Source organism: Acetobacter sp. DmW_043 (assembly GCF_002153485.1).
GTDB lineage: Bacteria > Pseudomonadota > Alphaproteobacteria > Acetobacterales > Acetobacteraceae > Acetobacter > Acetobacter thailandicus.
Genome location: NZ_JOMN01000013.1, coordinates 113,425 through 166,015 on the forward strand (window position 1 = coordinate 113,425; position 52,591 = coordinate 166,015).

Annotated in this window: 55 protein-coding genes (1 of these 55 cut by a window edge); 34 read left to right on the forward strand and 21 right to left on the reverse strand. The window is 50.7% G+C overall.

Translation table 11 applies throughout. The features are described 5' to 3' along the window. The 8 genes in view from HK11_RS04675 to HK11_RS04710 are tightly spaced (at most 19 nt apart) and all read left to right on the forward strand, a layout consistent with a single transcriptional unit that may run on beyond the window. A protein-coding gene (locus HK11_RS04675; RefSeq protein ID WP_233133312.1) for a lytic transglycosylase domain-containing protein crosses the window boundary here: on the forward strand, positions 1-670 show its 3' portion. It extends 350 nt beyond the left edge of the window; only the last 670 of its 1,020 coding nucleotides appear in the window; the start codon falls outside the window, past its left edge; the stop codon is at positions 668-670. After that, the gene (locus HK11_RS04680; RefSeq protein WP_233133313.1) at positions 667-1,551 is read left to right on the forward strand and encodes a septal ring lytic transglycosylase RlpA family protein; all 885 of its coding nucleotides are present in this window, start codon (positions 667-669) and stop codon (positions 1,549-1,551) included. Before HK11_RS04675 ends, HK11_RS04680 begins: the two co-directional genes overlap by 4 nt. Positions 1,552-1,559: 8 nt before the next feature. Then, complete coding sequence (locus tag HK11_RS04685) at positions 1,560-2,771, forward strand: D-alanyl-D-alanine carboxypeptidase family protein (protein ID WP_086554175.1); 1,212 nt, start codon at positions 1,560-1,562, stop codon at positions 2,769-2,771. Between the two features lie 3 nt (positions 2,772-2,774). Then, on the forward strand, positions 2,775-3,407 hold the full coding sequence (tmk, locus tag HK11_RS04690) for a dTMP kinase (protein WP_086554176.1): 633 nt from the start codon (positions 2,775-2,777) through the stop codon (positions 3,405-3,407). Position 3,408: 1 nt separating this feature from the next. Next, on the forward strand, positions 3,409-4,365 hold the full coding sequence (locus tag HK11_RS04695) for a DNA polymerase III subunit delta' (protein WP_086554177.1): 957 nt from the start codon (positions 3,409-3,411) through the stop codon (positions 4,363-4,365). Further along, on the forward strand, positions 4,362-5,900 hold the full coding sequence (gene metG / locus HK11_RS04700; RefSeq protein WP_086554178.1) for a methionine--tRNA ligase: 1,539 nt from the start codon (positions 4,362-4,364) through the stop codon (positions 5,898-5,900). The genes HK11_RS04695 and metG overlap by 4 nt, the downstream gene beginning before the upstream one ends. A 3-nt stretch (positions 5,901-5,903) precedes the next feature. Beyond that, on the forward strand, positions 5,904-6,692 hold the full coding sequence (locus HK11_RS04705; RefSeq protein WP_086554179.1) for a TatD family hydrolase: 789 nt from the start codon (positions 5,904-5,906) through the stop codon (positions 6,690-6,692). Positions 6,693-6,711: 19 nt separating this feature from the next. Then, complete coding sequence (locus HK11_RS04710) at positions 6,712-7,527, forward strand: MBL fold metallo-hydrolase (protein ID WP_086554180.1); 816 nt, start codon at positions 6,712-6,714, stop codon at positions 7,525-7,527. A gap of 39 nt (positions 7,528-7,566) precedes the next feature. Here HK11_RS04710 and HK11_RS04715 read toward each other — a convergent pair whose 3' ends face one another. Both HK11_RS04715 and pdxH read right to left on the reverse strand, forming a co-directional pair. After that, positions 7,567-8,445 (reverse strand): universal stress protein, encoded by an 879-nt coding sequence (locus tag HK11_RS04715; RefSeq protein ID WP_086554181.1) that lies wholly within the window; start codon positions 8,443-8,445, stop codon positions 7,567-7,569. A 43-nt stretch (positions 8,446-8,488) separates the two neighbouring features. Then, positions 8,489-9,115: a pyridoxamine 5'-phosphate oxidase gene (gene pdxH / locus HK11_RS04720; protein WP_086554182.1), complete on the reverse strand. Its 627-nt coding sequence runs from the start codon at positions 9,113-9,115 to the stop codon at positions 8,489-8,491. 197 nt (positions 9,116-9,312) lie between these two features. Between pdxH and fabI the strand changes: the two genes are divergently transcribed. The 3 genes from fabI to HK11_RS04735 all read left to right on the forward strand — a co-directional run bounded on the left by fabI (position 9,313) and on the right by HK11_RS04735 (position 12,997). Then, positions 9,313-10,149 (forward strand): enoyl-ACP reductase FabI, encoded by an 837-nt coding sequence (gene fabI, locus HK11_RS04725; RefSeq protein ID WP_086554183.1) that lies wholly within the window; start codon positions 9,313-9,315, stop codon positions 10,147-10,149. Positions 10,150-10,159: 10 nt separating this feature from the next. Continuing rightward, complete coding sequence (gene aroC, locus HK11_RS04730; RefSeq protein WP_086554184.1) at positions 10,160-11,233, forward strand: chorismate synthase; 1,074 nt, start codon at positions 10,160-10,162, stop codon at positions 11,231-11,233. Between the two features lie 249 nt (positions 11,234-11,482). Beyond that, entirely contained in the window at positions 11,483-12,997 is a 1,515-nt protein-coding gene (locus tag HK11_RS04735; protein WP_086554185.1) for a malate:quinone oxidoreductase, read from the forward strand. Positions 12,998-13,006: 9 nt separating this feature from the next. Here the strand turns inward: HK11_RS04735 and HK11_RS04740 are convergent, their stop codons facing one another. The 4 genes from HK11_RS04740 to bioB are packed head-to-tail and all read right to left on the reverse strand — an operon-like array spanning position 13,007 to position 15,951. Beyond that, a complete protein-coding gene (locus HK11_RS04740; RefSeq protein WP_086554186.1) occupies positions 13,007-13,537 on the reverse strand; it encodes a 6-carboxytetrahydropterin synthase in 531 nt (176 codons plus the stop codon). Beyond that, a complete protein-coding gene (gene queC, locus HK11_RS04745) occupies positions 13,530-14,258 on the reverse strand; it encodes a 7-cyano-7-deazaguanine synthase QueC (protein WP_086554187.1) in 729 nt (242 codons plus the stop codon). Before queC ends, HK11_RS04740 begins: the two co-directional genes overlap by 8 nt. A gap of 3 nt (positions 14,259-14,261) precedes the next feature. After that, positions 14,262-14,903, reverse strand: a complete 642-nt coding sequence (gene queE, locus HK11_RS04750) for a 7-carboxy-7-deazaguanine synthase (protein WP_086554188.1) — start codon at positions 14,901-14,903, stop codon at positions 14,262-14,264. A gap of 25 nt (positions 14,904-14,928) precedes the next feature. Beyond that, positions 14,929-15,951 carry a biotin synthase BioB gene (gene bioB / locus HK11_RS04755; RefSeq protein WP_086554189.1) on the reverse strand — a complete coding sequence of 341 codons (1,023 nt, stop codon included), beginning with the start codon at positions 15,949-15,951 and terminating at the stop codon, positions 14,929-14,931. Positions 15,952-16,174: 223 nt separating this feature from the next. On the opposite strand from bioB, the gene HK11_RS04760 reads away from it, so the two are divergent. The 15 genes from HK11_RS04760 to HK11_RS04830 all read left to right on the forward strand — a co-directional run bounded on the left by HK11_RS04760 (position 16,175) and on the right by HK11_RS04830 (position 31,349). After that, on the forward strand, positions 16,175-16,486 hold the full coding sequence (locus HK11_RS04760) for a DUF333 domain-containing protein (RefSeq protein ID WP_233127660.1): 312 nt from the start codon (positions 16,175-16,177) through the stop codon (positions 16,484-16,486). A gap of 273 nt (positions 16,487-16,759) precedes the next feature. Further along, a complete protein-coding gene (locus HK11_RS04765) occupies positions 16,760-17,446 on the forward strand; it encodes a phosphoadenylyl-sulfate reductase (protein WP_086554190.1) in 687 nt (228 codons plus the stop codon). Positions 17,447-17,499: 53 nt separating this feature from the next. Continuing rightward, positions 17,500-18,294, forward strand: coding sequence for a sulfate adenylyltransferase subunit CysD (gene cysD, locus HK11_RS04770; protein ID WP_086554191.1), 795 nt, complete (start codon positions 17,500-17,502; stop codon positions 18,292-18,294). Between the two features lie 24 nt (positions 18,295-18,318). Next, the gene (cysC, locus tag HK11_RS04775) at positions 18,319-20,199 is read left to right on the forward strand and encodes an adenylyl-sulfate kinase (protein ID WP_086554192.1); all 1,881 of its coding nucleotides are present in this window, start codon (positions 18,319-18,321) and stop codon (positions 20,197-20,199) included. 49 nt (positions 20,200-20,248) lie between these two features. Next, a complete protein-coding gene (cysT, locus tag HK11_RS04780) occupies positions 20,249-21,100 on the forward strand; it encodes a sulfate ABC transporter permease subunit CysT (RefSeq protein ID WP_086554193.1) in 852 nt (283 codons plus the stop codon). Next, complete coding sequence (locus HK11_RS04785) at positions 21,097-21,900, forward strand: sulfate ABC transporter permease (protein WP_198943226.1); 804 nt, start codon at positions 21,097-21,099, stop codon at positions 21,898-21,900. The genes cysT and HK11_RS04785 overlap by 4 nt, the downstream gene beginning before the upstream one ends. Then, complete coding sequence (locus HK11_RS04790; RefSeq protein WP_086554195.1) at positions 21,897-22,958, forward strand: sulfate/molybdate ABC transporter ATP-binding protein; 1,062 nt, start codon at positions 21,897-21,899, stop codon at positions 22,956-22,958. Before HK11_RS04785 ends, HK11_RS04790 begins: the two co-directional genes overlap by 4 nt. 128 nt (positions 22,959-23,086) lie before the next feature. Then, positions 23,087-23,407 carry a DUF2849 domain-containing protein gene (locus HK11_RS04795; protein ID WP_086554196.1) on the forward strand — a complete coding sequence of 107 codons (321 nt, stop codon included), beginning with the start codon at positions 23,087-23,089 and terminating at the stop codon, positions 23,405-23,407. A gap of 49 nt (positions 23,408-23,456) precedes the next feature. Then, entirely contained in the window at positions 23,457-25,151 is a 1,695-nt protein-coding gene (locus HK11_RS04800; protein ID WP_086554197.1) for a nitrite/sulfite reductase, read from the forward strand. Further along, a complete protein-coding gene (locus tag HK11_RS04805; RefSeq protein WP_086554198.1) occupies positions 25,138-25,632 on the forward strand; it encodes a DUF934 domain-containing protein in 495 nt (164 codons plus the stop codon). The genes HK11_RS04800 and HK11_RS04805 overlap by 14 nt, the downstream gene beginning before the upstream one ends. A 147-nt stretch (positions 25,633-25,779) precedes the next feature. Further along, positions 25,780-27,657 (forward strand): glycosyltransferase N-terminal domain-containing protein, encoded by a 1,878-nt coding sequence (locus tag HK11_RS04810; RefSeq protein ID WP_233133314.1) that lies wholly within the window; start codon positions 25,780-25,782, stop codon positions 27,655-27,657. Further along, positions 27,654-28,652, forward strand: a complete 999-nt coding sequence (lpxK, locus tag HK11_RS04815) for a tetraacyldisaccharide 4'-kinase (RefSeq protein ID WP_086554200.1) — start codon at positions 27,654-27,656, stop codon at positions 28,650-28,652. Before HK11_RS04810 ends, lpxK begins: the two co-directional genes overlap by 4 nt. A gap of 26 nt (positions 28,653-28,678) precedes the next feature. Next, a complete protein-coding gene (locus HK11_RS04820; RefSeq protein ID WP_086554240.1) occupies positions 28,679-29,575 on the forward strand; it encodes a lauroyl acyltransferase in 897 nt (298 codons plus the stop codon). Between the two features lie 39 nt (positions 29,576-29,614). Next, positions 29,615-30,415 (forward strand): inositol monophosphatase family protein, encoded by an 801-nt coding sequence (locus HK11_RS04825; protein ID WP_086554201.1) that lies wholly within the window; start codon positions 29,615-29,617, stop codon positions 30,413-30,415. A gap of 94 nt (positions 30,416-30,509) precedes the next feature. Further along, positions 30,510-31,349, forward strand: coding sequence for a lipid-binding SYLF domain-containing protein (locus tag HK11_RS04830; protein ID WP_086554241.1), 840 nt, complete (start codon positions 30,510-30,512; stop codon positions 31,347-31,349). Between the two features lie 43 nt (positions 31,350-31,392). On the opposite strand, the gene mltG is transcribed toward HK11_RS04830, so the two are convergent. The 9 genes from mltG to HK11_RS04875 all read right to left on the reverse strand — a co-directional run bounded on the left by mltG (position 31,393) and on the right by HK11_RS04875 (position 39,919). Then, entirely contained in the window at positions 31,393-32,301 is a 909-nt protein-coding gene (gene mltG / locus HK11_RS04835) for an endolytic transglycosylase MltG (RefSeq protein ID WP_233133315.1), read from the reverse strand. A 98-nt stretch (positions 32,302-32,399) separates the two neighbouring features. Next, entirely contained in the window at positions 32,400-33,677 is a 1,278-nt protein-coding gene (gene fabF / locus HK11_RS04840) for a beta-ketoacyl-ACP synthase II (RefSeq protein ID WP_255375961.1), read from the reverse strand. A gap of 89 nt (positions 33,678-33,766) precedes the next feature. Continuing rightward, positions 33,767-34,006, reverse strand: a complete 240-nt coding sequence (locus HK11_RS04845; protein ID WP_006557907.1) for an acyl carrier protein — start codon at positions 34,004-34,006, stop codon at positions 33,767-33,769. A gap of 272 nt (positions 34,007-34,278) precedes the next feature. Continuing rightward, positions 34,279-35,022 carry a 3-oxoacyl-[acyl-carrier-protein] reductase gene (gene fabG / locus HK11_RS04850; RefSeq protein ID WP_086554204.1) on the reverse strand — a complete coding sequence of 248 codons (744 nt, stop codon included), beginning with the start codon at positions 35,020-35,022 and terminating at the stop codon, positions 34,279-34,281. A 36-nt stretch (positions 35,023-35,058) separates the two neighbouring features. Then, positions 35,059-36,003, reverse strand: coding sequence for an ACP S-malonyltransferase (fabD, locus tag HK11_RS04855; protein ID WP_086554205.1), 945 nt, complete (start codon positions 36,001-36,003; stop codon positions 35,059-35,061). A 104-nt stretch (positions 36,004-36,107) separates the two neighbouring features. Continuing rightward, a complete protein-coding gene (locus HK11_RS04860; protein ID WP_233133317.1) occupies positions 36,108-37,367 on the reverse strand; it encodes a class I SAM-dependent methyltransferase in 1,260 nt (419 codons plus the stop codon). Positions 37,368-37,381: 14 nt separating this feature from the next. Continuing rightward, complete coding sequence (locus HK11_RS04865; protein ID WP_086554207.1) at positions 37,382-38,134, reverse strand: glycine betaine ABC transporter substrate-binding protein; 753 nt, start codon at positions 38,132-38,134, stop codon at positions 37,382-37,384. A 145-nt stretch (positions 38,135-38,279) separates the two neighbouring features. Beyond that, positions 38,280-38,639 (reverse strand): hypothetical protein, encoded by a 360-nt coding sequence (locus HK11_RS04870; RefSeq protein WP_086554208.1) that lies wholly within the window; start codon positions 38,637-38,639, stop codon positions 38,280-38,282. Positions 38,640-38,848: 209 nt separating this feature from the next. Next, positions 38,849-39,919, reverse strand: a complete 1,071-nt coding sequence (locus tag HK11_RS04875; protein ID WP_086554209.1) for a lipid A deacylase LpxR family protein — start codon at positions 39,917-39,919, stop codon at positions 38,849-38,851. Positions 39,920-39,985: 66 nt separating this feature from the next. Between HK11_RS04875 and HK11_RS04880 the strand changes: the two genes are divergently transcribed. Both HK11_RS04880 and HK11_RS12710 read left to right on the forward strand, forming a co-directional pair. Continuing rightward, positions 39,986-40,312, forward strand: a complete 327-nt coding sequence (locus HK11_RS04880) for a hypothetical protein (protein WP_086554210.1) — start codon at positions 39,986-39,988, stop codon at positions 40,310-40,312. Then, entirely contained in the window at positions 40,309-41,019 is a 711-nt protein-coding gene (locus tag HK11_RS12710; RefSeq protein WP_086554211.1) for a cold-shock protein, read from the forward strand. The genes HK11_RS04880 and HK11_RS12710 overlap by 4 nt, the downstream gene beginning before the upstream one ends. 97 nt (positions 41,020-41,116) lie before the next feature. Here HK11_RS12710 and smpB read toward each other — a convergent pair whose 3' ends face one another. Genes smpB through HK11_RS04905 form a run of 4 tightly spaced genes read right to left on the reverse strand, consistent with a single transcriptional unit; the run spans position 41,117 to position 44,144 of the window. Then, on the reverse strand, positions 41,117-41,614 hold the full coding sequence (smpB, locus tag HK11_RS04890; protein ID WP_086554212.1) for an SsrA-binding protein SmpB: 498 nt from the start codon (positions 41,612-41,614) through the stop codon (positions 41,117-41,119). Continuing rightward, entirely contained in the window at positions 41,614-42,504 is an 891-nt protein-coding gene (gene dapA / locus HK11_RS04895) for a 4-hydroxy-tetrahydrodipicolinate synthase (RefSeq protein ID WP_086554213.1), read from the reverse strand. The genes smpB and dapA overlap by 1 nt, the downstream gene beginning before the upstream one ends. Before the next feature lie 6 nt (positions 42,505-42,510). Then, a complete protein-coding gene (locus HK11_RS04900) occupies positions 42,511-43,404 on the reverse strand; it encodes a prephenate dehydratase (RefSeq protein ID WP_086554214.1) in 894 nt (297 codons plus the stop codon). Next, on the reverse strand, positions 43,401-44,144 hold the full coding sequence (locus tag HK11_RS04905) for a 3-deoxy-manno-octulosonate cytidylyltransferase (protein ID WP_086554215.1): 744 nt from the start codon (positions 44,142-44,144) through the stop codon (positions 43,401-43,403). Before HK11_RS04905 ends, HK11_RS04900 begins: the two co-directional genes overlap by 4 nt. 157 nt (positions 44,145-44,301) lie before the next feature. Here HK11_RS04905 and HK11_RS04910 point away from each other — a divergent pair, with 157 nt between their 5' ends. The 4 genes from HK11_RS04910 to HK11_RS04925 all read left to right on the forward strand — a co-directional run bounded on the left by HK11_RS04910 (position 44,302) and on the right by HK11_RS04925 (position 48,472). Further along, positions 44,302-44,814, forward strand: coding sequence for a cytochrome c family protein (locus tag HK11_RS04910; RefSeq protein ID WP_086554242.1), 513 nt, complete (start codon positions 44,302-44,304; stop codon positions 44,812-44,814). Between the two features lie 10 nt (positions 44,815-44,824). After that, the gene (locus HK11_RS04915; RefSeq protein ID WP_086554216.1) at positions 44,825-45,625 is read left to right on the forward strand and encodes an inositol monophosphatase family protein; all 801 of its coding nucleotides are present in this window, start codon (positions 44,825-44,827) and stop codon (positions 45,623-45,625) included. A gap of 75 nt (positions 45,626-45,700) precedes the next feature. After that, entirely contained in the window at positions 45,701-46,954 is a 1,254-nt protein-coding gene (gene serA / locus HK11_RS04920; RefSeq protein ID WP_086554217.1) for a phosphoglycerate dehydrogenase, read from the forward strand. A 21-nt stretch (positions 46,955-46,975) separates the two neighbouring features. Further along, positions 46,976-48,472: a YifB family Mg chelatase-like AAA ATPase gene (locus HK11_RS04925; RefSeq protein ID WP_086554218.1), complete on the forward strand. Its 1,497-nt coding sequence runs from the start codon at positions 46,976-46,978 to the stop codon at positions 48,470-48,472. 9 nt (positions 48,473-48,481) lie between these two features. Here the strand turns inward: HK11_RS04925 and metC are convergent, their stop codons facing one another. Both metC and HK11_RS04935 read right to left on the reverse strand, forming a co-directional pair. Further along, positions 48,482-49,693 carry a cystathionine beta-lyase gene (metC, locus tag HK11_RS04930; RefSeq protein WP_086554219.1) on the reverse strand — a complete coding sequence of 404 codons (1,212 nt, stop codon included), beginning with the start codon at positions 49,691-49,693 and terminating at the stop codon, positions 48,482-48,484. Positions 49,694-49,697: 4 nt separating this feature from the next. Continuing rightward, entirely contained in the window at positions 49,698-50,546 is an 849-nt protein-coding gene (locus tag HK11_RS04935; RefSeq protein ID WP_233133319.1) for a sulfurtransferase, read from the reverse strand. 206 nt (positions 50,547-50,752) lie between these two features. Between HK11_RS04935 and HK11_RS04940 the strand changes: the two genes are divergently transcribed. Further along, entirely contained in the window at positions 50,753-51,844 is a 1,092-nt protein-coding gene (locus HK11_RS04940) for an AI-2E family transporter (protein WP_086554220.1), read from the forward strand. 35 nt (positions 51,845-51,879) lie between these two features. Next, the gene (locus HK11_RS04945; protein ID WP_086554244.1) at positions 51,880-52,527 is read left to right on the forward strand and encodes an endonuclease/exonuclease/phosphatase family protein; all 648 of its coding nucleotides are present in this window, start codon (positions 51,880-51,882) and stop codon (positions 52,525-52,527) included. Positions 52,528-52,591 lie beyond the last annotated feature (64 nt).

Genomic DNA, 52,591 nt, shown 5'->3' on the forward strand with positions numbered 1-52,591 from the left:
GTCTCTTTTTTCTCAGGTGAGTTCGCTTTACAAAGTCAGCACAGGTGCGATTGCCGGTATATGGGGGCTGGAATCAGCATATGGTAAAAAAACAGGCACCTATCATGTGATTGATGCGCTTGCGACTCTGGCATTTGACGGGCGTCGTTCCTCTTTTTTTCGTGCTGAGCTGTTTAAGGCGCTGCAAATTCTTAACCAGGGTGACATAACACCTTCTGCCATGCTGGGCAGCTATGCGGGGGCTATGGGGCAGCCGCAGTTTATGCCCAGTGCCTATCAGCGTTATGCAGTGAGTTTTCCCGAAGGCGGGCGACGTAATATCTGGACGAATGAGGCCGATGTTTTTGCCTCAGTTGCGAATTACCTTGCTAAGTGCCACTGGCGTTATGGTGAGCCATGGGGAGAAGCAGTGCATACGCCGGAGACACTCGCGCAAAGCGAGACAGGCCGTACGATCGTTCGTCCTTCATCATACTGGGTCAGTAAGGGGGTGACGCCTGTACTGGGGGGCGGTTTTGCACGCCCTGACCTGCCTGGCGCTATTGTTCGTCCGGATGGGCCAGGTGGTGAGGCTTTTATCGTCTATGCAAATTTTAACGTTATCAGACGTTACAATCCCTCTGATTTTTACGCATTAGCTGTTGGTCTGCTGGGGGATGCCATAGCGTGAAAAAACAACTGATTTTATCTGGTGCCTGTTTGTTGCTGTTCGGGTGCGATACGTCGCACCAGTCAGGGCCGGTACCACAGCCCTCTCTCCATTATGTGGTTGGTTCTGCGTGGCATGCTGAAAACCGGTGGTTTTATCCGCGTGAGACATTTTCATATGCTGAGACCGGGCTTGCCGTCGTGCAGCCAAAAGTAAAGGGGGCGCCGCCTTTAACCGCTGACGGAGAGGTCAGAAGCGATCTGACCATGACAGCTGCGCATCAGACTTTGCAGCTGCCGGCGATTGTGACTGTGACTAATCTGGAAAATGGCCGCCAGGCAGTCGTTCGCCTGAATGATCGCGGGCCAGACCAGGCTGGTCGCCTTCTTGCCGTAACACCCAGAGTCGCATCAGTGCTCGGTATAGGGCATGAGCCGGTGAGAGTGCGCATTGTTGAAAATGAAACTGCCAGTCGTGAACTTGCTGGTCAGCTTCCGGGTGGTCCCGCACTTCAGATCGCGGCTATGCCTGTCAAAGAAGTGTTGCAGAATGCCCTGGATAGCAGCGAAGCCCCGCATGCTGTCGGGGCAGTTTCTCACACGGCGGCTGTGAACCCTGAAAGCAGACCGTTAACGTCGTTGCCGGATTTGCCCGCTGTGTGGCAGGAGGGAGCACCCGCACCGGCGTCAGACTTGTGGGTTGAGACGGCAAATTTCACATCACGTTACACGGCGCAGAGAGCTGCAGCAGGGCAGGGAGCGCTGGTGGTGCCAACAATTACGCCTCAGGGGCAAATGTGGTCTGTCCGACTAGGCCCTTTTTCGACTATACATGAGGCTGATGCAGCGTTGAGAGGTTCTCTTGCCGCTGGTCAGACCGGATCTCATATTGTTGTTGAATAGGATACAGCGTGCATACTCGGCGGTTTCTTCTTGCAGGAGGGGTAGCTCTTGCTGGCAGTGGCTACTCATTGGCAGCACAGGCTCGTAAAGGGCATGCTCCATCTTTAAAAAAGAATCATGCTGCTGAAGCATCGGCTGCAGATGTTTCGACAGGTGCCGCGATTACACCGGTTGGTCCGGTTGATACGGTTGCACGCTGGGCCTGCATTCTTGATTATGACAGCGGTTCTGTTCTGCTTGAAAAAGCAGCTGATGAGCGCATGCCGCCGTCTTCTCTGACAAAAATGATGACGGCTTATATCACTTTCGAGATGCTGCGTTCAGGGCGCCTTAAGCTCGATCAGTCTCTGCCGGTCAGTGAAAGGGCCTGGCGTATGCAGGGGTCACGTATGTTCGTGCCTCTTGGTGCGTCTGTTCCTGTTCAGGATCTGATTCAGGGGATGGTTATTCAGTCAGGGAATGATGCCTGTATCGTTGTGGCGGAGGGCATTTCCGGCTCTGAGGAACAGTTTGTCGCTCTGATGAATGCAACAGCTGAAAAGCTGGGGCTGAAAAATTCGCACTTTATGAATGCAACGGGCTGGCCTGCTGAAGGGCATTATATGTCAGCGCGGGATGTCGCTTATCTGGCAGTGCGCCTGATCCATGATTTTCCGGAATATTATCATTTCTTCTCAGAAAAAGAGTTCTTCTTTAACAAGATACGTCAGGAAAATCGTAATACCCTCGTCGTTAAAGGTCTGGCTGATGGCCTGAAAACCGGCCACACAGATGCCGGTGGTTTTGGTCTGTGTGCGTCATCGCTGCGTGATGGTCGTCGGGTTGTGATGGCACTTAACGGTATGCCAACATCATCTGCCCGCGCCCGTGAGGGTGAGCGTTTGCTGGGGTGGTCTTTTGCAAATTTCGAGACAGCGAGAATTCTTGAGCATGGCACTGTCGTGACCCAGGCTCCTGTCTGGATGGGGCATGAAAAAACAGTCCCGCTTATGGTTGCTCAGGATGTCTCTCTGCTGCTGCCTCATGGCTGGCGTAATGATACCCATGTGTCGTTCGATTATCAGTCTCCTTTGCCAGCACCTCTGGTGCAGGGGCAGGCTGTGGGAACAGTCACTATCGCTCTCTCCGGTAATCGTCAGATGACCGTGCCGCTTATTGTCGGACAAAGCGTACAAGCTCTTGGTGTCTTTGGACGTGCTGCCCGCCGGATGCATCTTTAAGATATGACGAAGGGACTTTTCATTACACTGGAGGGTGGTGAGGGCGTTGGTAAGTCAACGCAGCTTGCCCTCCTTGAGCGCGCTTTGCAGGCCCGTGGGCTGGATATACTGGTAACGCGTGAACCAGGAGGCTCACCGGTCGCTGAGGATTTACGTAATCTTTTGCTGTTTGGTCAGCACAGCTTTTCGCGCCGCTCTGAAATTCTTACACATTTTGCCGCACGCTTTGATCATGTTGATCAGGTTATCGAACCGGCTCTTGCTGCAGGTAAGCTGGTGGTGTGTGACAGGTTTACTGACTCAACTCTGGCTTATCAGGCCTATGGCCGCGCTGAGGGTGAAGTAGGAACGTTGTCTCTGATTAATAACCTGCAAAAGCAGCTGGGTCGTCAGCCTGATATGACGTTTCTGCTTGAAGTGTCGCGTGATACGGCACGTAAGCGGCTTGCAGCGCGAGGTAAGCCTACGGATCGTTATGAAAAGTCCGATGAGGGTTTTCATATTCGTGTGGCGGAGGGCTTTCGCACGATAGCGGAACAAAATAAGAACAGGGTTATTGTCCTGAGTACAGAGCATATGCCGGCTGAAAAAGTAAATGCTGTAATCGTCGAACATATTTTATCAAGATTGCCGTAGAATGACGTCACCCGGAGAAGATCCCCGTTTGTCCTCCCTGCATTTACAGGGGCATCAGTCGGCGATTCAGCTTTTCACAGAGGCTAAGCGTTCAGGGCGTATGCCGCATGCCTGGCTGCTGACTGGCCCTCCGGGCATTGGTAAGGCAACTCTGGCATTTCATCTGGCCCGGATGGTGCTGGGAGGGGAAAGTGCTGAAAGCCCTGCCGGTCGTCGCATCTCTGCGGCAACACATGCTGATTTGCTCGTTATCAGTCGTAGTTATGACGAAAAACGCCAGCGTTACCGTGGTGAAATTGTTATGGACGAGGTGCGTCCGGTTAATGATTTTCTTCATCGCACTGCGGCGGAGGGCGGCTGGCGTGTCGTGATTGTTGATGGTGCCGAGTGGATGAACCGTAACGCTGCCAATGCGTTACTGAAAATTCTTGAGGAGCCACCTCCGTCTGCACTGTTGTTGCTGACATCTTCCTCACCAGGGCGGTTGCTGCCAACAATACGAAGCCGTTGCCAGCGTATTGATCTTAAACCTTTGTCCTCTTCCGAGCTGGCAGCCGTGATCGCGCGTGAGGCGCCGGGCACAGCACCGGCTGAGCTTGAGCGGGCTTTATCCGCAGCGCAGGGCTCTCCCGGGCGGGTGTTTGATCTTCTGGCTGATGAAGACGGGCAGATGGCGGGTCTGGTGCAGCAGGCCCTTAACGGTGTTTCAGTAAGTGATGCATACATAGTGGCTGAAACAGTTTTGAAAAAAGAGAATGGTTTTAATTTATTTTTCAGTCTGTTATCAAATGCCCTGCAGGAACAGGCCCGTTCTTCAGCCAGGCAGGGACTGACAAAGTCAGTCTTTTTCGCTAAGGCGTGGGAGAATGTTATGCGTCTTCAGAATGAGACCGACCATTTTAATCTTGATAAACAGGAAGCGCTTCTCGAAGCGATGATGATTGCGGGTAAAGTATGACCAGTCGTTTTTACGTCACAACGCCGATTTATTATGTTAACGGAGCCCCCCATATCGGGCACGCTTATACATCGGTTGCGGCAGATGTTCTCGCACGTTTTCATCGTTTGTCCGGGCATGAGGTTTTCTTTCTTACCGGAACAGATGAACATGGCCAGAAAGTTGAACAGGCCGCGCAGAATGCTGGCATAGCACCACAGCTTTTTACTGATCGTATTTCTGCAGATTTTCGCGATATGGCTGATGTAATGGCTATTTCGTACGACGATTTTATTCGCACGACCGAGCCGCGCCATATAAAAAGTGCTCAGGCTTTGTGGCAGAAAGTGGCTGAAAATGGTGCCATTTACTCTGGTGCTTATGAGGGCTGGTACGCGCTGCGTGATGAGTGCTTTTATGGTGAGGACGAGCTTGTTACCGGTGCAGATGGTGTAAAAACAGCTCCTACCGGTGCCCCGGTTGAGTGGGTTAAGGAGCCGTCTTACTTCTTTAAACTGTCAGAATATCAGGACAGACTGCTTGAGCTGTATGAGAAAAATCCTGAATTTTTAGGGCCAAACAGCACACGTCGTGAGATTATCAGCTTTGTAAAACAGGGGCTGCGCGATCTTTCTATCAGCCGTACAAGCTTTAAATGGGGTGTCCCTGTACCAGGTGACGAAGACCATGTGATGTATGTCTGGTTCGACGCACTGGCAAATTACCTGAGCGCGCTTGATTATCCTGATATGTCAGCAGAAAAAGCCGCTTTCTGGCCGGCCAGTCTGCACCTTGTTGGCAAAGATATTGCTCGTTTTCATGCCGTTTACTGGCCTGCATTCCTGATGGCTGCTGGTATTGAGCTGCCTGAGAAGATTTTTGCAAATGGCTGGTGGACTGTTGAAGGCCAGAAGATGAGCAAGTCACTGGGTAATGTTGTTGACCCACGTGAACTTGTAAAAGAATTCGGGCTCGACAGCGTCAGGTTTTTTCTGCTGCGTGAAGTCCCTTTTGGCGGCGACAGCGATCTGTCACGTAAATCAATGATTATGAGAAATAACATTGAGCTGGCGAACGATTTGGGCAACCTGTGTCAGCGCACGCTCTCTCTCGTTGCCCGTAACTGTGGCGGTGTTGTGCCTGAGCGCAGGGTACTGACGGATGAAGATAAGCAGCTTCTTGGTCAGGCTTCTCTTCTGCCGCAGCTTCTGAGTGATCGCATGGCAGCCTGTGCTCTGACTGATGCTCTTGAAGATGTGTGGAAAGTCATTCGTGCAGGTAATGCCTATATCGACCATCAGGCACCCTGGGCACTCCGTAAAACAGATGAGGAGCGTATGAAAGACGTTCTTCGTGTGCTGCTTGATACGCTGCGCAGTATCGCAACAGTGCTTCAGCCCTTTATGCCTCAGAGCATGGAGAAAATGCTGGTGCAGCTGGGTGTTAATGAAGATGAGAGAAGCTTTGCTGCTCTTGAGGTTCTGCTGCCGGCTGGTCGTAGTCTGCCAGCGCCTCAGGGTATTTTCCCCCGTTATGTCGAACAGGAAGCTGGCTGAGTTATGACCGGTCTGATTGATTCTCACTGTCATCTTGATCATTTTAAAGATGAAGAAATACCGGGGCTGCTTGCCGCAGCTCAGGCCGCAGGTGTCAGCGGTATGGTCACGATAGGGACCTATCTGTCACGTGCGGCTCAGCAAAAATCTCTGACACGTTTTTCAACGCCAGATGTGCGTATATGGTGCACAGTTGGTACACACCCTGATTCCGTCGGGGAAGAAACTCTGCCTGAGGTTGAAGATATCGTTCAGATCGCCAGCGCACCGGAAGTTATCGGTATTGGCGAAAGCGGTCTCGATTATTTTCACGGTGAAGAAGCGGTCAGACCTTTGCAGCAGGAGAGTTTCAGGCGGCATATTGGCGCTGCCCGTGAACTTGGTCTTCCGCTGGTTATTCATGCCCGGCAGGCTGATGACGATATTGCGCATATTCTGCGCGAAGAGACGGAGCGGGGTGCTTTCCCGATGTTGCTGCATTGTTTTGCATCAGGGGCAGATCTGGCCAGGTGTGTGGTTGATCTTGGTGGTTACGTCAGTTTTTCTGGTATTTCGACTTTCCCGAAATGTGGCGAATTTCGCGATGTAGCCCGCTCTGTGCCACGGGAGAGGGTGCTGGTTGAGACAGATTCACCCTATCTTGCGCCTGTTCCTAAACGTGGCAAACGAAATGAGCCTGCTTTTGTTGCGCATACAGCGGCTTGCCTTGCCCGTGAGTTTGGGCAAAGCGAAGAGGATTTTGCCCGCATGACGACTGAGAATTTTTTCAGGCTGTTCCGAAAAGCAGCATAACAGGGCAGGTGGTTCAGAGATGAAAGTCACCATTCTTGGGTGCGGCGGGTCAGCCGGTGTGCCAATGATAGGCGGAGATGACGGCTCAGGCATATGGGGATGTTGCGATCCGTCTGAACCCCGCAACAGGCGTACGCGCGCTTCCATTTTCCTTGAGATGGATAATGGCGAAAATATTCTGATTGATACCGGGCCTGATCTTCGTCATCAGCTTCTGTCAAACGGTATCAGTGCCTTTCGCTGGTTATTTTTCACGCACGCCCATGCTGATCATGTGGCTGGTCTTGATGATGTGCGTGGGATAAACAGAGTTATAAAAGAGCCGATCAAAGCGTTTGCCCGCCGTGAAACACTCGATGATATCCGGAATAAGTTTGGCTATGTGTTTCAGCCCTGGACACCGCCCTCATTTTTTCGGGCTGTTGTTGAAGCAAATTGTTTGCCAGATTACGGTCATTTTAACATGGCAGGCTATCGTTTTACGATTTTCGGGCAAATACACGGCAAGGTAAGTTCCGCTGGCCTTCGCTGCGGCCGTTTTGCCTATAGTACCGATGTTGTTGAGTTAAGTGATCAGGCTCTGGAGGCTCTTGCCGGAGTGGAAACCTGGGTCGTTGGCTGTTTTCAGCGCGAGCCACATGTTGCTCATGCCTGGCTTGAGCGTATTGTCGAGTGGCAGGCAATTATAAAACCACAGCGTATTATTCTTACGCATATGGGGCCTGATATGGACTGGCAGTGGATGGAGAAAAATCTGCCATCTGGGATTGAGGCGGCCTGGGATGGTATGAAGCTCTGTCTTCCACAGGCAGAGCGTGGCATGGAAGAGATCTGATTTCTCCTCCACGCACGTTTTCTGAGTATTTATATAAAGTCAGCGGCTCATAAGCACTGTGATGTCGGCATGTTCCAGGACATGGCGTGTTACACCGCCAAGGATAAGCTGCCTGAGCCTGGAGTGGGAGTAAGCACCCATGACCAGCATATCAGCATCAAAGTCTTTACAGGCCGCGAGCAGCCCTTTGCCAACATCTTTATTAACAGGTGCAAATGTTACAGTGTCAGCCCTGATATCGTGGAATGACAGATAGTCTATAACATCTGCAACGTCAGGCCCTTTGCGCTGATAGTCATCGCAGTAGAGGACACGCACGGCTTCAGCACCAACAGCCCAGGCCAGAGCCGCGCGGAGTGCTGATGAGGCCTCTGCTGTGCCATTCCATGCGATACAGACACGTTTGATAAGGCCGGTCGTCGGCGTTTGTGGTGCGATAACAACCGGGCGGCCACTGTCAAACAGCACTGAGTGCAGGGTTTCTGAAGAAGATACTTCTTCGCCGGACTGAGGATGAGGCACAAGTGTGAAGTCAGAGAGGCGTGCGTGATAGGGTATAATTTCTGCCGGGTTGCCCGTTAGCGTACAAAAGCTGATGCTTGCTTTATCAGCCGGGAATGGCGAATGCGGGGGCACAACTTCGATATCTTTATGTTCGGCAACAAACCTGACAAACAGATGATGGACGTCGTGTGCGGTTCGTGCACTCTCATGTTCAGCTGAGCGCATCAGCTCCTCAACCATAGCACCAGACAGGCCTTCACCGGCCAGGGGAGCTATGTCTCTTCCATCAGATCTGATGTGCAAAACAGCAAGATGAGCATGAAAGCGCCGCGCAAAATTATAGCCGCGTATCAGCGCGGCTTCTGCGTTGGAGGTACTGGGTAAAGGAAGTAAAATCTTTCTTACATCTTTCATTAGCGTAACACTCCTTAACTCTGTTTTGGCTGTTATATCACAATCAGGGATAAAGTCTTGTCGCGCTCCAGGTGTTCGCTTCAGGTGTCCAGCGGGCTCTGTCATGTAATCTGTAGGGACGCTCCTGCCAGAACTCAAAGGCTGAAGGCTTCACTCTGTAACCTGACCAGTTGGCAGGACGAGGCACCTGCTGGCCTTCGTAGCGCTCTTCAGCTTCCTGAATGCGTTTTTTAAAGATTTCACGGTTTTCAAGCGGGCGTGACTGGTCTGAGGCAACGGCTCCCAGCCTTGACATTCTGCTGCGGCTGGCAAAATAGAGATCTGCCTCCTGCTCCGAAACAGGGGAGACAGCGCCTTCAATTCTGATTTGTCGGCGAAGGCTTTTCCAGTGGAACAGCAGGGAAACAAAAGGGTTTTCTGCCAGTTCAAGGCCTTTGCGGCTTTCTTTGTTCGTGTAGAACACAAAACCGTTTCGGTCGACACCCTTGAGGAGAACAACCCGAAGGGAAGGGTGACCATCGGGTGTGCTGGTCGCCAGAACCATAGCATTAGCATCTGATGGTTCACTGACCTCTGCTTCTTCCATCCAGTCAGTAAATAAATCGAAGGGGTCAGACTTCAGGTCAAGAAGCGTCTGAGTGTTTTCTGTATTTTGAGAATAATCGCCCATATGTCGCTCTTTTATCTCTCAGGGTATCGCTCGTCAGACACAGTGCCTTAGTTTTCACTTTGTCAACCGGGAGAATACACTTGCTTTTAGTTTTCGGGAAAGGCAAATCAGTGGGTGTTGGGGTATGGCAGATGCCTCCGGCTTTAAATGACCCCGTATTTTTAAATAACCCAATATTTTTAATTGAGGAATAGAGCATGACAACAGAGCACGCGACAGCCTGTACAACACAGGGTACACTGATGCAGGGCAAAAAAGGTCTTATTATGGGCGTAGCTAACGACCATTCTATCGCCTGGGCTATTGCTCGTGCTGTAGCGGCTCAGGGTGGTGAGCTTGCTTTTACATATCAGGGTGAGGCGTTAGGTAAGCGTCTGCGCCCTCTGGCTGAAAGTGTTGGCTCTCAGCTGGTTCTGCCCTGCGATGTATCAGATGAAGCGGCTATTGATGCCGTGTTTGAACGTCTGGAAAAAGAATGGGGAGAGCTCGATTTCGTTGTGCATGCTATCGGCTGGGCTGATAAAAAATATTTGCGCGGCCGTTATGTTGATACACCAAGAGAAGCTTTCCTGACGGCAATGGATATTTCATGCTTTTCTTTCACAGCTGTTGCGCAGCGTGCTTCAAGGCTGATGAAAAAAGGCGGCTCACTTTTAACGCTGAGTTATCTTGGCGCAGAACGGGTAATGCCACATTATAATGTGATGGGTGTTGCCAAAGCAGCTCTTGAGGCGTCAGTACGTTATATGGCAGCCGATCTTGGGGCTGATGGCATTCGTGTTAATGCTGTCTCGGCAGGTCCGATCAAAACCCTTGCTGCGAGTGGTATTGGCGATTTCCGCTACATTCTTAAGTGGAACCAGCATAATTCACCGCTTGAGCGTAATGTTTCTCTTGACGATGTTGGTGGGGCAGGCCTTTACATGTTGTCTGATCTTTCCGCCGGTGTGACAGGGGAGGTTCATCATGTCGATTGTGGGTATCACATCGTTGGTATGAAAAACCCTTCAGCACCGGATATTTCCATCGAATAAGAGGAACGTGGTGTCTCATAATACTTTTGGGCATTTATTTCGTGTAACGACCTGGGGGGAAAGTCACGGGCCGGCTATTGGCTGTGTTGTCGATGGGTGTCCGCCTGGTCTTGCTTTATCAGAGGCTGATATTCAGCCTTTTCTGGACCGCAGAAAACCAGGCACATCTTCTTTTACGACACAGCGTAAGGAGCCCGATGCTGTCAGGATTCTTTCGGGTGTTTTTGAGGGGAAGACGACAGGCACACCTGTTTCTCTTCTGATTGAAAACACAGATCAGCGTTCACGAGATTATGGCGACATCGCACAGACATACAGGCCAGGTCATGCTGATCTGACCTATGACCTTAAATACGGCATTCGTGATTATCGGGGGGGTGGCCGCTCTTCTGCACGTGAGACGGCAATGCGCGTCGCTGCCGGCGCTGTTGCGAGACGCATTCTGGGTGAGCAGGTCAGAATACGTGCAGCCCTGATACAGCTTGGCCCGCACAAAATTGATCGCTCAGGGTGGGACTGGAGTGAGGTCAACAATAACCCCTTTTTCTCACCCGATGCCTCTGTCGTGCCTGCATGGGAAGAGTATCTGACCACCATCCGTAAAAATGGCCTGTCAGCCGGAGCCGTGATTGAGGTTGTGGCCGAGAACGTGCCGGCCGGGTTAGGCGCGCCCATTTATGGCAAGCTGGATTCAGATCTGGCAGCGGCTTTTATGAGCATTAATGCTGTCAAAGGTGTTGAAATCGGTGATGGCTTTGCTTCTGCTGCCTTAACCGGAGTTGAAAACGCAGATCCGCTGTTTATGCGAGATGGTCAGATTGCGTTTGGTGCTAACCATGCAGGGGGTATTCTCGGTGGTATTTCTACCGGTCAGCCAGTGGTTGCACGTTTTGCAGTAAAACCAACCAGCTCGATGCTTACTCCTGTATCATCAGTCACGAGCGATGGTGTGGAGAAAGAAGTTATTACAAAAGGTCGTCATGACCCTTGTGTTGGTATTCGGGCGGTGCCTGTTGGTGAAGCTATGATGGCCTGTGTTCTCGCAGATCATCTTTTGCGTCACAGAGGCCAGACAGGCCGCTAAGCGCCCGTGCCAGGCCGGAGTATCATTGTGATACCCTGCCTGGCGCTATTTTCTAAATAAATTTTATAATTCATGCCACCTCTCGCAGAGATGAGAAGGCAGATGGTGTAAGCTGTGCCATATATTCACCATCTTAACGGTGCTTTTAGTATGAGCCTGATGTTTTTGCTTGTCAGATGATATTTTTTTTGAGGTCTTTTCGTATCGTTTGCGGGTTAAAAGCAAAGTTTGTTATTTGCGGAGATCATCATGAGTTCCACCCCAACCAGTAATGTATCCTCGGTTGATGTCGCTTTAATCGGCGGAGGCGTGATGAGCGCCACCCTGGGAACCCTGCTCACACAGTTGCAGCCAGACTGGAAGATCAGCATTTTTGAACGTCTTGAGGATGTTGCTCAGGAGAGTTCAGATGCATGGAATAATGCAGGCACAGGGCATTCAGCTCTCTGTGAGCTGAATTATACGCCACAAAAACCAGATGGCAGCGTTGATATCAGCAAAGCTGTCGGTGTGAATGAGGCCTTTCAGGTTTCCAGGCAGTTCTGGAGCTTTCTGGTTGAAAACGGGTTCATTAAAAATCCAGAGGATTTTATTACGCCTATCCCGCATATGAGCTTTGTATGGGGTGAAAAAAATACTGAATTTTTGCGTAAACGCTACGAGGCGCTGAGTCAGCATCCGCTGTTTGAAGGGATGGAGTATTCGGAAGATCCTGCACAGATGGCAGAATGGATGCCTCTCGTGATGCAGAATCGTAAACCTGGTGAAAAACTCGCCGTTACACGCAGCCTTAATGGTACAGATGTTAACTTTGGCGCCTTAACACATCTGCTGACAAAATATCTTAAAGAGAGTGGTCACTGCACCATTAACACCGGTCATGATGTTCTGGATATTACACGTGACCCGGCGGGTGGCTGGCAGCTCAGAGTGCATAATCTGACAGTCAACACACAGTTTACTGTTAAGGCGAAGTTTGTATTTATCGGGTGCGGTGGTGGTGCTCTGCCATTACTCCAGAAAACCGGTATTCCTGAATCACGCGGTGTAGGTGGTTTCCCCGTGAGCGGGCAATTCCTGCGGTGTAAAAACCCTGACATCATCGCGCGTCACGGTGCCAAAGTGTATGGCAAGGCATCAGTTGGTGCACCACCAATGTCTGTACCTCATCTTGATACAAGAATGATCGATGGCAAGCGTGCACTGCTGTTCGGGCCATATGCCGGGTTCTCAACACGCTTCCTTAAAAAAGGTTCGCTCCTCGACCTGCCTAAATCTGTTAAAACAGGCAATATTCTGCCAATGCTGGCGGTTGCCCGTGATAACTGGGACCTGACACGGTATCTGATTCAGCAGGTAATGGAATCAAATAAAGAGCGTATTAACGCGCTGCGTGATTTTATTCCTGATGCACAAGCTGAAGACTGGGAGCTGGTTACAGCAGGCCAGCGTGTGCAGATTATTAAAAAAGATGCAGCAAAAGGTGGCGTGCTTCAGTTCGGTACGGAGGTTATTTCGAGCCAGGATGGTTCGGTTGCTGCACTGCTTGGTGCTTCTCCCGGTGCATCAACTGCAGCCCCGATTATGCTGTCAGTGCTGAAGAAATGCTTTGCAGATAAATTGCCTGAATGGGACGCTAAGCTTAAGGAAATTGTGCCTTCTTACGGTCAGAAACTGGCTGATAATCCTGAACTGTGTCGCAAGCTGCGTGAGAAGACATCTGAAATACTGAAACTTAACAACCCAGGGCGGGCAGAGGTCTGAAAAGACCTCTTATAACGGGTCAGATATCGACATATCCGGCCTGTACCACCAGCATTGTTCAGGTGCCCGGGGGCGAGGTAAAAAATCCTCCGGGTTGCCATCAAAAGTGACCGTGTTGGTGGGGGTCTCCTGTAATGAGACCTCAGTGCATACTAACAGTCCGCCCTCTGCCTTTAAAAAGGCATTGAGCTTTGCCATCATCAGGCAGACCATGAGTTCCGTTGTAGGATCTCCCGGGGTGACGACGATGCGCTGAGCACGTTCGGGTTCGTTTGCTTCAAACCATAATAGTAGCGGGTCATCCTCTGCCAGTTGCAGGGCATGGTCGAGTTTTTCATCAATGAAATGATGCCAGGTACTTTTTGCCTGCTGAAAAGAGACCGGCATATTGCCAGAACCATCAAGCGGAGCAGGGCTTGTGCTGGCGAGGCGCACAGTTACAAATTCATTGTGACCATGGGGAAGGGCGCAGCGTTCGCTTGCTCCGTGTATCAGTCTGTGCCCCATGGAAAAACGACGGGTAAAAACAAGATCAGGCATGTGGCGCAGGCCCGTTATAATTTTCCCATCCAGCTTTGCGCAGGTCGCAGGCAGGGCAGTGACCGCACCCATGCCCCCATGCATGAGCCGGGCCACGTTCACCCATGTAGCAGGTATGACTTTCCTGATTGATGAGTGTGACGAGGGATTGCCCTCCAATATTTTCTGCCAGGCGCCATGTTTCGGCTTTATCGATCCACATCAGAGGAGTGTGCAGCACGTAGCGACTTTCCATGCCCAGATTTAACGCGACCTGCACGGCTTTAATCGTATCGTCACGGCAATCCGGATAGCCGGAATAGTCTGTTTCGCACACGCCGGTAATAATATGACGAATACCACGACGGGCAGCCAGAGCTGCGGCAAAAGTCAGAAAAATAATGTTGCGGCCGGGTACAAAGGTATTGGGCAATCCGTTTTCGGCCATCGCAATTTCTGCATTGCGTGTCAGTGCCGTTTCAGAAATATCGCCCAGAGCCCCCAGAGCAAGGGTGTGATCCTCACCAAGGCGTTCAGACCATAATGGATTAAGCACCGTCATACCCTCTCTGAGGGTTTTGCGACACTCAAGTTCAATAGCATGGCGCTGACCGTAATCGAAACCAAGCGTTTCGACACGGCCGAACTGAGCCAGCGCCCAGGCGAGACACGTTGCAGAATCCTGACCGCCTGAAAATAGTACGAGAGCAGATTCATTCAGATAATGCGACGGAAAGGTCATAACTTAGGGGATACCTGTCAGTTTATGCGTTTGCAGAGACAGACCCCATTGAGGGTGCTGCAGACAGTAGCGGATAGCGGCCTGTATGTTGTCCTGCTGATTGGCACCATCCATTGGCTGGAGCCAGAAATGTTTAAAATCAAGAGCGGTAAGTGACGTGGGATCAAGCCCAGGCTGAGGATAAACCAGCTTCAGCTCGGTGCCACTCGTCTGGACAAGGTCAGTGCCTGCTTTGGGGCTGATACATACCCAGTCTATCGTTTCGGGTGCGGCAATAGTGCCATTGCTTTCGACAGCTACTGAAAAGCCCTGTTTGTGCATAGCACTGATCAGAGCGTCATCAAGCTGAAGGAGTGGCTCGCCCCCGGTAAAAACAACGAGCCGATGGCTGTAAGAATCGCTATCAGCAGGCCACTGCAAAGCAATGGCAGAGGCAAGATTTTCAGCTGTTTCAAACTTACCGCCGCCAGGGCCATCGGTGCCGATAAAATCAGTATCGCAGAACTGGCACTGTGCTTTTTCACGGTCTTCAGAGCGACCGCTCCACAGGTTGCATCCTGTGAAACGGCAAAACACGGCGGCTCGTCCGGCCTGACCACCTTCACCCTGAAGTGTCAGAAAGATTTCCTTTACTGAATACGTCATCAAATAAAAGCCGGTTTATGGTTGCTCATGCAGGTGCGTGTACTGGTACGGCATCCAGGCCGATACCTGTTGTATGCATACCAAGACGATCAAGCAGCTTACGATCTCTCTGCGCCTGAGGGTTGGGGGTTGTGAGCAGGCGTTCACCGTAGAAGATTGAGTTAGCACCCGCCAGGAAGCACAGGGTCTGTGTCTCATCGCTCATGTTTTCACGACCTGCTGCCAGACGCACACGACTTTTTGGCATGGTGATTCGTGCAACAGCAATCATGCGTACAAAATCTATGGGATCAACGGTCTCAGCTTCACCCAGAGGGGTTCCTTTAACGCGTACAAGCAGGTTAATGGGCACGCTTTCAGGGTGAACGGGCAGGGTAGCCAGGGCAGCAATCAGGCCAGCACGGTCTGTTTCATTTTCTCCCATGCCGACAATACCGCCACAACAGACGTTAATACCTGCATCACGTACGTTTGAGAGTGTATCCAGACGATCCTGATAGGTGCGGGTTGTAATAATTTCACCGTAAAATTCAGGAGATGTATCAAGGTTGTGGTTATAATAATCGAGGCCTGATTTTTTAAGTTTCTCAGCCTGGTCTGTATCGAGCATACCCAGCGTTACACAGGTCTCAAGTCCCAGTTCCTTCACGCCCTCAATCATAGAGCAGACTGTTTCCAGGTCGTGCTCTTTAGGCGAACGCCAGGCGGCCCCCATGCAGAAGCGGCTTGCACCTGCGCTTTTTGCTTTACGTGCTTCTTCCAGAACTGTCTCAACCGCCATCAGACGGTCAGCTTTCACGCTTTCTTCATGCCTGGCGCTTTGTGGGCAGTAGGCACAGTCCTCAGGGCATCCACCGGTTTTAATAGAGAGAAGAGTTGAGATCTGAATATCGGTCGGGTCAAAGCTGGCACGATGTATTGCCTGTGCACGAAACATCAGCTCAGGAAACGGGAGGTCAAGCAGGGCCTGAATTTCAGCAACAGTCCAGTCATTGCGACACTGGGGTGCACCAGAAGAGAAGGGGGCGATAGGCGAACCGTCAGCCATAATATATGCAATCCTGAATATTGAGAGATAGAGAATGGGGCGAGTATAGTCGCTTTATAACATGAAAGCCAGCAGGAGAGATGCCCTCTGCTACAGAGAAGGAAGTCCGGCCTGCACCTGTTAATTTTTTAAGTTATAGTTCATAATAAGCAGTAAAAAAAGAGTTAAATGATCTTATATATCAGGTCATTTCTCTTGAAATTTAAGGGGGTATCTCAAGGATATGCAGATTCATTTTTCACCTTTTAAAAAGGGAATGGTTATTTTCGCACTGGCAGCAGGACTGACAGCATGCAGCCATCCTGATCAACCATCTGCCGATGCATCTCTGACCAAGACGACACAGGTTCGCACTCTGAGAGTACCTAATCCAGCAACTGTGTATTGCATAAAGCAGAAAGGGACTATTGAGATACGCAATGAAAGCAAGGGACAGATCACATACTGCCACTTACCAGATGGTACAGTGACCGAACAGTGGACCTTGTTTCGTCAGAACAATCCTGATCAGGCAGCGGCAGGAGCATCGAAATAACATCATTCAGTTGCGGGAGACTATCGGTTTCCCCCTCTGATATATAAATCCTATAAGATATATTATGCCAACTAAATGATAATACGACGGGAGAGCACCATATGTAATTTGTGGGTTCAACGCTATTGAAGTGGAATTTTTATAATTTTTTTCATTAATCCGGTTAAAATCTTAAATACTGATCAGAAAGTGAATTATTTGGTTGCTTGCATTTCAAACTACGAATGAATAAGTCACTATCAGAACATAGACCCTGTTTTTGAGGGAAATCAGATGACAGTCACAGCCAGTGTGCTTCAGGAACTGAAGAAATCAGAAGACGATCCGGTTAATCTTTTAAGGCGGGCATCTGAACTGCTGCCTGGTAAGATTGCCGTCATGTCATCTTTTGGCGCTGAATCTGCGCTGTTGCTGGCCTTCGTCGCTGAGGCTGATCCGACTTTGCCTGTGATTTTTCTGCAAACAGGTCAGCATTTTCCTGAGACTTTACGTTACCGTAAGGAGCTCGCTGAGAGACTGGGTTTGACAAACGTGCAGGACGCGGCTCCGCCCCCTGCCCGAATTGCCGAATTCGATCCTACAGGTGAGCTGTGGGCTTTCGACCCTGACGCCTGTTGCCGTATTCGCAAAGTTGAGCCGCTTGATACGGCCTGCCTGCCTTATCCTGTGCTTGTTACCGGGCGTAAACGTGGTCAGGCCATAACACGGCAGGCCTTGTCTGTTGTCGAAGTTAAAGATGACGGCCAGGTTCGTCTCAATCCTCTTGCCGCATGGTCAGCTGATGAGATCAGGCAGGAAATGGTGCGTCGTGACCTGCCTCCGCACCCCCTGGTTGCTGAGGGTTACCCTTCAATCGGATGTGCGCCATGCACACATTCTGTAAAAGAGGGGCAGGATGCACGGTCAGGACGATGGGCCGGCCTTGCCAAGACAGAATGCGGTATTCACACAGCCCGCTAAGGTGCATGCTGTGACGGTTTAATTTACTTTTTAGAAACAGGTTTTTATCCATTATGGACCATTTAGATCAGCTTGAGGCTCAGAGCATTTTCATTCTGCGTGAGGCCTATCGTAAATTGCGTCCTCTGGCCATGTTATGGTCTCTGGGCAAAGACTCAAACGTCATGGTGTGGCTGGCGAAAAAAGCCTTTCTGGGTCGCGTGCCTTTTCCTGTCATGCATGTTGATACAGGCAAAAAATTTCGTGAAATGTACGAATTTCGCGATGAATATACAAAAAAATGGGAGCTTGATCTGCTCCTTGGGGATTGCCCGCCTGTAGAGGAAATGGACCCTTCTCTTCCTCCGGCTGCCCGTTCGGCTGCCCGTAAAACGGCTGGTCTTGCGGCTATGATTGAGAAGCACCGCCTGCAGGGTGTTATTGCCGGCATTCGTCGTGACGAACAGGGTACCCGTGCTAAAGAGCGCGTTTTCAGCCCTCGTGGTGCCAGCCATAAATGGGATATCCGCAATCAGCCTCCCGAGTTCTGGGACCAGTATGCCACCCCGCATGAAGAAGGTATGCATATTCGTGTTCATCCTCTTCTTTCATGGAGAGAGATTGATATCTGGCGTTACATCGAGCGTGAAGGTATCCCCCTGGTCGATCTGTATTTTGCAAAAGATGGTAAACGTTATCGCTCTCTGGGTGATCAGGATATTACCAGTCCGGTTGAAAGTAATGCCTCAACACTTGCTGAGGTTATTGCAGAGCTGGAAACGACACGGACATCTGAGCGTTCAGGCCGCGCGATGGATCATGAGTCTGAGGATGCCTTCGAACGTCTGCGTGTTGCAGGTTATCTCTGATATTTAGTGCGGACAGGAAAGATCATGACCCAGAGCAATACTTTTTCTCACGAAGCAGCAACGCCAATTGTTATTGTTGGCCATGTCGATCATGGTAAATCTACTTTTATTGGCCGGCTGCTGCACGATACAGATAATCTGCAGGATGGTAAGGTCGCCCAGATTATTGAATCATCTAAAAAACGTGGCCTCAAAATTGAGTGGAGCTTTCTGCTCGACTCTTTGCAGATTGAACGTGACCAGGGCGTTACGGTTGATTCAACCCGTATCCCGTTTCATCTGAACAAACGTGAATTTGTTATTGTTGATGCCCCCGGCCACCGCCAGTTTTTGCGTAATATGATAACCGGTGCCGCCGATGCAGAGGCCGCTGTGCTGGTTGTTGATGCAGCCGAAGGCGCTCAGGAGCAGACACGTCGTCATGCAATGCTGCTGCATCTTATCGGCATCAGGCACGTCATCGTTCTGCTCAATAAAGCGGATCTTCTTGATTTTGATCAGAAAAAAATTGAGGCCGTTCAGAAGTCAGTGACTGACCTGCTGGAGAAACTGCATCTGAAAGCTGCCGTTTTTGTTCCGGCTTCTGCTCGTGATGGTGATAATATTGCGGCACGTTCAGAGCGTACACCATGGTACAAAGGTCCGACACTGACAGAAGCGCTGTCAGCTGTTCCCTCACCTGAATCCCGTAACGAGCTGCCTCTGCGTCTGCCGGTGCAGGATGTTTATCGTTTCGGAGATAAACGCTATGTTGCCGGTCGTATCGAACGTGGTCGTGTTCGCGTTGGTGAAACGGTCATTATTGGCACACAGAAAACACCTGCCCGTATTGCCTCTATCGAAAGCTGGCACACAGCCCCGCAGATTTCTGCCGTTTCAGGGCAGTCTGTCGCTGTAACGCTTGAGCCGGATGTTATCCCCGATCGTGGTGATATTCTGTTTCAGCCCGAGGCGTCTCCTGTGAGTGCATCACGCATTAAAGCCCGTCTGTTCTGGCTGCGTCAGGAACCGCTGCATGTTGGTGAGAGCTTTAAGCTGCGCCTGGCGACAGCAGAGCATGATGTAACAATTGCATCGATTGACAGTGTACTTGACCTTGAGAACCTGACCCAGAACCCTGGCGATGAAGTGCCTGCTGAAGGTTTTGCTGAGGTTACACTTGCCGCTTCAGAAAATATTCTGTTTGACCCTTTTACACCGGGTACCGCTGATGGTCGTGGTGTTCTGGTTGATCGTCAGCAGCGTATCGTTGGCGGTGCACCGCTGATTGATGCGGCTGCAGTTGCTCAGGGCGAAAATGCTATTCACCCCAGTGCAAGCCGTGTAACGCAGGCTGACCGTGCACGTCAGGCTGGCCATCGCAGTGGCGTGTACTGGCTGACCGGGCTTTCCGGCTCAGGGAAAAGTACTCTGGCCCGCGGTGCAGAGGCTCAGCTTTTTGCTCAGGGCCTTAATGTAAGTGTGCTTGATGGGGATACGCTGCGTGCAGGCCTGTGCAAAGACCTTGGTTTTTCAGAAGAAAGCCGGACAGAAAATGTTCGTCGTGCAGCTGAAGTGGCCAGAATTCTGAGTGATGCAGGTCAGGTTGTTCTTGTCGCCCTGATTTCCCCGTTACGTTCTGATCGTGCTCTCGCACAGCAGATTATTGGCTCAGATTTTAATGAAGTCTTTGTTGATGCTGCTCTTTCTGTGTGTGAACAGCGTGACCCTAAAGGGTTATATGCAGCAGCCCGTGCCGGAAAAATTTCAGGTTTCACCGGTATCGATGCGCCGTATGAAGCTCCTGAAAGTCCTGCCCTGCGCCTTGAAACAGCTGACAATGGTGCTGATGCGGGTGTAAAAAAACTGACAGACTTTATTAAAGGCAATGTAGCTCTTGCTGCATCTGCGCGTAAAACTCTGTAGTCACCTGTTTAGTGTCATGGGCTAACGCTTGCTTATGGTAGCCGGAAAAATGAAAAAAGCTTTTGCTCTCTTCTGGCAGGGAGGAGATTCCACCCTGCCCGGCTATCGTCTGTCACTTACTGTGACACTCGTCTGGACCGGTTTTTTTATTATTTTGCCTCTTTTTGCTCTGGCATTGCGTCCCTGGCAAAATGGTTTTGGCATGGTTTTGAACGAGCTGCATGATACACGTATGTTTGCAGCGTTATGGACCAGTTTTTCGAGTGCGGTTGCTGCTGCACTCTTAAATATTCCTCTGGGTTTGTTTCTGGCATGGATGCTGGTTCGCGGTCACCTTCCTGGCCGTAAAATGGCTGATGCTCTGATTGATCTGCCACTTGCTATTCCAACTGCGGTGTCAGGCATTACACTGGCTACGCTCTACAGCCCCAGAGGCTGGCTTGGTGCTCCTCTGTCCAAAATAGGCATTGATGTTGCCTATACCCGCACGGGTATTGTTCTGGCTCTTATGTTTGTTGGCCTGCCTTTTATGGTCAGGACAATTGAGCCTGTTTTAAAAAACCTGCCCCACGAGCTTGAAGAGGCAGCCAGACTTCTTGGCGCCAGACCCCGGCAGGTTATAGGGCGGGTTCTGCTCGCACCCCTTATCCCCACAGTTATAACCGGATTTGGCCTCGCTTTTGCGCGGGGTATGGGCGAATATGGCTCTGTTATTTTTATTGCGGGTAATCAGCCGTTTAAAAGTGAAATAGCACCTTTACTTATTGTCGTGCGCCTGCAGGAGTTCGATTATTCCGGTGCTACGGCTATCGCTCTTATTTTGTTGCTGATTTCTTTTCTGTCTCTGATTTTTGTCGGCGCCGTTCGCAAAAAACTCTCAGTCTGGACATCTGCATCATGACCCGCTTTTTTCTGTGGTGCGCAACCTGGGGCCTGATAGGCCTGGTTTTGCTGATGCCACCAGCTGTTATTCTTGCTGAAGCACTGAGTCATGGCATTATGCCCGCTCTGAAAACGCTTCAGGACCCGGATGGTATTGCAGCGATTGAGCTGACACTTGAGGTGACTGTGGTTGCGGTCGTGCTGAATACGATATTTGGCATTCTTGCAGCCTGGCTTCTGACCCGCTTTCGTTTTCCGGGGCGAGGTCTGTTGCTGGTGCTGGTCGAACTGCCTCTGAGCATTTCTCCTGTTGTTTCTGGTCTGGTCTGGCTTTTGTTGTTTGGTGCGCAGGGCTGGTGGGGTTCTGCACTTGATCGTATGGGGATCCAGATCGCTTTTGCGGTGCCTGGTATCATTCTGGCGACATTATTTGTTACCCTGCCCTATGTTGTGCGCACACTTATCCCATTGATGGAGCAGCAGGGGCGTGATGCTGAAGAGGCCGCAACTCTGGCAGGTGCAGGGTTTTGGCAAATTTTGTTCAGAGTGACATTGCCTGGTGCACGGGTTGCGTTATTTTCTGGTGTTCTCATGACAACAGCCCGTGCAATGGGCGAGTTTGGTGCGGTTTCTGTGGTGTCAGGGCATATCCCGGGGCTGACAGAAACAATGCCTTTACATATTGAAAGCCTGTATAATGGTTATCAGACGGTGGCAGCCTTCACGATGGCAGCTCTGCTTGCTTTTATGTCGATGACCGTTGTTTTTTTACGTTCACTTCCTGATTTTATGAACCGCCCCCGGGAAGATCCCTCATGAGTGTTGTTGTTGAAAACCTGATCAGATGTGCTCCCGGTAGTGAGCGCATATTACTCAGTGATGTGTCATTGTCAGTCGAAAGCGGTGCATTTGTCGCCCTTGTCGGGCCATCAGGTGCAGGTAAAACCACCCTTTTGCGTGCTATCGCCGGCCTTGATAAATATGATTCAGGAACTGTTTCCCTGAACGGAGAGACCCTGGCCAGCATTCAGGAGAGAGCGGGAAAAGTCGGTTTTGTGTTTCAGAGCTACGCACTTTTCCCGCATATGACAGTTGCCCGTAACATCAGTTTCGGCCTGGATGTTTTGTCAAAGGCGCAGCGTCCGTCAGCATCTGAGATTTCGGCTCGTGTGCAGGAATTATTAGACCTTATGCAGATTCCTGATCTGGGTAAGGCTTACCCTTCCCGCCTGTCTGGCGGTCAGCGTCAGCGCGTGGCCCTTGCCCGTGCGCTCGCAACGCGTCCTGATGTGTTGCTGCTTGATGAGCCCTTTGGTGCTCTTGATCCGATTGTGCGCCGTGCAATCAGAACCTGGCTTCGTGCGTTACATGATCAGCTTGGCCTGACAACTATTCTCGTCACTCATGATCAGGAAGAAGCACTTGAAGTTGCGGATCGTATTGTCGTGATGCAGCACGGGCGTATTGTGCAGAATGCAAGCCCGGCCCAGCTTGATGAAGCACCCGAAACAGCCTTTGTGATGGAGTTTCTGGGAGAAGCCGTCAGTTTTAAAGGTGTCATCCAGGCTGATACAGGTCTTTTTATACCTGACGAAGCCGGTGTTTTGCCGTTTGCAACCTCATGTCCTGCCGGCCCGGCAGAAGCAATGATACGACCGTTTGAGATTTTTCCTGAAAATGCAGCAACCGGGGGTAAGATTGCGCTGGTGCGTCATGGCCGGCGCAATGGTTTTCTGCATTATTCAGCACAGTTGCCTGAGCGTAGTGTGCCAGTATTTTTTCCGGTGCATACAAAGCACCAGTCCGTTTCTGATTCCTGCCAGGGGTTAAATATTGCAGAGGCCCGTCTTTTCAGAAATGGACAGAGGATTGTTTGATTTCACGTAAAAAACTGTTATTATGCAGCATATACTGGCTGTTTTTCGTCAGATAACAGTATTTTATCAACGATATGCCGGCGTGAATTTCTGCCGGCCTGGCTTCAGATGTGTTGTGAGAGTGTGAAATGGACCGTAGAAATAACCGCCGTGACACAGAAGGGTCGAGTGTTCTGACCGCGAACAATCTGCTTGATGGTCGTATTGTCTGGCTGGCGGCAGATGGATCGTGGCAGCCTTTCCTCAAACAGGCCAGAGTGTTTGATAATACTGAAATTGAGCAGATTCTGCCCAAATATCAGGGTCTGGCTCAGCAGGAAGGTCTGGTTGGCATTTATGGGGTGCAGGTCACTCTGACAGATGCGGGGCCGGTGCCTGTGACAACACGTGAAATTATACGTGCTGATGGCCCAAGCACACACCCTCAGTTTGCTCCTTCGGCCTCCTGATCTGCCTGTCTGGATTTTATTTTTCTTCTTCAGTCAAAGTCGGTAAAAAATGCCCCAAACTCCTCACCCTGCCCTGTCTGTCGGGCGCTATTCTTATGATGCTGTTGATAAAGCTTTTTTAAAGCAGCGCATTGCCCAGTTTCGTGATCAGGTGGCACGCCGTATGTCCGGTGAGCTGACGGAAGAAGAGTTTAAACCGCTTCGGCTGATGAATGGCCTTTATCTGCAGCTCCACGCATACATGCTGCGTGTTGCTATTCCCTATGGTGTTGTCAGCTCTTCACAGATGCGCACTCTGGCGCATATCGCAGAGCGTTATGACCGGGGATACGGGCATTTTACCACCAGGCAGAACATTCAGTTTAACTGGATTAAGCTTGAAGATACGCCGGAAATTCTTGAGCTTCTGGCCGAAACTGAAATGCACGCTATTCAGACAAGCGGCAACTGTATCCGCAACGTAACGGCAGATCAGTTTGCCGGTACCGCCAGTGATGAGGTGCTCGACCCGCGTGTATATGCTGAAATTTTGCGTCAGTGGTCTACCCTGCACCCGGAATTCACCTTTCTGCCGCGTAAGTTCAAAATTGCTATTTCAGGCAGCCCAAGAGACCGTGTTGCAGCACGCTTTCATGATATTGGCCTTAAAGCGCATCCGGGCAAAGATGGCCGTACTGTTTTCGAGGTTTATGTCGGTGGTGGCCTTGGGCGTACCCCCGTTGTCGGCGTTAAGCTGTGTGACGACCTGCCTGAAGAACATCTGATCGCTTATCTTGAGGCGATTTTGCGTGTGTATAATGCTTTTGGCCGTCGCGATAATATCTATAAGGCTCGTATTAAAATTCTGGTGCAGGCTCTTGGTGCCGAAAAATTCCTTGAGCATGTTAATGCCGAATTCGCTGCGATGGACAAAGCCCGCTACAAACTGCCTGAAAGCGTGGTGGAGGATATCCGTGCCCGTTTTGGTGCTCCTGTTTTTCTGCCTCCTGAAGATGCGGCAGAGAAGCTTGCTCAGCAGCGTAAAGCTGACCAGGAGTTTGATGCCTGGGTGAATACCAATACGCATCAGCATAAACAGCCTGGCTATATTTCTGTTACCGTCTCATGCAAACCTCCCGGTGGTATTCCCGGTGATGTGACGGCTGAACAGATGAATGTTCTGGCTGATCTTGCCGATCAGTACAGTTTTGGTGAGCTGCGTATTACACACGTGCAAAACGTTGTGCTGGGTCATGTGCGCCAGGATGCGCTCTATGCGCTGTGGAAAACCCTTCAGACCTATGCTCTGGCAACTGCAAATGCGGGCTTTATTACTGATATTATTGCCTGCCCGGGGCTGGATTACTGCTCGCTTGCTAATGCGCGCTCCCTTCCCATCTCTCAGAAAATCAGCGAACGCTTCTCCAGCCCCGAGCTGCAGCGCGAAATTGGCACTTTGCGCCTGAATATTTCGGGCTGCATTAATGCCTGTGGTCATCATCATGCTGGCCATATCGGCATTCTCGGTGTAGATAAACGCGGACAGGAAGCGTTTCAGATTACTCTTGGTGGCGCGTCTGACCAGAGCGAAGTGTCCATCGGGCAGATCCTCGGCTCAGCACTGTCTGAAGATGAAACCGTTGATGCGATTGCACGTATCATTGACACCTATCTTGCCAGCCGTAAGGCCGGTGAGCAGTTTATTGAGACGTGCCGCCGTTTAGGTAATGCACCGTTCAAGGATGCCGTTTATGCCTCTGCTTAAAAATGGTCAGATTCAGGATGATACCTGGGTTGTAGTTTCAGAGCAGGATACTCTGCCATCGGGGGATATCCTTGTGCCGCTCAGTCAGCTTGATGCTGGTATCGCGCAGAAAAATGGCAGAGAGGGGCGTCTTGGTGTCGTCCTGGCCTCTGGTGATGAGGTTGAGAGCTTACGGAATTTTGTCTCTCAGCTTGATGCCGTAGAGGTGGTATTTCCTGTGTTTCGTGATGGTCGTGGTTTTACCCAGGCGCGTGCTTTGCGCGAGCATCTCAGGTTTGCCGGTGATATTCGCGCATCTGGTCATATCCTGCCTGACCAGTATGAGTTTTTGCTGCGTTGTGGTGTAACCGATGTTGTTCTGCCTGAAGGGGCTGATGTCGCCGCATGGGAGCGTGCGCATAAAGCCTTTACCGTAGCTTACCAGCCCTCAGTGCAGAACGAACGCGCTGAAGGCTTTGCTTTGCGTCGCCGTCTTTTTTAGAGCTGTCTCATTTCTGACCGGCTCAAAACGCCCTCTGTTAAAGAGGCTTTTTTTCAGAAGGCTCTGACAAATATTGTCAGAGCCTATCTTGGTTTTGCTTTAAAAACAACGAGGTGGAGTTTTGAGGTTACGCCAGAAGCCCACACGTTGTTAACTGGTCAAAATGGTCTGACAACAATTGTTGCTTTCTGGCATGAGATATTACCGCTAACACCAGTAATCTGGTGGTGGGCTGAACCTCAAAACTCACAGCTACGTTTATATGTGCTTATCAGCCGCAATGCTGACGGGCGGATGATTGCTGAAATTGTCCGGCCATGGCGTATCTGGTCCATTGCCGGGTCTTCTGATCGTAAAGGAAAAAATAAAGGGGGCGCAGCGGCTATACGCCGTATGCGCGCATGTTTAAAAAATGGCAGTCTGGTTGCTATTACCCCTGACGGGCCACGTGGTCCTCGTCGTATTGTGCAGCAGGGCACGCTGGCTCTGGCCTCACTGACAGATAAACCGGTGGTGCCTGTGGGTGCATCCTGCTCTGGTTTTCGTTTAAAATCATGGGATAAAATGTTTTTTCCTCTGCCTTTTGGTCGGGGTGCTTTTGTTTGTGCTGATCCGATTTATCCCGATAGAAAAAATGAAGAAGCAACTCATCAGCTGACCGAAAGTCTGACCAGGCAAATGATGCTGGCGGAAGAAAAAAGATGCCACAGGACAGTATCAGCCTCCTCTGCTTTTTTTCATCCTCTGAAAATTACCCCTTCCTGCCTGTGGTATGGTGCTGCAAGCGTTTTATCACCTGCTTTGCCATTTCTCCTTCGCTGGCGTCAGAGCAAAGGTAAAGAGCTGCCATCCCGTGTACGTGAGAAAATGGGGTTTGCGACATGCTCTCGTCCCAGTGGAAAGGTGATATGGTTCCATGCCGCCAGTGTTGGTGAAGTTGTTTCAGTTTTGCCGCTTGTCGAAAGTTGTCTGACATATAATCCTGACTGTCATGCGCTTGTGACAACAGGTACGGTGACAGCTGCTCAGCTTGTCGAAAAAAGAAAAAATACTTTAAAAACAAATAATAATATCATTCATCAGTTTGTACCGTTTGATGTGCCCCGCTGGGGTAAGAGATTTTTGTCTTACTGGCAGCCTCAGGTTGCCGTTTTTACTGAGAGTGAGCTGTGGCCAAATCTTTTCGGCCTGTGTCATGCTAAAAATCTTCCGGTAATCCTGGTCAACGGGCGAATGTCAGAGCGTTCACTGGCCACATGGTCAAAAGCACCTGATGTTATTCGTCGTATGCTTGAGCGGTGTCGCTGGGTTTTTCCGCGCTCGGCGCAGGATAAAGCGCATTTTTCCGCCTTTGGCCGTCTGAATTATGGCCCCACAGGCGATATTAAAATGGCCGCCCCGCCTCTGCCTGTTGATGAAAAAGCTTTGCTGCAGGTGAAAAAATGCACTGAGGGGCGTCCGGTTTTTCTGGCAGCCTCCACGCATGAGGGTGAAGAAGAGATCATTTTGCAGGCTGCTGCTCTTGCAAGAAAAAAAATACCACAACTTCTGACAGTTATCGTTCCCCGGCATCCTGAGCGTGGTAATGTTGTTGCCGCTCTTGCCGGGGGGGCGCCACGCCGTTCGATGGGGGCGCTCCCTGACAGCACTACGCCCGTATGGGTGTGTGATACTCTGGATGAGCTGGGTTTGTTTTACCGTGTTTCAGACTGCGTATTTATCGGCAACAGCCTGGAAGAGGTTAAGGGGCATGGTGGCGGGCATAATCCGCTTGAGCCTGCCCGGCTTGATAATGCCCTGGCCACGGGGCCGCTGATCCAAAACTTTACCGATGCTTTTGAAATGCTTGGTCAGAGTGTCACAGTAACGCGTTCAGCAGAAAGCCTGGCAGAGTGGGTCATCTCTGTGTTGTCAGACAAACAGGTGATGATGGCGCGTGCGATCGCCGCTAAAGAAGCTATTGCCGGTCACTCAGGTTTACTGATGACGTTAACAGAAAAAATTATGGCCCTGGTGCAGGCATGAGACAATCGCCTCTTTTCTGGCAAAAACAGCAAACAGGCTGGCAGTCATTACTGCTTTCACCTTTAGCCTGGGGCGTTAAGCTCATTGCAGCAGGAAAAGAGAGGCAGCGTAGTTTTAAGGCGCCTGTGCCGGTTTTATGCTGTGGTAATATAACAACCGGAGGCACTGGTAAGACAACAGTCGTAATCGACTTTGCTGTTCGCTTAAAAAATAAAAATATTACGCCGCATATTTTACTGCGTGGCTACGGGGGCAAACTCAAAGGGCCCGTTCAGGTTGATCTGACACGTCATACAGCTGAAGATGTAGGGGATGAAGCACTGCTGCTCGCAGCAGTAAGCCCGACATGGATCGGTGGAAACCGTGCTTTATCAGCGCGTGCGGCCGTGGCCCGTGGTGCACAGTGCCTGATTATGGATGATGGTTTTCAAAACTTTACCCTCCATAAAGATTTTTCTTTGCTGATTATTGATGGTGCGGCAGGCCTGGGAAACGGACAGGTTCTTCCTGCCGGTCCGTTGCGGGAAAGTCCGCAACGGGCACTGTCACGTGCTTCTGCGATTATAATAATTGGTGAGGATAAGACAGGCTTTCTGTCACGTTATGCAGGCAGTTTCCCGCCAGAAAAAATCATACAGGCGGGTTTGCAAACCTGTTTTGCTGACAGCATTGCGCTGAGAGATAAAAACTGTATTGCTTTTGCTGGGATAGGCCGACCTGGTAAGTTTTTTGACAGCCTGGCGAAGGCTGGTATTACCCTGGTGAAAACCATATCTTTTGCTGACCATCATTTTTATAAAACTGCAGAGCTTGAGTGTTTGCAGGCTCTGGCGGGTGAACATCAGGCACAGCTTGTGACAACGCCTAAAGATTATGCCAGATTACCGGAGTTTTTTCGCTCCGTTGTCAGCGTAACAGATGTGGAGCTGGTCTGGCAGGATGATGCAGTGCCTGAGAAAATTTTGCATACACTCATGCCGGAGACAGGCTTGTGAGCTTTTTTAATAAGAAAACGGCTCTGATGAAAGCTGAGGCTCTGCTTTGCTCTGTTGTGCTGGCATGCCTGAAAAAAGCAGGTCCTGTGAGGGCTTCAGACATAGCCGGAAAATTTTGCCGGCTTCTTGGTCCGTTTCTGCCGCCGTCAAAAATTGCTGACCGTAATTTGCAGATGGCTATGCCTGAGCTGACATCAAAGCAAAGGCAGGATATTATTCGTGGAGTATGGGAAAACCTTGGGCGTACTGCTGGCGAGTTTCCTCATCTTTCCACACTCAGAGAAAATACGCCTGAGGGGCAGCCTGGTTATGAGGTGCAGGGAGCTGAGCATCTGAAGGCACTGGCTCAACATCAGGGGCCTGTTCTGTTTGTTTCAGGCCATATAGGAAACTGGGAGATGCTGCCCCCGGCGGTTGCACGCTACGGCACTCCTTTTGCTTCGTTTTACAGAGCGGCGGGCAACCGGAAGGTTGATGCGATGATCCGTTCTTTGCGTGATGCCGCGATGGGCCCCGACCCTGTGCCATTATTTGCTAAAGGAGCTGAGGGCGCCAGGGCGGCTTTACGTTATGTGGCAAAAAGTGGCAGGCTGGGCATGCTGGTTGATCAGAAAATGAATGACGGCATAGAAGCGCGCTTATTTGGTCTGCCGGCTATGACGGCCCCTGCACTGGCCAGTATGGCACTTAAATATCGTTGCCCGGTTATTCCGGGGTATGTTGTGCGTCTTGGCCCTGCCCGTTTGCGTATTGTGGTTGAGCCGCCCATGGTTTTGCCGCAAACAGGCGATAAACAGCAGGATCTGGCAACATTAGTGCAGATGATTAATGACCGCCTTGAAAGCTGGGTAAGACAAAAGCCTGAAAGCTGGTTGTGGTTACATCGGCGCTGGCCTAAATCGTTATATCGTAAAACACGCTGAGACAGATCCCAGCTGAATTTATATGTCGGAGTGCATGGTATGTCTTCTGTTCTGAGCCCCTCTGTTGCTTATCGTCTGGAGGCAGCGCGCGCAGTTGTAAGTGATGCAGCTCGTCTTGCTATGTCGATGCGCCCTCCTTCAGGCGGGCCGGTTGCAACGCAGAAATCTTCCCAGGACTGGCTGACAGAGACTGACGGTGCCGTTGAGGCCTTTATTGCAGAGCGGATGAAAACGTTATTCCCTGATGATGGTTTTCAGGGGGAGGAAGAAGGTGTCGTACGTGCCGGTGCTCTGCGCTGGGTTGTCGACCCGATTGACGGGACATCAAACTATGCGCGTGGTCGCAATCGCTGGTGTGTCTCTCTGGGGCTGCTTGAAGGTGATGAGCCAGTTGCCGGCGTGATAGAGGCGCCTGCTCTGGGTGAAGTATATACAGCGCTGCGAGGACATGGAGCATTTCTTAACGGCAGGCGCATTCACGCTTCTTCGGTTAAAGATCCGGCCAGTGCCATGATTGAAATGGGCTGGAGTAATCGCGTTCCCAAAGATGTTTTTATTGAAAAAACTGATGCCATTATGGGGCTGGGTGCTATGCCTCGCTCAGGCGGGTCCGGCGCTCTGGCACTGGCAGATGTTGCCTGTGGTCGTCTCGATGGGTATGTCGAGATTGTTATTAACTTATGGGATGTTGCCGCTGCCCTGCCTTTGCTGGCTGAAGCGGGAGCCTGCGTTTCTCCCTTCCTGAAAACAGGCGGGTTAACCGGTGCCGCAACTATTCTGGCTGCGGCACCTCATATTGCCCGCCCTCTTTCTGAGGCAGTGAATATTCCTCTTGAATAAGAGGTTACAGTTCATCCTCTCTCTGTTAGCTTAATAAAATCAAAGGAAAAACACACCAGATGTTTTTCTGCCCGGGTATATGGAGATCATAATTATGCGGTCAGTTCGTCGTTTTTCTGCTTGTGCTTTAGCTGTCGGTGCAGTGGCCCTTTCCGGCTCTTCTCCGTCCCATGCGAGCGCAGCTCAGGATTATCAGACACTGGTTGATAAAGCCGCTCTGACTGTTCAGGATATTTTTCTTGGGGTGAAGCCGACCAGTGCTGTTGCGGTTGATCTGGCAAAAGCGCGTGCTGTCATGATCTGCCCTTCAATTTTCAGAATGTCAGTCGTGTTCGGTGGCTCTGGCGGTGGTTGCGTACTGCTGGCACGTGATGCCCGGGGCTCATGGTCTGATCCGGCATTTTATACAATGAGCTCCGGATCTTTTGGTATTCAGCTGGGCATTCAGAACTCTCAGACGATGTTCTTTATTATGACAGATCGCGGGCTGCAGGCTCTGCTTGACAGTCAGTTTCAGTTTAATGCGAATGCCAGTGCAAATTTTGCAACGATCAGCACGAATGCTGAAGCAGGTAACGCCGGAGCCAGAAATACTGACATTTATGTTGCACAGAAATCGCAGGGAGCTTTTGCCGGAGTTTCAATCGGTGGCAGCAAGCTGAAAGTAAACAGCGATGCAAACCGGCAATATTATAAACAGGTTGTTGGCCCGGAAGATATTCTCATTACAATGAGAGTTAATAATCAGGGTGCCGATCCGCTGCGAAGTGTACTGATGCGTTACAGCAAGCTCGCAGGCGTTAAGCAGGCGACATCGGCGGTGAAGGCCTCTGCTGCGGCCTCAGATGCAGTTGTATCTGACACAGTGCCTTCTTACTCAGCATCTAAAGGTGTTGGCACGGTAAAAAGTGAAACTTTGTCTCCGGCTAAGTAGCCTTTAACGCATAAAGGGTTTTTTCTTTTACCTGAAAAAACCCTTATTTTCTTTTATTTCGATAATAATTTTCAACATTTTTATTATGCTCTTTAAGGTCATTCGTAAAATTATGACCTCCCTCACCTGTTGCCATAAAATACAGGTCTGAACTTTTTGCCGGATGCGCTGCAGCATAAAGAGAGGAAAAACCAGGTGAGCAGACTGGCCCGGGAGGCAGCCCTTTATGCAGATAAGTATTATAGGGACTTTCGATCTGTAAATCAGCATGTGTTAAAGGCCGGTCAAGTGGCTCCAGTCCATTAGTAAGAGAAAAAATCACGGCAGGGTCAGTCTGTAGTTTCATCCCCTTGTGCAGGCGGTTAAGGAAAACACCAGCGACCTTAGAGCGTTCAGACGGCACAGAAGTTTCTTTTTCGATAAGAGATGCCAGAGTGATCAGCGCATTTTTGTCCGGTATTTTTTCATCTGCCTCGCGATCTTCCCAGATTTTCTCTACGGCGTGGGTCATAGCCTCCTGAGTGCGTTTCAGAAGTTCATCACGAGAGGTATTGCGCAGGTAAAGATAGGTCTGAGGCAGTACACTCCCTTCTCCTGGTCTTGCTATATGTCCGTTCAGAAAAGAGGCGTTATTAATTAATGCCTGTATCTGTGCGGCTGATAAACCTTCCGGAATTGTCAGCTTATGCATAATAGGGCGGCCATGACGTAAAACAGAAAGTGTTTGTTTTATAGAAGCATGGGCAGGGAAAAGAAGTTCTGCAGCGTGTAGCTGCCCGTCTTTTTTTGTAAGGAAAATAAAGAAAGAGGTCAGGCGTGCATAGAGGCCCCCCTGAGGGATAACGCCTTCATGCTGCAGTGTATTAATAATGCGGGCGTGATCGCCATGGTGTACCAGTACTGCGGTGTCCTGTCTTAGTGGACCTGGTACGACATATGCTTTTTTAAGCAAAAAAAATGTGCCTCCTGCTCCGGCAAGGAGCAGAAAGCACAAAAGGACGAAAAATTTACGCATTAGTTTTTAATTTCCGGCAGAAATAAAAAACTTTATCAGACGCGACGTACAATCAGACTGGCATTGGTGCCACCAAAGCCAAAGCTGTTAGAAAGTGCCACATCAATTTTTCTCTGCTGCGCAGTATGCGCTACCCGATCGATCACACTCTCACGAGATGGATTATCGAGGTTCAGTGTAGGTGGGGCAACATTGTCACGAATGGCAAGCATGCTGAAAATCGCTTCGATAGCGCCAGCTGCACCCAGCAGATGCCCGGTTGCTGATTTCGTTGATGACATAGCCAGAGACCTGGCAGAATCACCAAACAGACGCTCAACAGCTTCAAGCTCCAGATCATCTGCCATGGTTGAAGTGCCATGAGCATTAACATAGTTGATATCAGAGGCTGTGATATCTGCACTTTTCAGGGCGGCAGTCATAGCGCGGAAAGCACCATCATGCCCTTCTGCCGGTGCTGTAATATGATAAGCATCGCCAGACATGCCATAGCCGATAACTTCAGCATAAATTTTTGCACCGCGGGCTTTGGCGTGCTCGTATTCTTCGAGCACAACAACCCCGGCACCCTCTCCCATTACAAAGCCATCGCGGTCTTTGTCCCATGGACGGGATGCCTTCTGAGGCGTGTCGTTGAAACTGGTTGAAAGCGCTTTTGTTGCACAAAACCCTGCAATGCCTAATTTACAGACAGCAGCTTCCGTGCCGCCTGCAACCATTACATCAGCTTCGCCCAGAGCAATGATTTTAGCAGCATCGCCAATAGCATGTACACCTGAGGCACATGCTGTTACCACAGCGTGGTTAGGTCCTTTAAAGCCATATTTAATAGAAACATGACCTGAAACCAGATTAATCAGAGCTGATGGAATAAAGAAAGGTGAAACGCGGTTAGCGCGACCTTCTGCAACCTGTAATGATGTTTCATAAATCGTCTGCAGACCACCAATGCCTGAGCCGATCATTACACCTGTTGCGCAACGCTCTTCTTCAGTTGATGGTACCCAGCCGGAATCCTGAACAGCTTCTGTGGCCGCAATCATCCCCATACAGATGAAACGGTCCATTTTACGCTGGTCTTTGGTGGAAATCCACTCAGAGAGAGTTAATTTTCCCTCTGCGGCTGGCCCTTCAGGCACTTCACCAGCGACATGACAGGGAAGACCGGCAGGATCAAATGCGCTGATCTGAGCGATACCGCTTTCACCAGCAATCAGACGAGACCATACGTTCTCTACGCCGAGGCCCAGAGGCCCCACAATGCCCATGCCTGTAACGACAACGCGTCTACGGTCCTTGGCTGAATGTCGCAAATGAAATGGCTCCACATTTAAATAATTAATGTGGTCCCTCAACAGATCAGAGGGACCCTCTTAAAGACCTGAATAAGCTAATACTTATTTCAGGCAGCTTTTTGTTTTTCGATATAATCGATCGCATCTTTTACTGTTGCGATTTTTTCAGCTGCATCTTCAGGGATTTCGACATTAAAAGCTTCTTCGAAAGCCATTACCAGCTCAACGGTGTCGAGGCTGTCTGCACCCAGATCGTCAATAAAAGACGCTTCAGGTGTTACTTTGCTCTCTTCAACGCCAAGATGTTCAACGACGATTTTCTTAACTTTGTCAGCGATTTCGCTCATTTGTATCTATTTCCTGTGTGCCCAATATATAATTGGGACTGGTTATCCGAACCTAAAGCGGTCCGTCGTATCCTGATGCAACTTACGGTCTGAGCCTTAACGCTCATAGCCACGCAAAACAAGAGTGCCGGCCCATAGCATGTTTTTTATACACAAGCCAGTATCAACCACTCAAAATATATTCCAGATGGTTTCATGCAAGAACATCATATATGTCTACCTGGCATATTTGAAAAAAAAAAGCACGATTTCTATGGGCTGTTATCTGAAAGTCAGAGCATTGCCATGCCGCCGTTGACGTGTAGTACAGCGCCTGTCACCCATCTGGCCTCATCAGAGCACAGATAAAGTGCTGCTGCTGCAATATCCTTTGGCTCACCGAGCGTTCCCAGCGGAATTTTTGCCAGAAGTTTTTCTTTCTGGGCATCCGTCAGTACACTTGTCATCGGGGTATCAATAAAACCCGGGGCAATGACGTTAACCGTCACACCGCGTGAGCCGACTTCCTGAGCAAGAGATTTGCTCATGCCGATCAGACCAGCTTTGGCGGCAGAGTAATTGGCCTGACCAGGATTGCCTGTTGCCCCCACGATTGAGGCAATATTGACAATGCGTCCTTTTCTTTTGCGGAGCATACCTTTCAGGGCAGCACGGCATAAACGGAAAGGAGAAGACAAATCGAGATTAATTACCTGATCCCATTCTTCGTCCTTCATGCGAATGGCAAGATTATCGCGTGTCAGACCGGCATTATTGATAAGAATATCAACAGGAGCCCCTGCGGCTTCTTCAGCGCGGGCAATCAGAGTGTCGGCTTCTTCGGGGGAGGAAAGATTAGCGACAACGTAGCTGGCGCGGCGGTCACCCAGCATTTCTGCGTGCGTCTGTAAAACCAGTTCACGCGTGCCGGTAAGAACAACATGAGCGCCATGCTCATGGAGTGTTGTTGCAATAGCGCTGCCTATACCACCTGTCGCGCCGGTGATCAGAGCAACTTTTCCTTCCAGATTAAACATATTCTGCAATTTTCCTCTTATAATTAACGTGTTTTATTAAAGTGTTTTCAGAAAATTTTCTATATCAGCCGGTGTGCCGACGGAAAGAACAGATGATTCGCTGCTGATCCGGCGAATCAGCCCGGAGAGCACTTTGCCTGCTCCGATTTCAATAAAAGACTCAACGCCGGCAGATACCATATTTTCCACACTTTCGCGCCAGCGAACCTGCCCGGTGACCTGGTTGATCAGGTTTGTACGAATCGTTTGAGTATCCGTTTCCTGCTCGGCGGTGACGTTAGCAATAACAGGTACGACCGGTGGCATAACAGGGGCTTTAGCCAGAGCTTCAGCCATCGTTTCCTGGGCCGGACGCATCATGGAGCAATGAAACGGGGCTGAGACGGGCAGTTTCAGAGCACGTTTAATTTTCATTTCTTTCGCTATGAGAATGGCTTTCTCAATGCCGTCAGTCTGCCCTGAAATAACAGTCTGCCCGCCACCATTATCATTTGCGATTTCAACAATTCCGTCACTGCTGGCAGCTTTACAGATTTCTCTTACCTGCTCAGGGGTTGCGCCAATAATAGCAGCCATAGCACCCTCACCTGCCGGCACGGCTTTCTGCATAGCCTGACCACGAAGGCGCAGCAAACGTGCCGTCTCTGCTATGTTCAGTGAGCGTCCGGCGGCAAGTGCGGCATATTCTCCCAGTGAGTGCCCCGCCAGAAAAGTGGCTTTCTTTTTAAGGTCAAGACCACCTTCAGTTTCAAGAACCCGTAAAACAGCCATTGAAACAGCCATAAGGGCTGGCTGTGCATTATCTGTTGCAGTTAAAGTTTCGGCCGGTCCCTCAAAGATGACCTTCGAAAGCTTTTCGCCCAGAGCCTCATCAACTTCCTCAAAGACAGCGCGGGCTGCGGGAAAAGCGGCTGCAAGGTCAGCACCCATGCCAACTGACTGGCTGCCCTGCCCCGGAAAAACAAAAGCATAAACGGTCATAGTCTTTTTACTTTGCTCAAAAATGGATGGTGTTTGTTATGGAAGCGAAGACCTTCGCATAGCATTGCCTCTGATATTATAGAAGATGATATCAGGTGCGTTGCTTATGACGGAGCCTGAAGCAGTACGCGGTTGAGACTTTCAAGAACGGAGAAAGTTTCACGCCATACTGTCTCGAATTTAGTGTCAGGAACGCCCCGGGTTGCAAGAATCTGTGCAATGTCACCGACAGACCGAACGCCATCAATTAAAGGTAAAATACCACGTGCCTGAGGCGGAAGAGCGATGGGAACCACCAGCGTACCAAAGGAAAATGGTAATATATGATCAGGCGTCATTTGCATCGCGAGTTCTGTACCGGGGATTTCTCTCATGACCGGCACAGAATCATGGGCCATAAAATCCGGTGGCAATGTCGGGTTAGTATTTTTTACGACATAGGCAACATGAGTGGCCATGTTCCCTGCGAGAGATTCGGCAAGAGCCGCCTGCTCTCTGAAGCTGAGAGAAGAAATGACAGTGCGTAATTTTGCGTCGGGCAGGAAGAGCGATGGATTATAACGCGCAGGCTCAAGCAGGCATGCTGTTTTCAGACCGGCGTTGTCGATCAGATCAAGAAACCTGGGTGCGGTATAAGCGCGGTCTCTCGGGTTGAGGAGGAGATCATACAAGCCAGCATCACCACCGCTCAGATGATCGCCGAAATTACCATTCTGGCGGAGCCAGGCGGTTGCCGGCAGATAACGCATAACGCGACGTGCAATATCCAACCGTGTTTTTGGCGCGTCGCTTACAGGTGCAAGCTGTTGCAACGCATCCTGCAGCATATAAACCCCCGTTCGGCCATAAGGTGCATAGACCATAAGGCCCATGCCGCCATCAGCAGCAAGGGAGTTATTCAGTATTTGTAACGCGGCTTCAGGGTCAGGAAGATGGTGGAGCACACCGCAGCAGTCGATATAGTCAAACAGCCCGAGATTAAGAGAGGGAATCTGATCTATCGAAGCCTGAATGAAGCGGATATTTGTAAGTTTTCGCTCTGTCGCCCGTGCTTTTGCTACAGATAACGCTTTATCGGAGCGGTCAAGACAAAGCACCTCACCCGAACGGTCAGCACGTGTCATGTGTGTCGCAAGCATAATGGCGGCATCACCTGTGCCACATCCCGCGATCAATACGTTCAGTGGGGTCGTGCGTGGTCGCCTCGCTTTGAAAACCCAGTAATCGATTTCTCTGAGGTGACTGGGGCTGCCAATCAGCAGCCTTTTTCGTTCGTCCAGCGGGTTGCGCTCAGGGTAAGGATAAGACTCATACTGTGCAGCCAGACTATTGTCGCGCTCATCAGTTGTGTTGTGTTGTGACAAGGTCCGCTCCCCTTTTAGCGCGGAATCAGTTTGCCACGCTGCCATGCCTCAGCCGCTTCATCAGCAGAGAGACCCTCTGTGCGCATGGCGTAATCCATGGCGCTGATGATCTTAGTGCTGAGCATAAGTTCATCAAGTTCGTCGCGCAGGTCAATATCCATTTCTTCAGCGAGGCCCGGGCGAAGCAGCATATGGGCAGCTTTATTCTGAGGAAGAACGTTTTTTGGCTCATCAAGGGATGACAGGCTGGCCTGATGAAGGAGGAAGCACGGATCGGTCAGAATCATGAGGGACGCGGTATTGTTATCTAACGCGTCTGCGAGAGCTGAAAGAGCCTGATCGTCTGGCATGCTCTGCAGGGTGAAACCGGCTTCATTCAGGTTATATGCGGTAATAATTTTTTCGGCCTGCTGGCGCAGGGAATCCTGTACAATAATCGTGCGAGAGAAAGGAATTTCTTTTTCTGTCAGGTCGTTAAGCGACGCAAACCCTGAGTTGCTGTCTGGCAGATAGCAGCGCGTGCCAGGCTGAAATAAATTGCCAAGCTGCGTTACACCATTTGTAATCAGGGCGTCATCAGCTCCTGGCAGCCAGGCAGAGATATACAGATCAATTTCGCCATCGCTGAGCATCTGTCCGAGAATATCTTTAGGACCAATTGTGACTTCAGGTTCAATATCATGCGCTTCAATGACGCGGATAATGGCCGCTGCAGTCGCTTCATGTATCGTGTTTTCCGGATGAGCGAGCGTAAGAGTGGTTGTCATTTCAAGGGTTCCCTGGCAGCACAGCTAAGATTAAAGTTGTTGCAGCAGCAGAAAGCCCTTGATGCAATCCCTTAAAATAAGTTTCTGCCCTTAATATGCAGTAAAGCGACAGAAAATGGTGAAAACTATATCGGCAGAGCCGGTATCAGCCTGCTGCAACAATTTTTTCCTGACGTGGCAGCACGGGGCGGATCATCAGCAGGGCGTCTGCAAAAGAAGAAAACTGACCGAGTGAATTTTCCCGTATGGCATCGACCACGACCCATTTGTTGCCAAGAGAGAAAATTTTATAAGCCGGATCAGCGGTCTCGCGCACCCATACAACGACATATTCAGACGATGAGCCTGCACGTTTCTCGGTCGAAGAAAATACATCTGCATCACACAGGCCCATTGGCAGGCCGGCTTCGAGCCAGCGTGAAAGATAGTCGCGGTGATGAGGGAGGATTTCCAGCTGGAATGGAAGTATCTGGCAGGCGGACGATGCTTCGTTCGTGTGCAACATAATCTTACATCCTGTCATTACATTATCAGAGGCGCTGTGTTGCCTCTGTTTGTATCGGATGCAGATCCGGACCGCTACGGTAAAGTTTCTTTTTCGCCTCCAAAAGAGGCAGAAAAGAACCTGAGTTGCACAAAAAACACACTATCTTGAGTGGAAAGTGAAATAATTGCCTAAAAATTAATCGATAGTTTATTTTTTAGGCTTTCGTGTTAAAATTTCGCAGAGATCATGACAGAGCCGTAGTTAAACAGGCCTGAGCGCGCTCCTTTAAACTGCTGAGTCTGCCATACCTGGCTGTAAGAAACACGAAGGCCGTAAAACATAACGGCCAGACCGGCGTGAATTTCACCAACATCCCACCGTTTATCAACGTGCAGAGAGTTGCTGCGCATTGTGTTGCCCTGAAGGCTGGCATCATAGGCAACAGCCTGCCCTGTTACGCCGCCAAAGACGTACCATGCAAAGGGACGCGTTGCTTTATAGGCATCTGTTCCGTCTGTACCTGATGCAGTGATAGTGGGAACACCAAAGTCACTGTTTAGCCCCTGACCGATGCGAATCATGTCGCCGATTTTGCCATAAATCTGAAAATCACCGGCTGCGGCCGCAACTGATGGCAGGGTATCCATCTCAATGCCGTAGACTTTGACAATTGGCAGGCGCCAGACCCGACCAGCCTGAACCTGGAAGATGATCTGATTCTGCAGCTGATGACTCCAGCCTTTGTTGGTTGTGTCGCCAATCATGTTGTGAAAGCCGTTCTGAACCTGTCTGGCCAGAGAGGCTGGTCCCATAACGCCGGCCTGAATACCAAAAACGCTGCGGGATAAATCGGTGTCGTTGATGAGATTGATTGTTCCCAGCAAGACGCCGCTGTAGGGGCGTGTGCGTAACAGACTGTTATGTGGCTGCCCGGGTGCCCAGGGGCTGCGAACCTGTGTGTCACTTGGGGTGAAGATCAGCTGCTGTATACCCATGCTGATTCGCTGCACACCTTCACCCAGAATGGCTTTGTTGATTTTCGCAATAGGAGCGGGAAGCGTATCTGTGCCCGATGTCCAGTTTATGCGCAGGCCACTGGTATAATACTGATCGGATGTACCTTTCAGAGTTGAGACCGCATCGTTCTCACCCTGGACAGTCCATGTCCCTGTTTTGTCCTGTAAAGGTGTGGCATGCGCGCTTTTCGCAGCACTGACGCTTATAAAGAGGCACCCTGTCAGCAGGAGAGTCTTTGTGGCTTTATGCCGGAGCGCAGAAGGGGCGGCGATGGCGGGCATTATCACTCTCTTTGATTTTTAATACAGCAGGATATCAGCAAGGACTCCTTATTAATTGAAAATTATGTGCCAGGTAAAGCTGCTATTTGCCTTACTGATGCGCATACTCCGCAGCTGGCCGCTAAGTTTTTAAGGTTTTTTTCACGTTTTTGTGAGTATCTTTACAAAGATGATGCAAATCTTTTGGTTTTCGTGCTTTCCTGTAGCGGCGTTGCGGTTAGTTATGCTAGCGTTGACGCGAGGAAGTTATTCCAAAGGGTGTATGTCGTGCAGTTCATGGTCAGTTTTATAAAAATGATGCCGGAACCTGCACTGCCGTTTGGCAAGCTTTCCGTTTTTCAATATCTGGAGAAGGTAAAACCTGTCTCCATGTTCCAGGATCAAGACCGTTGAGAAGTAACAGGACCGACCGCAGCTCTCGTTCTCCGCGCCGCGGCGGATTTGACGATGATTTTATGTCTGCACCGCCAGCATCATATGGCGAGCGCCCTTCCTTTGGTGACCGTGGGGGCTTCGCTCCCCGCAGACCAGCTGGTGGTGGTGGCCCGCAGGTTATTGCCTCTGGCGCAGAGATTGGCGCTATAGTCAAATGGTTTAACAATGAAAAAGGCTACGGCTTTGTTGAGCTGTCTGACGGTTCAGGCGATGTGTTCCTGCATGCCAATGCCCTTTCTCAGATCGGCCATGACGGTGTAAATCCAGGTGCAACTCTGGTTGTGCGTATTGGTCAGGGCCCTAAAGGTCGTCAGGTTGCAGAGGTTATCTCTGTTGACGAAAGCACAGCGACAGCACAGGAAGCGTCAGATCGTCCACGCGGCGGTTTTAACGCAGGTGGTGGTAACCGCGGTGGTTTTGCCCGTGCGCCTCGCCCGGCTCCGGATATGTCGCATGCAGAAGAAGTGCGCGGTACTGTTAAATGGTACAACTCCACAAAAGGTTTTGGCTTTATTACACCTGATGGCGGTGGCAAGGACATTTTTGTTCACGCTTCAGCCCTTGAGCGTTCAGGTCTGACCAGCCTTAATGAAGGACAGTCAACCCACGTTAAAGTTGTTCAGGGTCAGAAAGGCCCGGAAGCAGCTCAGGTTGACCCTGCCTGATTTTTCTGAGTAATCAGAATGAAAAGCCCCGCTTTATGCGGGGTTTTTTATTGGTCAGATTTTATAAAAAATGACTGAGCCCAGGAGAGAGAATTCCTCAGTAGTCTCCCCTGCCCTTGTCACGTAAAACCCGAGCCTTATTTCGTTGCCAGTCACGCTCAGCAATAGCATGTCGCTTATCGACATTTCTCTTGCCTTCACCAAGGCCAAGAGTGACTTTGGCAACACCTCTTTGATTGAAATGAATATCCAGCGGCACCAGAGTGGCGCCCTCTTTGGCAACCGCGCCAAGGTATTTTTGTACCTGCTTGCGGTGCAGCAGCAGCTTGCGAGGGGCCTTCGTATCAAAACGCGAGAGTACTCCCCCCTGATACTCCGGGATATAGCTGTTAAAAAGCCACAGCTCACCGTCACGCTCGCCTGCATAGGCCTCTGTAATTGTTGCGCGCCCAAGGCGTAAACTTTTTACTTCAGCGCCTTTAAGTACCAGGCCAGCTTCAACTGTCTCTTTAATGGCATAGTTGAAGCGCCCTTTACGATTCTGCGCGGCGATGCCGTGTGAGATCATCGCGCTTTTACGAGGTTTCTGGGCCATTAGCTGAGTAATCCGGTATCCATAAGTGCTTGTTTGACCTTTTGACGTGAGGTTTCTGTCAGGGGGGCAAGCGGCAGACGAGTCGTTTCGCCGGCCAGTCCGAGAAGGCTGGCAGCGTATTTTACAGGCGCGGGATTGCTTTCACAGAACAGTGCATCATGAAGTGGTAGCAGCTTATCCTGTAAGGCAATGGCTTCATCTGTTTTATTATGTTGCCATGCTTTTTGCACCGCAGCGCATAAAGCAGGAGCAATATTGGATGTCACGCTGATGCAGCCATCCCCGCCGGCAGCAAGGAAGGCAACTGCTGTGCCATCTTCACCTGAGAGCTGGTTAAAGGGCTTGTCGATGGCACGGCGGAGCTGAAGGGGGCGCAGAAGGTTAGCTGTTGCGTCCTTTACCCCGGTGATATTGCCATGTTTCGCCAGGCGGGCAAACGTCTCAACGCTGATTTCAACGACAGAACGACCAGGAATGTTATAGAGGATAACAGGAATGGAAATGGCGTCAGCAATTGCTGTGAAATGCCGGTAAAGACCTTCCTGCGTAGGTTTGTTATAGTAAGGCGTAACAACAAGAGCAGCAGAAGCCCCGGCTTTCTCTGCATGTCTGGCCAGGTCAATAGCTTCAGCTGTGCTGTTCGAGCCTGCTCCGGCAATAACGGGTACCCGTCCGCCTGCAATTTTGATGGTTCGCTCCACCACAGCATGGTGTTCGTCATGCGAAAGTGTAGGGCTTTCACCGGTTGTGCCCATAGCACATAACGCCGAGGTGCCTTCTTTGACCTGCCAGTCCACCAGCTTTTCCAGAGAAGGAAAATCAAGGCTTCCGTCTTGATTCATGGGAGTAATAAGGGCCGTAACTGAGCCGGTAAAGCGTGTATGAGACATAATCTGTCAGCTGTCCTGGGCGGTGGTGGTGGTGCGTGTCGTACCAGAAGTGATATCGGTAATTTCCCGGCGGAAGGGCGACTGGGCATAGACACCCAGGATATTTGACTCGCGGGAGAAAAATTCAAGCTCGGCAATAGCCTTTGAAAGTGAGGGACTTTCAGGATGCCCCTCTACATCCATCAGAAAGCGCGTCGCAGCAAAATCCCCTGGCGACATGTAGCTTTCAAGGCGGGTCATATTAATGTTGTTGGTCGCAAAGCCTCCCAGCACTTTATAGAGTGCGCCGGGAATATTTCTGACGTTAAAAATAAGCGTAGTCATAATATTTATACCGTCAGCTGCTGGCCGGGCTGCTGTTTCCGAGACGATATAGAATCGTGTTGTGTTGTGTCGGGCATCTTCAACATTATGCTTCAGAATAGTCAGCCCGTTGAGTGTGCCTGCCAGCTCTGACGCTACGGCAGCCTCCTCCGGGTTGTTCCATGCAGCAACCATTTCTGCAGCGCCGGCAGTGTCAAATTCCACAACCGGCGTGAGGTTATAGTCGTGCAGCAGTCCCATGATCTGCCCCATAGCGACAGAATGCGTGTGAACTCTCTTGATATCTTCTATCTTTGTGCCTGGAACAGCGAGTAAGCAGTGCTCAACACGCTGAAAATGCTCGCCAATAATTGAAAGGCCGGCATTAGGCAGCAACGTATGAATGTCAGGAACCCGGCCTGCCAGGCTATTTTCGCATGCCAGCATAGCCTGCTCTGCCCGCCCCTGGTGCACGGCGTCAATGGCTTCAGCAAAGGTTTTGCATGGCAGAGTAATCCATCCCGGCCGGGCTGCGCGGCAGGCCAGATCGGAATAAGCGCCAGGACGCCCCTGAAAAGCTATCGTATTTTTTGTCATGCTATGCCGTTACCCAGTTCTTTGCGGGCGCGCTCAAGGTCTTCGAGGGTATCTACACCAAAGGGAGCATGAGAGATATGCCCGCAGCCAATGCATAACCCGGCTTCAAGGGCGCGAAGCTGTTCGAGTTTTTCACGTTTTTCCAGGCCGGATTCGGGCAGGCTGATAAAATGCCTCAGTGCCTCTCTGCGCCATCCGTACACGCCGACATGATGCCAGAATACACCTTCGCCCCACGGAATAACATTGCGGGAGAAATAAAGAGCGAGTGCGCTGGTGGCATTTTCGCGAAAGTTACAGGCCACTTTAACGACAGAGAAAGCTGTTTTTTCTTCATCTGAAGTAATGGGAGCGACAAGTGTACCAATATCATAAGCCGGGTTGTCCATGACCCGGGCCAGGGTGTGCAGGTGCTCAGGGGCAAATGTTGGCAGATCCCCCTGCAGATTAATAATCAGGTCATGGTTGCCGGCAGGGTCCACCAGCTGGGCTGCATGCCAGGCTCTGTCTGAGCCCGATGGCAGTTCAGGAGGAGTCAGGCACGCCTGACCACCGGCGTTGATGACGACATCACAGATTTCCTGGTCAGCTGCGGCAACAATGACGGGACCGATTCCTGCCGCCTGTGCGGCTTCCATGACATGCAAAACCATCGGCTTCCCGGCAATATCAGCCAGTGGTTTGCCCGGTAAGCGCGTAGAGGCAAGCCTCGCAGGAATGATGACAAGAGGTGATGTCATCGGCTTGCTCGATATTCAGCCACAGATTATAGCCTTGAATTAAGCAGTGAATACTGGACCCGCAGCAGGATGCGGAGCGGACGCCTCAGAATGAAGCGGTTTGCAGTCTAGAAAAGGTGCGCATGAAACGCAACCAGAGGCGTGGGTTGAGCAGAAGATGAAGAGTATATTTCTTAACAGGCTGGGTGCCGCAGTTGTGCTTAGTCTGGGTATGGCAGGAGTTTCCTGGGCTGCGGGTAGTGCCGTGGTGCCCGATACGGCCCCTGCTCATCCGGCTTTTTCTGTTCCTGGAGTGGAAAAAGCCTCCGCAGAGGTCGCGCTGAAAAAAGGCAATGCTGAACGTGGTGCCGTTCTGGCTCAGCAGTTTTGTGGCATCTGCCATCAGTTTAAAGCGGGACAGGAAAGTGTAGGCCCCGACCTCGCCGGCATAGCAGGACGAAAAATTGCGTCTGTGACGGTTTATTCATACTCCCCTGCTCTGGTGGCTCTGAATACTCAGTCATGGACAGATCAGAAATTATCAGACTGGCTGACATCACCCATGCATTTTGCCCCCGGTACGCGCATGTCATTTCCCGGCCTGCCTTCAGCCGATCAGCGCGCTGACCTGATCGCATTCCTTCATACTCTTGGTCATGCTGATGAAAAAGCATCACCGCCAGCGCAGTAAAGACTGAGCCATGAAGCCTGATACCTGCGATTTTTTTCGTGATATTGCTGTAATGATGGCTGATGCGGCCCGCACAGTCATTCGTCCCTGGTTCAGGGCACCTTTTGACGTTGTAAGTAAGGCTGATAAAAGCCCGGTTACTGTGGCTGACCGCACTGCAGAACGGGTTATGAGGGCAATACTGGCGGAGCTTTTGCCAGAACATGGCGTGTTTGGTGAAGAGTTCGGTCTTGAGAATGAGAAGGCACGCTATCGCTGGCTGCTCGACCCGGTTGATGGCACACGGTCCTTTGTGACAGGCCGGCCTTTATTTGGCACACTGATCGCGCTGCTGGAGGATGGAGAGCCGGTTATTGGTCTTATCGATCAGGCTGTCACCCAGGAGCGCTGGCTGGGTGTAAAAGGCCAGAAAACACTCTTTACTTCCCCGCTGGGAGGGAATGCACAGACCCGCGCCTGTCATGAGCTGGCACAGGCTGAAATGTCATGTACCTCCCCCGAGATGCTTGAAATGGCACCCCATGAAGGCTGGAAAGTGCTTAAGCAGAATACTGCTCGTATGACGTGGGGGGGAGACTGCTATGCATATGGCCTCCTTGCGCTGGGGCAGATCGACCTCATTACTGAATGTGATATGAACCCATGGGACTGGGCTGCACTTGTGCCTGTTATCGAGGGGGCCGGTGGTAAAATTACAGCCTGGGACGGGAGCAGCCTGAGAGCAGATGGTGACAGGACTGTACTGGCAGCCGGTAACGCCGTGCTGCATGAAAAAGCAGTCAGAATGTTACGGTCTTCTCAGGATATCTGACAGGGCAGAGCCTGGAATTTTTCTTCGTTATGCGATATGTGATCGCGTTGCCACAACAGGGATGGTCATTCCGACATGAATACACACTTATCTCTCTCTAAGGATAAGATTCGCATTCTTCTGCTTGAAGGCGTGCATGACAGTGCCGTCGCGCTGCTTAAAGCCAGCGGGTACGAGAATGTTGTCCGTCATAAGGGAGCCCTGGAGGGGGAGGCCCTTACAAAAGCACTTGAAGGTGTGCATATTGTCGGGATCCGTTCCCGCACACAGCTGACAAAAGAGGTCATAGAAAAAGCAGATCGCCTTATTGCTATCGGCTGTTTCTGCATTGGTACCAATCAGGTTGACCTTGAAGCCGCCCGGATGAACGGTATTCCGGTTTTTAACGCGCCATATAGTAACACACGCTCTGTCGCCGAACTGGTGATGGGTGAAATCGTTATGCTGATGCGCCGTATTTTCCCCCGTTCAGTCGGCTGCCATAACGGTGACTGGAATAAATCAGCGACTGACAGCTGGGAAGTGCGCGGTAAAACTCTGGGTATTGTTGGCTATGGCTCTATTGGCTCACAGCTTTCTGTGCTCGCTGAAGCCTTTGGCATGCGCGTTATTTATTTTGACGTGACAGACAAGCTGGGGCATGGCAACGCGGGAGCCGTTGATACGCTGGAAGAACTGCTGGCAGAAAGTGATGTGGTCAGCCTGCATGTGCCGCAGTTGCCATCTACAAAAAATCTGATGGGTGCCAGCCAGATTAAGGCTATGAAAAAAGGCTCCTTTCTCATCAATAATGCACGTGGCAATGTTGTTGATCTGGATGCTCTTGCTGAGGCTCTCAAAAGCCGCCACCTGCTCGGTGCTGCAATTGACGTGTTCCCTAAAGAGCCTAAAGGCCCGGCTGAAAAATTTGAATCTCCGCTGCTCGGCCTGGAGAATGTCATTCTGACACCGCATATCGGTGGTTCTACCGCTGAAGCGCAGGAGCGTATCGGGGTTGAAGTAGCCCGTAAGCTTGTTGAGTATTCTGATGTTGGCTCGACTTTTGGTGCTGTGAACTTCCCGGGTGTTCAGTTGCCTGAAAGCCCCGGAGGTACGCGCTTTATGCATGTGCACCATAATGTGCCCGGCATGATGATGCGCCTCAATGAAATTTTCCTTCAGGAAAAAAGTAACGTAACCGCACAGTTTCTTCAGACCGATGGTGAAATTGGTTATGTTGTCATTGAAGCTGACACCCAGCGTAACACAGAGCTTGATGACCGTATTCTTGCCGCTCTGCGCTCTCTTGAGGGTACAATCCGCGCAAGATTGATCTATAAAGGTCATTAATTTTATGTAATAAATGCGGATATGATTAATGCTCGTATCCGCAGTTTTTCTTTTTCAGGTATCGAGGCAAGGCCTGTCTGGGTTGAAGTCCAGATCTCGACAGGTCTGCCTTCGTTTCAGATTGTTGGCCTGCCGAATAAAACCGTTGGTGAAGCGCGTGAGCGGGTCAGAGCCTCCTTTGCTTCCGTCGGGTTATCTCTCCCCCCTAAGCGTATCGTTGTTAATCTGGTGCCGGCGGACCTTCTTAAAGAGGGCTCACATTTCGATCTGCCTATAGCACTCGCTCTTCTTGTCGCTATGGGTATTATCCCCCCAGAACAAATAACTGAGTTCGCAGCGTTAGGAGAGTTGTCGTTAAACAGCTCTTTGCATCCTGTCGCGGGTGTTTTATCAGCTGCGATTGAGGCGGCTTCAATGACGCTGGGTCTTATTTGTCCGCATGCGCAGGGAGAAGAAGCTCTGTGTGGGGGCAATATTCCGGTTCTGGCAGCGACTAATCTGCTTGAGCTGGTTAATCACTTCAATGGTGCGCAGGTCTTGCCGCAGCCGGTTTTTTCTTCCCCCGAAACAGAGGCACACTCAGAGAAGCTCCCTGACTTATCAGACGTCAGAGGGATGGAGACAGGCAGGCGCGCGCTCGAAATAGCTGCTGCAGGCGGGCACTCTCTTTTATTTTCAGGTCCTCCTGGTGCAGGAAAGTCAATGCTTGCAGCCTGCCTGCCCTCTCTTTTGCCAGATTTAACAGCGCAGGAAAGTCTTGAGGTTTCACGTATTTATAGCGCTGCCGGGTTGTTGCAGGGCGGGCGACCTCTCAGGCGCCCCCCTGTACGTGACCCTCATCATTCCGCCAGTCAGGCCGCTTTAACTGGCGGAGGCATGAAAGCCGCTCCCGGAGAGATTAGCCTGGCGCATCATGGTGTGTTGTTTCTGGATGAGCTGCCTGAATTTTCAAGGACCGTGCTTGAGGCTTTACGTCAGCCGCTTGAAACAGGTCGTATCAGTATTGCCAGAGCAACGGCTCATGTGACCTACCCTGCCCGTTTTCAGCTGGTTGCAGCGATGAATCCCTGCCGGTGTGGCTATATGGGTGATGCAGAAAAAGAGTGCAGAAAAGCCCCGCGTTGTGCGGAGGATTATATGGCCCGGCTGTCGGGGCCGCTGCTGGACAGAATAGATTTGTTCGTAGCGTTTAATCCGTTCACACCGCTTGATTATATGGCCCGGCCAGCAGGTGAAAGCAGCGCTGCTGTGGCTCAGCGTGTGCTTGCTGCTCGTAAGCGGCAGCAGGTCAGGCAGGACGATGTGAAAAATGCTGAGGCAAAGCCAGAAAACATGAGCATGTCAGCCGATGCTGAAGCTACGGCACAGAAAATAGCGGCCCGTTTTCATTTTTCAGCACGTGGTTACACACGTATGATACGCATTGCACGGACAATAGCTGATCTCGCCTGCGCAGAAAATATAGGGCCCCCGCATATTGCGGAGGCCGCGATCTATCGTTCGAGGTCAGGAAGTTAATTGACCATTTTATGATTTTAAAAGCACAAAAGCCTGTGAGAGATCAGCTTTAAGGTCTTCGATATTTTCCAGACCGATCTGTAGCCTGAAGGACGGCCCGGCACCATCTGTCGGGGCCTCATAATTGCGGGTAATCATACCGCCTGATGTTGGCAGAACCAGGCTTTCATATCCGCCCCATGATGCGCCAATACCGAAAAGCTGCAGGTTATTGATGAATCGCTCCATAGCGCTCTGCGCATAGTCCGCTTTCAGAATGACGCCAAATAAACTGCCCGCGCCTTTAAAGTCGCGCTTCCAGAATTCGTGCCCAGGGCAGCCAGGCAGCGCCGGATGAAGAACTTTTTTTACTTCAGGTCGGGTCGTTAACCATTGAGCAATAGCCAGAGCGGACTGAGACTGATGCGCAAGCCTGACACCCATTGTACGCAGGCCGCGTAATGTCAGCCAGCAGTCATCAGCACCGGCAAGCTGCCCAAGTTCAATGGCCGTATCGCGTAATATTTTCCAGTGCTCAGGGGTGTTAACGATAATGGCCCCGGCGATGACATCTGAGTGCCCTGAAGGGTATTTGGTCAGGGCCTGTACTGAGATATCAACACCATGCTCAAACGGTTTAAAAATGCCAAAGCCCCAGGTGTTGTCGAGTGTCAGAAGAGCATTGTTTTTATGTGCGAGTGCTGCAAGTGCAGGAATATCCTGCACTTCGAAGGTATGGCTGCCTGGGCTTTCCGTAAACAGCATACGTGTGTTGTCGCGAAAATACGCCTGGAGTTTTTCAGGTGAAAGAGATGGTGGGTAGAAGGTGGTTTCTACCCCAAAGCGTTTGAGTGTGTGGTTGGCAAAGCGTCTGGTCGGACCATAGACATTGTCGGGCAGCAGGCAGTGATCACCTGTTTTCAGAAAGGTCAGAAAAGGCATAGTGCAGGCCGCAAGGCCTGAGCTGACAGTCTGACAGTGGGTACCACCTTCTATCATCGCAAGAATTTTCTCAAGTTCATGCTGCGGAGGTGAGCCCATAGCACCATAAATATATTCATGCTCATACCGGAGCTTCCCCCTGGCGTTCATATCCTCCAGTGTCGGGAAGAGAACTGTTGAGCCTCGTGTCAGGGGGACGTTTACAGAAGTGCCCGCAGCATTTTGTTCCGGCCTGGCCTGATGTGTGAGCAGCGTTGCAAGAGCCTGCCAGCCGTTTTTGACGGAATGATCTGATGTCATGGTGCTATTTGTCTTTAGTTACAGGTGTATCAGTGCGCGCGCCCCATTCGGCCCACGAACCATCATAAAGTGCGCCCTGAGGCAGCCCGGCGTGAGCAAGAGCAACGCTTAGCACACTTGCTGTCATGCCGGAGCCACATGTTGTGATAGCAGGCGCACCGGAAGCAGAGACCCCGGCTTGACTAAAAATATCACATAGTTTTTCGGTGCTGAGGAAGGTTTTGTCGGGGGTAAGAACATTCTGGTAAGGCAGGTTTACGGCTCCTGGCATATGGCCTGAAGCAACTCCGGCTCTGGGTTCCGGCACGCGGCCATAAAATCTGTCCGCTGAGCGGGCATCCAGAACCGGGTTCGAGCCATAACGAACGCAATCCAGCATATCCCCCAGCCCTTTAATGCGACTGTAGTGGGTCTTACTGTGATAAACGGCGGCAGCTTTAGCCGGAGAGATGCCTTGCTCTGTCGGTAAATCATGGTTCACCCAGGCCGGTAATCCGCCATCAAGAACGTAAACTTTGTCATGGCCAAATAATCTGCACAGCCACCAGCCCCGACAGGATGAAGCAACATTGCCCTGGTCATAAAAAACTACCGTATCAGCGTGAGATATACCCAGAGCGCCAAAGTGCTGTTCAAAATGTGCAGCTCCCGGCGCTGTGTGCGGCTGTGTACTTTCCGGGTCTGAGAACAGGTCGATATCAAAATATGCACTGCCGGGGATATGATTGCCGGTAAATGCCTCCCGGGGGTTGAAGTTCTGCCCGGGAAGCAGTGCCGTGGCATCAAGAATATGTATCTTAGGGTCGCTGATATGCTTTTGCAGGGCAGTCACAGAAATAAGAGGTGACATCATGTTACCAACTTTGAAACAGCACCCTGAAGGCGGCAGGGCAGGAAAAAATAATATTTCTCCGATGTTACCGAAGATTTATTTCTCTGCAATCACTTTTCATAACCTCAGGGTATATAAAACAGGCATATAAAGGTGCCGGCTTGCATGTCGGCTCATTCTGGTCATGATCAGGGTGAGAGAAATAAATTGTACGGTTAGCTGAAACGATGACTGGTCCTTCCGGAATTACGACCGAGCGGATACTACAGACTCTTCTGGTTGGTGCTATTGCTTTTGGCTGCATTGTGGTTCTGACACCCTTGTCAGAATCGATTTTGTGGGCGGCAGTGATTACCTATACAACATGGCCTGTTTTTCGGTTTTTAAGGCGACGGATGAAACCCGTGCCAGCCAGCCTGGGCATGGTTGCTTTGTGTAGTGTGTGCGTCGTTATGCCACTGGCATTTCTGGCTTCGACTATTATAGCAGTCAGCCCGCGCTGGGCTGAAAAGCTGATGGATATTTTTAGTGTGCAGCATACCCTGCCCCCGTTACCGGGCTGGCTGACACAACTGCCCATGGTGGGGCATGAGCTAAGCAAAAAATGGATCAGGCTGGAGTATGCCATTAACCATCTCAGGCCAGAGATAGGCCCTTATGCTGATAAAATGGTTGAAGCGTCATTTGCCCTTTTTATGCAGCTTGCAAGTGGGGCTCTGCATCTGGTTATGGCGCTCTTTATTTCTTTTTTCTTCTGGCTGAGTGGCCTGTCGATGGTTGATGCCTTGCACACTATCGCAACCCGTATTGCCGGGCGTCATGGTGAAAGACATCTGCATCTGATAGGTGGTACGGTACGTGGCACCGTGTATGGAATTTTAGGTACAGCAATTATTCAGGGCCTGCTGACAGGTATTGGCTTTCGCTGCGTTGCTCTTCCTGACCCGGTGATGTTTGGTGTTATTGCATTTTTTCTGGCTGTTCTTCCGATTGGTGCGCCTCTGTTGTGGGTTCCGGCAGGGATATGGCTGATGGCTGATCATCAGATAATAAAAAGTATTTTTTTACTTTTATTCGGCATTATATTTATTTCCGGAGCGGACCATATCATCAGACCGTTTTTTATTGCCCGTGGTGCAAAAATGCCTTACCTGCTTACAATAATGGGCGTCATTGGTGGCGTTGTGTCTTTTGGCGCATTAGGTGTGTTTATAGGACCTGTTTTGCTGGCTGTCGGGTATACGCTGACGATAGAATATGCAGGGCGTGGCCCCTCGTCTCTTATGTCTGAGAGTGATAGCAGGAGTGTGTCTTCATGATGCGCCGTCGTTTACGTTTAGAGCCGCTTACGCAGATGCTGCGCCCCAAACAAAGGCTGATACCTGAACATATTCATGTTGCTGGCAATGCGGTAAAAATTATCAGCTGGAATTTGCTGCGCCGTACAGGAGCTACGGTTCACGATGTAACCCAGCTGATTGAGGCAGAGCAGCCTGATATTCTTCTGATGCAGGAAGCAACTGAAGAAATTGATCTGTTACCTGAAATTATGGGCGGCTATTATGAGCGCGCTCCTTTGCCCGGGCGTATTCACGGAGTTGCCTGCTGGAGCCGCAGAGAGTTTCTCAGACAGCCACGAGCCTGTATTATTCCCTCAGGGGCTGTTGTTAAGCGTCATACCCTGATCATTGAATATCCCGGGTTTTCTCTTGCTAATGTACATTTGTCGCATGGGCAGGTTTTAAACAGGCGGCAGTTAAGGCGTATCGCGGCACTTATGCCTGCACCCTGTGCAATTCTGGGTGACTTTAACCTGATTGGCCCAACGATGGTTCCTGGCTTTCAGGACGCCGGGCCTAAAGCGCCAACACACAATATGGCCTCAGTTTTTCCCATTCGTATTGATCGCTGCCTGGTAAGCGGCATGCATTGTGTTGAATCGCAGGTGCTGCCTGTATTTGCTTCCGATCACAGGCCAATTGCTGTCAGGCTGGTTTATTAACCCTAGGCTCAGGACCTGTTAATTTATTGAACTGAGCGAGAGATTGTGATTCACAGGCTTACCG

Coding starts and splice junctions, on each gene's coding strand:
- HK11_RS04900 (WP_086554214.1), bottom strand. CDS start 43,404: ATGACAAAAAATACGATAGCTTTTCAGGGGCGTCCTGGCGCTTATTCC.
- fabD (WP_086554205.1), bottom strand. CDS start 36,003: ATGACCGTTTATGCTTTTGTTTTTCCGGGGCAGGGCAGCCAGTCAGTT.
- HK11_RS04785 (WP_198943226.1), top strand. CDS start 21,097: ATGACCCGCTTTTTTCTGTGGTGCGCAACCTGGGGCCTGATAGGCCTG.
- HK11_RS04925 (WP_086554218.1), top strand. CDS start 46,976: ATGATTAATGCTCGTATCCGCAGTTTTTCTTTTTCAGGTATCGAGGCA.
- HK11_RS04870 (WP_086554208.1), bottom strand. CDS start 38,639: ATGTTGCACACGAACGAAGCATCGTCCGCCTGCCAGATACTTCCATTC.
- HK11_RS04875 (WP_086554209.1), bottom strand. CDS start 39,919: ATGCCCGCCATCGCCGCCCCTTCTGCGCTCCGGCATAAAGCCACAAAG.
- metG (WP_086554178.1), top strand. CDS start 4,362: ATGACCAGTCGTTTTTACGTCACAACGCCGATTTATTATGTTAACGGA.
- HK11_RS04905 (WP_086554215.1), bottom strand. CDS start 44,144: ATGACATCACCTCTTGTCATCATTCCTGCGAGGCTTGCCTCTACGCGC.
- HK11_RS04735 (WP_086554185.1), top strand. CDS start 11,483: ATGAGTTCCACCCCAACCAGTAATGTATCCTCGGTTGATGTCGCTTTA.
- bioB (WP_086554189.1), bottom strand. CDS start 15,951: ATGGCTGACGGTTCGCCTATCGCCCCCTTCTCTTCTGGTGCACCCCAG.
- HK11_RS04795 (WP_086554196.1), top strand. CDS start 23,087: ATGGACCGTAGAAATAACCGCCGTGACACAGAAGGGTCGAGTGTTCTG.
- HK11_RS04805 (WP_086554198.1), top strand. CDS start 25,138: ATGCCTCTGCTTAAAAATGGTCAGATTCAGGATGATACCTGGGTTGTA.
- fabI (WP_086554183.1), top strand. CDS start 9,313: ATGACAACAGAGCACGCGACAGCCTGTACAACACAGGGTACACTGATG.
- lpxK (WP_086554200.1), top strand. CDS start 27,654: ATGAGACAATCGCCTCTTTTCTGGCAAAAACAGCAAACAGGCTGGCAG.
- fabG (WP_086554204.1), bottom strand. CDS start 35,022: ATGTTTAATCTGGAAGGAAAAGTTGCTCTGATCACCGGCGCGACAGGT.
- HK11_RS04830 (WP_086554241.1), top strand. CDS start 30,510: ATGCGGTCAGTTCGTCGTTTTTCTGCTTGTGCTTTAGCTGTCGGTGCA.
- cysC (WP_086554192.1), top strand. CDS start 18,319: ATGACCCAGAGCAATACTTTTTCTCACGAAGCAGCAACGCCAATTGTT.
- HK11_RS04800 (WP_086554197.1), top strand. CDS start 23,457: ATGCCCCAAACTCCTCACCCTGCCCTGTCTGTCGGGCGCTATTCTTAT.
- HK11_RS04910 (WP_086554242.1), top strand. CDS start 44,302: ATGAAGAGTATATTTCTTAACAGGCTGGGTGCCGCAGTTGTGCTTAGT.
- HK11_RS04740 (WP_086554186.1), bottom strand. CDS start 13,537: ATGCCTGATCTTGTTTTTACCCGTCGTTTTTCCATGGGGCACAGACTG.
- HK11_RS04915 (WP_086554216.1), top strand. CDS start 44,825: ATGAAGCCTGATACCTGCGATTTTTTTCGTGATATTGCTGTAATGATG.
- cysT (WP_086554193.1), top strand. CDS start 20,249: ATGAAAAAAGCTTTTGCTCTCTTCTGGCAGGGAGGAGATTCCACCCTG.
- pdxH (WP_086554182.1), bottom strand. CDS start 9,115: ATGGGCGATTATTCTCAAAATACAGAAAACACTCAGACGCTTCTTGAC.
- serA (WP_086554217.1), top strand. CDS start 45,701: ATGAATACACACTTATCTCTCTCTAAGGATAAGATTCGCATTCTTCTG.
- HK11_RS04705 (WP_086554179.1), top strand. CDS start 5,904: ATGACCGGTCTGATTGATTCTCACTGTCATCTTGATCATTTTAAAGAT.
- smpB (WP_086554212.1), bottom strand. CDS start 41,614: ATGGCCCAGAAACCTCGTAAAAGCGCGATGATCTCACACGGCATCGCC.
- dapA (WP_086554213.1), bottom strand. CDS start 42,504: ATGTCTCATACACGCTTTACCGGCTCAGTTACGGCCCTTATTACTCCC.
- HK11_RS04940 (WP_086554220.1), top strand. CDS start 50,753: ATGACTGGTCCTTCCGGAATTACGACCGAGCGGATACTACAGACTCTT.
- HK11_RS04845 (WP_006557907.1), bottom strand. CDS start 34,006: ATGAGCGAAATCGCTGACAAAGTTAAGAAAATCGTCGTTGAACATCTT.
- HK11_RS04945 (WP_086554244.1), top strand. CDS start 51,880: ATGCTGCGCCCCAAACAAAGGCTGATACCTGAACATATTCATGTTGCT.
- queE (WP_086554188.1), bottom strand. CDS start 14,903: ATGACGTATTCAGTAAAGGAAATCTTTCTGACACTTCAGGGTGAAGGT.
- HK11_RS04710 (WP_086554180.1), top strand. CDS start 6,712: ATGAAAGTCACCATTCTTGGGTGCGGCGGGTCAGCCGGTGTGCCAATG.
- HK11_RS04715 (WP_086554181.1), bottom strand. CDS start 8,445: ATGAAAGATGTAAGAAAGATTTTACTTCCTTTACCCAGTACCTCCAAC.
- HK11_RS04865 (WP_086554207.1), bottom strand. CDS start 38,134: ATGACAACCACTCTTACGCTCGCTCATCCGGAAAACACGATACATGAA.
- tmk (WP_086554176.1), top strand. CDS start 2,775: ATGACGAAGGGACTTTTCATTACACTGGAGGGTGGTGAGGGCGTTGGT.
- HK11_RS04790 (WP_086554195.1), top strand. CDS start 21,897: ATGAGTGTTGTTGTTGAAAACCTGATCAGATGTGCTCCCGGTAGTGAG.
- HK11_RS04765 (WP_086554190.1), top strand. CDS start 16,760: ATGACAGTCACAGCCAGTGTGCTTCAGGAACTGAAGAAATCAGAAGAC.
- queC (WP_086554187.1), bottom strand. CDS start 14,258: ATGACCTTTCCGTCGCATTATCTGAATGAATCTGCTCTCGTACTATTT.
- HK11_RS04695 (WP_086554177.1), top strand. CDS start 3,409: ATGACGTCACCCGGAGAAGATCCCCGTTTGTCCTCCCTGCATTTACAG.
- HK11_RS04825 (WP_086554201.1), top strand. CDS start 29,615: ATGTCTTCTGTTCTGAGCCCCTCTGTTGCTTATCGTCTGGAGGCAGCG.
- HK11_RS04820 (WP_086554240.1), top strand. CDS start 28,679: ATGAAAGCTGAGGCTCTGCTTTGCTCTGTTGTGCTGGCATGCCTGAAA.
- cysD (WP_086554191.1), top strand. CDS start 17,500: ATGGACCATTTAGATCAGCTTGAGGCTCAGAGCATTTTCATTCTGCGT.
- metC (WP_086554219.1), bottom strand. CDS start 49,693: ATGACATCAGATCATTCCGTCAAAAACGGCTGGCAGGCTCTTGCAACG.
- HK11_RS04935 (WP_233133319.1), bottom strand. CDS start 50,546: ATGATGTCACCTCTTATTTCTGTGACTGCCCTGCAAAAGCATATCAGC.
- HK11_RS04760 (WP_233127660.1), top strand. CDS start 16,175: ATGCAGATTCATTTTTCACCTTTTAAAAAGGGAATGGTTATTTTCGCA.